Here is a 56,787-nt window from a genome sequence, read left to right on the forward strand (position 1 = left end):
GGCCAAGGTTTTCTCGCTGGTGTCGAAGGTCATGTCGGCACGACCGTATAGTTCGCCACGTCCCGCCAGGATGCGCTTGAGGTCGTCCATCGCTTCCTTGTTGCCGGACATCGGCCGCAGGTCGCCTTGCGCGACGACGCGGCGCATATGCTCTTCGGGCGTGGCTTGCAGCCATACGGTGAAACAGTGCGACAGGAGCGCATTGAAGGTGCCCGACTCCGACACCAGACCGCCGGGCGACGCGATCACGGCGCGCTCATGCTCCTGAATCACCGCCTCGAGAGCGCGGTGCTCATAACGCCGGTAAGCGCTCGCGCCATAGAGGGAATGAATCTCGGACGGCGGACAGCCGGCGAGCTGCTCGATCACACGCGTGAGCTCGACGAACGGCACTTTGCGCTCCTGCGCCAGCATCCGTCCAAAGGTCGATTTGCCGGCCCCGCGCAAGCCGATCAAGGCGATCCGGTCCTTGCGATGCGGGTCGCGCGGCGCTTGCGCGAACATGTCGGCAAGCGCCACGCGGGCGCGCTGCAGCGCCGCCTGGTCGCGCCCCTGCAGCAGTTCGCGGATCAGCAGCCATTCGGCGGAAACGGTGGTTTCGTCGCCGATTACTTCGGCCAGCGGGCAGTTGAGCGTCGCCGCGATCTGCCGCAGCACCAGCACCGAGGCGTTACCCACGCCCGATTCCAGATTCGCCAGATGACGCTCCGACAAGCCGGTTTCGGTCGCCAGCGTCTTACGCGTCATGCCGCGGCGCGCACGCAGCAGACGCACGCGATCGCCCATAGCCGTCAGAAAAGGATCGCGCTCCTCACGCTCGCCACCCCGCTCGGCCCGGCCCGCGCGGCTTGCGTCCTCATCGGCAGGATCGTCCAGCGGCGCGGAAGAGTAATTTTGGTTCATGTTTAACTACCTATTGAATGCGTTACATGTACTATAGTGCTTGACAGGGTCATGGTGAACGGTTAATTTTCGCCAAATATTGATCCAATAACAAACGCTGTCGAGATTTTTCGGCGGCGTCACGGAGATAGCGCAACAACACGCATGAATTAAGGTGCGTGCGCGCGCTGACCTGGAGGCTCGCATGTCCCCACATGACTTCCAACGCCTGATTGCGGGCGTGACAGGGCAACTCGCCGGCCGGCCGCTCGACGGCACGCTGGCCACGTGGCTCAACGACACTTATCCCGCGGACGGTCCGGCCTTCCGCGATCTGGCGGCGGCCTGCCGCACCGGCGTGGCGGAAGGCTGGCTGTGCAACCGCGAAGGCGGCGGCATTCGCTATGGCCGGATCTTCAAGGCATTGCCCGAGACCCATGGCTTTTCCGTCGACGTGGTCGATATGAAGGATATTGCCGGTCCGCATCACGTTCACCCGAACGGCGAAATCGATCTGATCATGCCGCTCAGCGAAGGCGCCACGTTCGACGGTCATCCGGCCGGCTGGTGCGTGTACGGCCCCGGCAGCGCGCATCGTCCGACCGTGGCGAACGGGCAGGCACTGGTGCTGTATCTGCTGCCGCAAGGCGCGATCGAATTCACCGCCATCCCACCTTCCGCCTGAGACTTGCCATGACCGAACTATTGAAAAACCATGTTGCCGGCCAATGGGTCGCGGGCGACGGTGACGGCGTGACGCTGACCGACCCGGTTACCGGTGAAGCGCTCGTCCGCGTGTCGAGCCAGGGCCTGGATCTCGACCACGCATTTGGCTTCGCCCGGGAAGAAGGCGGCGCCGCCTTGCGTGCGCTGACCTATGCACAGCGCGCCGCCCGTCTTGCCGAGATCGTCAAACTGCTGCAGGCGAAGCGCGACGACTACTACGCGATCGCGACCGCGAACTCGGGCACCACGCGCAATGATTCCGCGGTCGACATCGACGGCGGAATTTTCACGCTGTCGTACTACGCGAAACTCGGCGCGTCGCTCGGCGACGTGCATGCGCTACGCGACGGCAACGCCGTATCGCTGAGCAAGGATCAATCGTTCAACGTACAGCACGTGCTCACGCCGACGCACGGCGTCGCGCTCTTCATCAATGCGTTCAATTTCCCGTCCTGGGGCCTGTGGGAAAAGGCGGCGCCCGCCCTGTTATCGGGCGTGCCGGTCATCGTCAAACCGGCCACGGCGACGGCATGGCTCACGCAGCGAATGGTCGCCGACGTGGTCGACGCGGGCCTTCTGCCGCCCGGCGCGTTGTCCGTCATCTGCGGCAGCTCTGCAGGTCTGCTCGATCAGATTCAGGCAGTCGACGTGGTGTCGTTCACCGGCTCCGCGGAAACCGCCGCGACATTGCGCGCGCATCCGGCTTTCATTGAGTATGGCGCGCGGCTGAATGTCGAAGCCGACAGCCTCAATAGCGCGATTCTCTGTGCCGACGCAACGCCCGATACGCCGGCCTTTGAACTGTTCATCAAGGAGGTGGTGCGCGAAATGACCGTAAAGTCCGGTCAGAAATGCACCGCGATCCGGCGCGCGTTCGTGCCTGAAGCATCGCTTGAAGCGGTGCTCGACGCACTCAACGTCAAGCTCGCGAAAATCACCGTCGGCAATCCGCGCAACGACACCGTGCGAATGGGTTCGCTCGTGAGCCGCGAGCAATACGAGAACGTGCTGGCCGGCATCGCCGCGTTGCGCGAGGAAGCCGTGCTCGCCTACGACGGCTCCGCAGCGCCGCTTATCGATGCCGACGCAACGATTGCGGCCTGCGTCGCGCCGCATCTGTTCGTGGTCAACGATCCCGATAGCGCGACTTTGCTGCACGACGTGGAAGTGTTCGGGCCGGTGGCGACCGTCGCGCCCTATCGTGTCGCCAACGCAGCGAACAGCGCCCTTCCCGAAGCGCATGCCGTCGCACTCGCGCGACGCGGTCAGGGCTCCCTCGTCGCATCGATCTATTCGAACGACGACGCGCACCTCGGCAAGCTTGCACTGGCACTCGCCGATTCGCATGGGCGCGTCCATGCCATCTCGCCGTCCGTCCAGCAGAGTCAAACCGGCCACGGCAACGTGATGCCGATGTCGCTGCACGGAGGACCGGGCCGCGCGGGAGGCGGCGAAGAACTCGGCGGCCTGCGTGCGCTGGGTTTCTATCACAGGCGCTCGGCCATTCAGGCATCGAGCGCGGCAATCGACGCTTTGACGCACACCACGCATTTGCCTGCAGCGTAGCGGCACGAGACCGGTTTCAAGCAGTCAGGAAGCAAACATCGCGCGGATCATGAGCACAAAACAGCCGGACCCGCCCCACCCGATGGAGGAGACATATGGAAACCCTGCTGGACGCCGCTGCGAGTCAGCCCGTCTCGAAGGTCGAGCCGCCGCCCGCGCTATTCAATTTCGCGGCCTACCTGTTTCGGCTGAATGAATCGCGCGCCGCCAAGACCGCCTACATCGACGACACCGGCGCCACGACTTACGGCGAGCTAGAAGAACGGGCCCGCCGCTTCGCGAGCGCACTGCGCACACTCGGCGTGCATCCGGAAGAACGCGTGCTGCTGGTGATGCTCGATACCGTCGATCTGCCGATTGCTTTTCTGGGCGCGCTCTATGCGGGCATCGTGCCGGTCGTTGCGAACACGCTGCTCACCGCGGCCGACTATGTGTACATGCTGACGCATAGCCACGCGCGCGCCGTTATCGCATCCGGCGCATTGCTGCCGAATGTCATACAGGCGATGGATACCGCGGAACACGACGGTTGCCAGTTGATCGTCTCACAGCCATCCGGAAACGAGCCTTTAACAGCGCCGAGACTCGCCGATCTGATCGACGCGGCTACGCCGGCCATCAAAGCGTCCGCGACAGGCTGCGACGATATCGCATTCTGGCTGTATTCGTCCGGTTCGACCGGCAAACCGAAAGGCACGGTTCACACGCACGCGAATCTGTACTGGACTGCCGAGTTGTACGCCAAGCCGATTCTTGGCATTGTCGAGAGCGACGTGGTGTTCTCGGCGGCCAAACTGTTCTTTGCGTATGGTCTGGGCAACGGCCTGACGTTCCCGCTTTCGGTCGGCGCCACGGCCGTGCTGATGGCCGAACGTCCTACGGCCGACGCGATTTTCACGCGCCTCGTGCGGCATCGCCCGACCGTTTTCTATGGCGTGCCGACGCTCTACGCCAGCATGCTCGTCTCGCCCAACCTGCCTGCGCGCGCCGACGTCGCGATGCGCATATGCACATCCGCGGGCGAAGCGCTGCCGCGCGAAATTGGCGAGCGCTTCACCGCGCACTTCGGCTGCGACATTCTCGACGGCATCGGCTCCACCGAGATGCTGCATATCTTCCTGTCGAATCGCGCGGGTGCGGTCGAATACGGCACCACGGGCCGCCCCGTGCCCGGCTACGAAGTCGAACTGCGCGACGAAGCCGGTCATGCGGTGCCTGACGGCGAAATCGGGGATCTGTACATCAAAGGGCCGAGCGCGGCGCTCATGTACTGGAGCAATCGCGAGAAGACGCGCGCGACGTTCCTCGGCGAATGGATACGCAGTGGCGATAAGTACCGCCGTCTCGCGAACGGCAGCTACGTATACGCGGGCCGCAGCGACGACATGTTGAAAGTAAGCGGTCAGTATGTGTCGCCTGTCGAAGTGGAGATGGTGCTGGTGCAGCACGACGCGGTGCTGGAAGCAGCCGTGGTCGGCGTGGATCATGGCGGCCTCGTCAAAACCCGCGCGTTCGTGGTGTTGAAGCGTGAATTCGCGCCGTCTGAGATACTCGCGGATGAGTTAAAGGCGTTCGTCAAGGAACGGCTCGCGCCGCATAAGTATCCGCGCGATATCCTGTTCATCGACGATCTGCCGAAAACCGCTACCGGCAAGATTCAACGCTTCAAACTGCGCGAACAGTCATAAGGTGATCCATGCAGAACCCAGCGATTCCACCCCTTGCCAGCGAATTCTCCGACCTGCCCGCCACGGCATCGCACGGGCCGTTGCGCATCGAATATCGTTGGGTGAATGAAACGGCCGCCACTGCGCCGATCGCCGTCTTCCTGCACGAAGGACTCGGATCGATTGCAATGTGGCGCGATTGGCCGCAAACCTTGTGCGAGCGGCTTGGCATGCGTGGCCTTGTTTACTCTCGCCCCGGTTATGGACTGTCCACACCGCGCGAGCATGACGTCAAATGGCCGGTCGATTTCATGACCGCGCAAGCGCGAGATATCCTGCCCGCTTTGCTCGACGCGCTCGATATCGGCATGCAGGAGCGCACGCGCATGTGGGTGATCGGCCATAGCGACGGCGGTTCGATCGCGCTGCTCTATGCGGCGCAGCATCCGGATGAATTGGCCGGCGCGGTGGCCATCGCGCCGCATGTGTTCGTCGAAGACATCTCGGTGGAAAGCATCGCGCAGACCAAACAGCTCTACGAAACCACCGATCTGCGCAATAAGCTAGGCCGCTATCATGCGGACGTCGATTCCGCGTTTTATGGCTGGAACGATATCTGGTTGAATCCGGCGTTCAGGACGTGGAGCATAGTCGGCGAACTGGACACCATCCAACAACCGCTGCTCGCGGTGCAAGGCCACGACGACAACTACGGCACGATGGCGCAGATCGACACAATCGGCGAGCGCGTGCCGCATGCGCAACTCGTGAAACTCGATGCATGTGGGCACTCGCCGCATCGCGATGCGCCGGATGCGTTGAACGAAGCGATTGCGACGTTTATCAAATCACCGTCGAAAGCCCCAACGTCAACACCAGCGCGGTCACCGAAATAATCGTTTCGCAAACGGTCCACGTCTTGAAGGTTTGCGGCACGGTCATACCGAAGTACTCCTTCACCAGCCAGAACCCGCCGTCGTTCACGTGCGACAGAATCAGCGAGCCCGCACCGGTGGCCAGCACCAGCAACTCGGGCCGCACGCCGCCCGCCGTGCCCACCGCCGCTGCGGCGATCGGGGCAAGACACGCGTTGGTGAACTTGAGGATCTGCTCGCGATTGAAGCCACGCGACTTGCCGAACGTGTAGAAGCTCAACAGAAGTCTCAACAAGTCTCAACTTGCGCGCAACGCTGACTCCTGTCAGCGCGGACGAAGCGTACCGGCACGCGCAGATGGTCGGGCTGACTCTGCTCGCCGTGCTGCATAACGAACTCGGCGATTTGCGGCGCGTGAAGCAGGTCGTCAAGCTGACGGGCATGGTCAACGCGGCGCCGGATTTCACCGAGCATCCGTACGTGATCAACGGCTGCTCGGATCTGTTCGTCGATGTATTCGGCGATGCCGGTCGGCATTCGCGCTCGGCGGTCGGCGTGGACTCACTGCCGGGGCAACATCACGGTCGAGATCGAGGCGATCGTCGCGATTCAGGATTGACGGCCGCGCATTTCTCAACAAATACCCAAATTTCCACATCTTCACAAAAGTTACACAGGTAAGCGACTATTCTGGCGCATCGCTGACCTGGGCACGTGGATGCCCTGGCGCATCCTCCCCGTGCCGGAGACATTGCCATGTCCGTTGTGTCGAAGCCGTCCATTGCCTTCCATCGCAAACGTTTGGCGGGCGCACTGAGCGCCGTGTCGCTCTGCATGCTGCTCGGCGCCTGCGGCAACGACGACCGGGCACCGGACACGAGCACCACGAGTTCTACCAATGGCGCCGGCGATAACGGCGGCGCTTCACAGGTCCTGTCAGCGAATCCGTCGTCCGCATCACCCGCCTCATCAGCCTCACCTGGCTTACCCGCACTCACGATTCAAACCCCAGCACTGCCCGCATCAAGCGCCGACGCGGCGCTGTCCGCTGCCGCGTCGACGCCGCTCGCCACACCCGTCATCCACACCGTGGATTGAGTTCCGCGCCCCATGCGTCGCGCGGCTCATGCTTGCGCGCCGCATGGTTCGTTCCTCTTATGAAGATCGAAAGCCAAGACCATGACTTCAAAAAATCGCCGTGATTTTCTGCGCTCCGCCGCGCATGCCGCTGGTTCCGCCACCGCGTTGAGCATGCTGCCGCTGGGCATTCGCAACGCCCTCGCGATTCCGGCCAACAACAAGACCGGCACCATTCGCGACGTCGAACATATCGTCGTGCTGATGCAGGAAAACCGCTCGTTCGACCACTACTTCGGCACGCTCAAGGGCGTACGCGGTTTCGGCGACACGCGCGCGATCAACCTGCCCAACGGCAAGCCGGTGTGGTACCAGCCGCTCGCCGCGGATGCCGGCTATGTGCTGCCGTTCCGCCCCACCGCGCCGAACCTCGGCTTGCAATTCCTGCAAGACCTCGCGCACGACTGGACCAGCACGCACGCAGCGTGGAACGGCGGCCGCTACGATCAATGGGTGCCGTCCAAAGGCACCACGACGATGGCCTACCTCACGCGCGAGGACATTCCGTTTCACTATCAACTCGCCGACGCCTTCACGATCTGCGACGCGTATCACTGCTCGCTGATGGGCCCGACCGATCCGAACCGCTATTACATGTGGAGCGGCTGGGTCGGCAACGACGGCAACGGCGGCGGCCCGGTGATCGACAACTCGGAACTCGGCTACGGCTGGTCCACGTATCCGGAAGTGCTGCAGAACGCCGGCATCACCTGGAAGATCTATCAGGACATCGGCACGGGACTCAATGCAAGCGGCTCGTGGGGCTGGACGCAGAATGCGTACATCGGCAACTACGGCGACAACTCGCTGCTTTATTTCAACCAGTACCGCAACGCGCAGCCTGGCAACCCGCTGTACGACAACGCCCGTACGGGCACGAACGCGGCCAACGGCGACGGCTACTTCGACATCCTCAAACGCGATGTGCAAAACAACGCCCTGCCGCAAGTCTCGTGGATCGTCGCCCCGGAAGCGTATTCCGAGCACCCGAACTGGCCGTCCAACTACGGTGCGTGGTACATCGATCAGGTCCTGCAGATTCTCACGTCCAATCCCGAGGTGTGGAGCAAGACCGTGCTGCTGATCAACTACGACGAAAACGACGGCTTCTTCGATCACATGGCGCCGCCGTTCGCACCGGCATCGAGCGCAAACGGTTTGTCGACCGTCGACACCAGCAATGAAAACTATGCGGGCAGCGGCAATACGCCGGCAGGCCCGTACGGGCTCGGACCGCGCGTGCCGATGCTGGTGGTCTCGCCGTGGTCGAAAGGCGGCTACGTGTGCTCCGAACTGTTCGACCATACGTCGGTGATCCGCTTCATCGAAAAACGCTTCGGCCAGCAGCACAATCTCGGCGAATCGAACATCACGCCGTGGCGTCGCGCGGTGTGCGGCGACCTGATGTCGGCGTTCAACTTCAGCACGCCGAACGATGCGTTTCCGACGCTGCCGAGCACGAGCGGCTATGTGCCGCCCGATCAGAACCGTCATCCCGACTATGTCCCGCTGCCGCCGCTCCTGCAGGCCGTGCCGAAGCAGGAACCCGGCGTGCGTCCGGCTCGTGCGCTGCCGTATGAATTATTCGTGCGCGTGCACGGCGAGGGGTCGGCCAACAAGCTGACGATGCGTTTCGTCAATTCGGGCCGCACGGGTGCCGTGTTTCTCGTCTATGCAGCGAATAGTCTCGCCGCACCGCTGACGTATACCGTCGAAGCCGGCAAGCGGCTGCAGGATCAGTTGCCGTTGAATGCCGACGGCACGTACGATTACACGGTGTACGGTCCGAACGGATTTTTGCGCCGCTTCGCGGGCAAGCCGGTCGCGAGAAGCTGGTGGAACGGCTCCGATATCGCGCGGCCGGAAGTCGCCGAAGGCTACGACGTCGCGAACGGCAACCTGCAATTGCGGCTGGAGAATGTGGGCAGCGCGCGTTGCCAGTTCACCATCGTCAACGCATATGACGCGGGCAACGTGGTCAAGCATTCGGTGCGCGGCGGCGATACCGAACAGCTGTACCTCGATCTGCGCAACGCCTACGGCTGGTACGACCTGGCGATTACCGTCGACACCGACCCGTCGTTCGCGCGGCGCTTTGCCGGACACGTGGAAACCGGCCGCAGCAGCATGAGCGATCCGGCGCTGGGGAGTTAAGCTTCAGCCAGGTGTCAATTCGGTGCTTCGGTGCGTATGAAAGAAACGGTCGCTGCGATAAAAAGCAGCGGCCGTTTTTTCATGCGTTCACGTCGCGGCGCATAGACCGTCATCTCAAGCCGCCACAGCCGCCCTCACCGACTCACGCTCGCGCGCTTTCTCGCGAATCGCCTGCACGACAAACTCGGCATCGCGCGCGATGCCTGAGAAGCGCCCCGATCCCCATGTATGCAGCCACGGCAAGCCGACGAAATACAAACCTTCGATCGGTGTGATGCCACGGGTATGCGCCGGATAACCGCGACCGTTGAATACCGGCGCGTCGAGCCAGCTAAAGTCCGGCGTAAAACCGATGCACCAGATAGTGGCCGAGATGCCGCTGGTGTGGAGATCGAGCGTCGTACGTTCCTCGGCTGGCCGCCAGACCGGTTCGTAGACCTCACCCGCCGGCGCGTCGATTCCATGCTTTTCAATGAAGCCGTCGATACTCGCGTTGATGCGGTTATACGTATCGTCCGCGGCGTCGAGATTGGCGGCGAGTGTCGGTGCGAAGTGGAATTTCCCGTCGCGCAGATCGTCGAGCCTGCCGTAGAGTTCCATGCCTTCGGCGGCGAACTTGCGCAGGTCGATGTCGCGGCCGCCGTCGCGGCCGGTCACATAGTGATTGGTGTTGTCGCGCACGCCCTCGCGCAACGGATGCTTTTCGACCGGCATGTCGTAGTACTGCATGTCGGCGAGCCAATCGACCACATCACGTCCCCGATAGAAACGCGCGCAGCGCGGCGCCTCGCCGACTGCGAGAACTACCTTGCGCCCCGCCAGATGCAGGTCCTCGGCGATCTGCGCGCCGGATTGCCCTGTGCCGACCACCATGACCGCGCCCTCGGGCAACGCCTGTGGATTCCGATACGCGGACGATTGCAACTGCACAATGCCCGCAGGCAAGCGCTCGGCAAGACGTGGCACGATCGGCGTGTGATAGCCGCCCGAGGCGACCACGACCTGTTCCGCGGTGAAATCGCCCTGCGTGGTCACGATCGTATAGACACCGTCGTCGCGCTGCTTCAGGCGTTTGACTTCCGCCTGCTCGATCACCGGCGCGTCGACGTGCGCAATGAAACCGTCGAGATAGTCGATGATCTCGTCCTTCTTCATGAACCCGTGCGGATCGTCGCCCAGGTACGGGTAGCCAGGCAATGCACACTGCCAGTTCGGCGTCACGAGACAAAACGCGTCCCAGCGCTGCTGGCGCCACGTATGCGTCACCGTGTTCTTTTCTACGACCAGATGGTCGATGCCGGCCTGCTTGAGGTAATAGCTCACCGACAGGCCCGCCTGCCCGCCACCGACGACGAGCACGCTGTAGTGCCCGTCAGCGCGCCCATGATGTGTTGAATTCGACATGATGCTTCCTCTGCAAAATTAGCGCCTAGGTGAATTCGATAACCCTGACAGTCGCCTCCGGCCGATCGCGAAAACGCTCGGCATCGCGCTCGATCTGCGCAAGCTGATCCATCGCCGCCGAGCAGGCAAAGCCGTACTTCTCGCGCACGCGCTCCGAAGCGATACCCAACGCCTGCCGCGAACGTTCGACGAAATCGTCCAGCGCATAGGCCTCGCCAGGTTTGAAGAAATCGCCAATGACGAGCGACGGCGAATAACAGTTCGATTCGTCGCCATCGGGCCACTGAATCCGAAAGTGCATGACAGGCATTGCAAATCCTCAATCGATCATTGAATCGTCAACGCGCGCGTTGCAAGCAATTGGCGGTAGACGTCGACGTGACGCCGTGCGCTTGCCGCCCAGCTAAAGCGCGCGAGTAATGCGGGCACCGCCCGGTCGAAATCGGTACGACTACCGCGACCGCCGAGAGCGCACAGCAACGCCGCCGCTATCGACACGACATCGGTCGGGCTTGCCCAGTAGCAGGTGGTGTCGTCGAGGTATTCGGTGAACGGCGCGATTGCCGAGGCAACGACCGGCGTGCCGCTAGCCAGTGCCTCCAGCACCACCAGGCCGAAGCCCTCGCGCAACGACACCATCGACAACACGTCCGCGCTGCGAAAGAGCGCTGGCATTGCGGCGTCCTCAAGCGCTCCGGTCACCACCACGCTTTCGTGTGGGCCAATCGACAGTCCCAGCTCCGCCGCTCGCTTAAGCACGCTGCGGGCGTAGGCGTCGTGGTCGAGCAGGCTCGCGCCCCCGGCGATCACGAGTTGCGCGCCCGGCAAAGTGCGACGCACAGACGCGAACGCTTCGAGCAGTGCGAGCGTGTTCTTGCGCGCTTCGATACCGCCCACCGAAAGTACGATCGGGCCGCCATCAAGGCCCAGGTGCCGCCTGATCTGCGCATCACGCGCATTCTCGTCAGGTGTGAAGCGCGCAACGTCGACGCCGTTCGGAACCGTCAGCGCCGCAATACCGAAAGTCGAGCGCATCTCGCGAGTCCAGGTCTCGCTAACACACAACACCTGCTCCGCATCCTCATACGCCCGCCGCTGCCATGCGGCAAGACGTGGATCGTCGAAATGATCCAGGTGATGAACCGTGCGCACGAAACCGCGAATAAGTCCTTGTGCTCCCAGCTCGGCGAGTGCGTTGCCGCTGATACTGTCCTGCGCGTGCAGCACATCGAACGACCACGCGTCGTATTCCATCAGGGTCTGCCCGAATGCGTGAATCCGCGCTCCCACCATGGCTACCGTGCCGGCCTGGGACTGCGTGATCGGCGCATAGACCACGCGGCATCGCGGCAGGCGAAACAGCGCCTCGCCCGGCACGGCCGGCGCAAAGACGGTCACGTCATGACCCAGTGCGCTCAACGCGGTCGCCAGTTCAAGCGTGTGCACGACCCCGCCGCGCGGGTTGACCGAATGCGTCAGCAACGCAATGCGCAACGCGTTCATCGCTGACCGTCCTTCGCCAACATGAAGGGCTCGCGATTGAAATCCCACAACACCGCGGTCTCCTCGTGCTGGTGCAACACCACTGCAGAAGTCGCATCGACCGAACCGATCACGGCGCAAGCAAGCGAACGCGAATCGAACCGCGCCTGCACTGCGTGCACCCGTTCCTCCCGAACCGACAGCAGATAGCCGAAGCTCGGAAATGCGGCGACCCAGCGTTCCAAGGGAACGTCCGCAGGTTTCGGAAGACGATCAAGATCGATCCGTGCGCCCACCCGCGAGCATTCGAGCAGCATCAGCGCCGTGCCGAGTGTGCCGGCCATGCTGATGTCCTTCGCGGCATCGCATAAGCCACTTTCCGCCAGCTGCGCAAGCAGTTCGAGATCCGCTCTCAAACGTTCAGGCGGCGCACCCACCGACGCATTCCAGAACGGATACGGTTCCTCGAAGCGGCCGCGCAAATCGACAGCCATCATCAGGCGGTCACCGGGCTTTGCATTGAAACTCGACAACAGTGTTTTCGCGCGCCCCACAATCGACACCGCCAATTGCGCCGCATCGCTGCGCGTGTTCGTATGGCCGCCGACTATCGGTACGCCATAAGCAACGGAGGCCGCCGCCATGCCGGCAAGCACGTCCTCCGCGGCGTCGATGCCCCGACTCCATAACGCATCGACCACCGCCAGCGGCCGGCCGCCCATCGCATAGATGTCGCTAATGTTGACCATCACGCTGCTATAGCCGGCGAACCACGGCATTGCGCTGACGAAATCGCTGACCATGCCTTCGATGGCAAACAACAGGTAGCCATCGCCATCGGCAATGGCCGCGCAATCGTCCCCAAGCGCGACTGCCTGCGCGAGACCCCGCGTGCCGCCCGGAAGATGCTGGGCAAGCGTGCCGACCACGTCGACGATATCCGTCTTGTGGCGAAACCCGCGACTCTCGCGCAGGCCGGCGACGAAATCGGCCACACGGCTCATGCCGCGCTCCGTGCGGAAGTCGCGCCGTGCGGTTGCGCATGGGTCACGAAGCCGCTATACGGCGTCACACACGGCGGATACCAGTCCAGTTGCGCCTGCATCAGATGATGCGGCCGGCCCAACAACGTTTCCTCTGCAAGCACGTCCCAATGCATCGCGCGAAAGAGCGGCACGTTCTGGCTCTGCACATGCGCGAGAAAAGTTTCGCAGCCGAGCGCATGGGCACTGCTGACGGCAAGACGAATCAACGTCGCGCCAATTTTTCCATGGCGGCGAAACGCGGCATGCACGGCCAGACGCGAACCGAACCACACGCTACCCTCGTCGCGATGAATCCGCACCGTACCGACCACCTGCTCCGGCATGCCGGCCACACAACTCACGGCCACCAATTGCCGTGCGTGTACGTCGATATCATCCCGGTCGTCGCCCACAAAAATGCCCTGCTCGATGCAGAACACGGCGCGCCGCAGCTTGAAGGCTTCGTCGGCCTCCCAATCGAGCGTCGTCCACTTGATGCGGAATTCGCTCGGCGCGTAGGGTGCGAAACCCACGTCGCCATTCAGTGCCTCGCCGGCAATCGCTTCACCGAACATGATCACTCCTCGTACGACGACAACGACGAACACGCGCCGCATTTCCCGCAACCCGCCTTGATATCGCTCGAGCGCATCGCCGCAGCGTTGAGCATGCCGCCAAGCGGCTGCAGAACCGACTTCATGAATTCGGGCGTGGGCGCCGGATGATCCTCGAGCGGCGTGCCGCTGATCGGCACGAACGGCACAACGAACGGATAGACACCGAGTTCGATCAACTCGCGCGATATGGCCAGAATCGCTTCCGCGCTATCGCCAAGACCGGCGAGTATGTACGTGCTGACCTGACCGCGTCCGAATACGGCCACCGCGGCCTTGAACGCTGTCATGTAGCGCGCCAGCGGCACGCTCGCCTTGCCCGGCATGATGCGTTCGCGCAATGCGGGCGTCACCACTTCGAGGTGCATGCCGAGCGTATCGATGCCGCTCGCTTTCATGCGCGCGAACCAGCGGTCGTCGTCGGGTGGCTCGCATTGCGCCTGGATCGGCAGATCGACCGCCGCCTTGATGGCGAACGCGCTTTCGCACAATATCTGCGCGCCGCGATCGGACGTGGGCGGCGTGCCGGTGGTCAGCACCATATGCTTGACGCCGTCGAGCAATACGGCTGCCCGCGCCACTTCGGCGAGTTGCTCCGGCGTCTTGCGCGCAATCGTTCGACCTGCCGCGAGCGACTGCCCAATCGCGCAAAACTTGCAACTCCTGCGACGGCTCTCGTAGCGGATGCAGGTTTGCAGCACCGTCGTGGCCAGCACGTCCGCACTATGCAGTGCGGCAATATGCGAATAAGGCACGCCATCGAGCGTCTGCATGCCGTAAAAACGCGGCGCTTTGGGAAAGCTGATGCTGGCAATCGGAATCGTGCCGCGCAGCAAGGCGCTCGCGCCGTTTGCATCCGGCGTCTCTGCGACGAACGGCGAGTGCCAGGCGGTGCTCGTATGCACCGGCACCATGATCGTCACGCCGTCCACCGTCACCGCCTTGTGATCCGAGGGCCCCGCGCCGCCACGCCGGCTCGCGGCGCCCGCATCCGGAGACACGAGCCGCAAGCCGGCCGACTGCAATTCAGTCATCAATTGCCGGCTCGCCGCCGACAGCGTCTCGCTGGAGTCCATCGCGCCATCCCTCGTTTGAATTGAAGCCGGTGTTCGAAGCACTGGACCACGCCGGCATTGGCGCGACGGTTTCCGCCGGCCGCCGGTTGATCGCAAGACTCAGCAATTCGGGCCGCGCATAATGGCCGACTGAATCCATCATGCGTTTGCGCTTGGTGATCAAGCCCATGTCGAGATCGGCGATCACCATGCCTTCACCCTCACGCAGCGGTTGCGCCAGATGCTGTCCTTCAGGCGACACGATCGCCGTATGGCAGCCGCCGCGCAGCGCCTTCTGCAAATTCGTATCGGAGGCGACCGACGCAATCTGCGCTTCGGTCAGCCAGCCCGTCGCATTGACCACGAAGCATCCCGACTCCAAGGCGTGATGCCGGATCGTCACCTCGATCTGTTCGGCGAAGATCGGCCCCACCAGCGAGCCGGGAAACTGGCTGCAATGAATCTCTTCGTGCTGCGTCATCAACGCATAGCGCGCGAGCGGGTTGTAGTGCTCCCAGCAGGCGAGCGCGCCGACGCGCGCCACCGCCGTTTGCGCGACTTTCAAGCCGGCCGCGTCGCCCTGGCCCCAGATCATCCGTTCATGAAAGGTCGGCGTGATCTTGCGGCGCTTGAGCACCAGTTGGCCGTCCACGTCGAAGATCAATTGCGTGTTGTAGAGGCTGCCGTGATCGCGCTCGTTGACGCCGAGCACCACCACCATCCGATGCAGACGCGCCCGCTCGGCCACCGCCTGCGTCACCGGACCCGGCACGATCACGGCTTCCTCGTAGAGCTTCATGTGATCGGCGCCGGAAGCAACCGGCGGACGCACAAAAGAAAAGTACGGGTAGTACGGCACGAAGGTTTCCGGAAACACGATCAGCTGCGCGCCTTCACGCGCCGCTTTCTCGATAGCCTCGCATACCTTCTCGAGGGTGCCGCCGCTGCGCTCGAAGTCCGGTGCGATCTGGACCGCCGCGGCACGCACGATGCGTTTGTCGGACATAGTGGTCACCCGTCTCTCGTCAGACTGTCCACGTGTGGATGATCAGCGCGTTGTCCTTGCGATGCAGCAGCTGGATATCGAGCACGTCGAGTGGACTGATCGGGCGAATGCCTTCGATCAACGACGCCTCGCCATGCCCGTACAAGGCCTGCAGCGCGAAGCGGCAGGCATACACCTTGCCGCCTTCTTCCATGAACTTCATCAGTTGCTTGTTGAAATTCAGGTGACCTGGGAACGCCTCGTCGCCAAGCGTCGGAAAGCCGCGCTGCAGACCTAGCGTGACACCCGGCCCGTAAAGCAGCACCGACGTTTCGAAACCCTTGCGCTGCAAACGCGTGGCCTGCAACAAATTGACGAAGCCAATCGAACCCTCGAACGCGACCGTATGAAACGTGACGAGTGCCTTCTCGCCAGGTTCGGCCTTTACGTCTTCGAAGACTTTCTCTTCGTAGTCGACAAGGTAATCGCCTTTCTGATGCAGCGGTTTGTTGACGGCTGGCATGACACTCTCCGATCAGGTTTGCTAAGTAAAAGATGGCACGTTCAATTCGTGTGCACTTCTCTTAATGCAACGGCCATGCCATTGATCGGCCACGCCAATGCGATCAATCAACAATCAATTCCGCCTCGATTCGACATGCGACTCGAAAATTTTTTTGGCGCGAAGGTTGCATGTAGCCGGGGTGTCGAGGGCAATCGCCCTCAACCCCGCGATACCGCACCAGCCAGGTGCGGCTTGCCTGTCGTGACGAGTCGGCGTGGTGCACTCATTCACCACAGACGATCAATCCGATCATTGATCGCATCCTGATGCGATCAATGATCATCACCCCCAGCCGAAGGCTATCGATGAGCAGCCCGACACATCACTGGATCAAACGCCTCGCCGATCTCCGCAAGCCGGCCTACCTCGCGATTCCCGATCTGATCGAAGAAGATCTCGCCACCGGCCGCCTGCGTCCGCGCGATCGCTTGCCGGGACTGCGCGATCTGGCTGAAGAACTCGCGCTGAACTACACGACGGTGGCGCGCGCGTATGCGGAAGCACGCAAGCGCGGCCTGCTCGATTCGCGCGCGGGCAGCGGCACCTTCGTGCGTGGCCGTACCGCGACGTTGCCGCTTGCCGGCGGCAGCAGCATCGAGATGTCGATGAATACGCCACCCGAGCCGCCCGACTACGCAGCCCGTTTGCGCGACTCGGCAGCACGCTTGATAAGCGGCAGCGATCCTTATCAGTTGCTGCGTTATCAGGACTTCGGCGGTTCGGCGGCCGACAAGGATGCCGGCGCCGAATGGCTGAAACGTCGCGTGCCGCATTGCGACGCGCAGAACGTGCTGGTGTGCCCCGGCATTCACAGCGCGCTGGTGGCGCTCGTCTCGCAGTTGGCGCGGCCCGGCGGCACGATCTGTCTCGACACGCTTGCCTACCCGGGCATCAAGGCGATCGCCGCTCAGCTCGGCGTACGTTTGCAAGCCCTGCCGCGCGACGACGAAGGCCCACTCGCGCACGCCTTCGAAGCACTCTGCAAGACCGACAAACCGAGCGCGTTCTATTGCAACCCGACACTGCAGAACCCGAGCACGCTAACGCTCACGCACAAACGTCGCGAGGCGCTTGCCGACGTCGCGTTGCGCTATAGCGTCCCGATCATCGAAGACGATGCGTATGCGATGCTGCCGCAGAGTGCGCCCGATGCGCTCGCGAGCTTCGCGCCCGAACTGACCTACTACGTGACGGGTTTGTCGAAAAGTCTGGGAGCCGGCTTGCGGGTCGCGCATCTGCACGCGCCAACCGCCAGGCAGACACAGCGCCTCGCCGGCGCGTTGCGCGCGACAACGGTGATGGCGAGCCCGTTCACGGTCACCCTCGCGACGCAATGGATCGTCGACGGCACCGCGCTCGATATGCTCAGCGCGATCCGCAACGAATCGCGCGCACGCCAGGCGATTGCCTCGCGCATGCTCGAGGCGTGGCCTTACGAAGCGCATCCTGACGGCTTTCATCTTTGGCTGCCGGTACCGACCGAAAGCGGCTGGAGTGCTTCCGAACTCGCATTGCAATTGCGCAACCAGGGTATCGCCGCCGTTGCAGGGGCGGCGTTTTCCACCGACGGCAATCCGCCGAACGCCATGCGCGTTTGCCTCGGTGGCTCAAAGACCCGCGACGAATGCGAAGAGGCGCTGCGCATCGTAGGCGAGACACTCGACCATCCTCATCATCTCCATTCTCCTGTGATGTGAAACCGTCTGCCTGCATCGGCACATAGCGTCGCATTGCGTCATACCCGGCGTTATCGTCATACGAATACAACGCCCGACAGCGCGTTATCGAGGCGCTGTTTCGGCATCCATTGAAAACCCCGCAGTGCGCGAAAAAGTGTGTAGCATCGCGGCGCGCCGCCACAAGCGGCGCGCCCGGCCATCGTCAGAAACCGAAAGCATTACCCGCTCAAGTCCACACTGCCCGCGCCGTATACCGCCTATGAGGCCCCCGCCTCACCGACTACGGTTCACTGCTCACTCCGAAAGACTCCCTACATGTTCGCCTCCATTCGCGCGCGCATCGTCGCTCTGTGCGCCGCCATCGTTGTGGCTGCGCTCGCTGCCAAGGCGGTTTTCAACCATGTTGTCGCCAACTCGTACAACGCCGACGCAATTCAAACTGGCCTAAGGTCTTCTCAAGGAAATCACCGTGACGTTCTATAGAAATCTGAAGATCGCCGTCAAATTGGCGCTGCTCGGCGCGGTTCTGCTCGCCGCGACAATGGTAGTGGGCCTGGAAGGATGGCATGCGTTGTCGAATACGCACGCATTGCAAATCCAGTCCGCGCAAACGCTCAGCCAGTACGCGCAAGCCGCCGATACGGCGCGCGTCGCGCAGGTCGAATTCAAGAAGCAGGTTCAGGAATGGAAAGACCTGTTGCTGCGCGGCGCGGATCCGGCTGCGTTCGCCAAGTATCGTGAGGCCTTCAGCAAGGAAAGCGGTACGACGCACGCCGCGCTGCTGCGGCTGAAGGACCAGTTGAGCGTCCTGGGCGCCAACGTCGACGGCGTCGACAAGGCGCTCGCCACACACGCCTCGTTGCAGGACAGCTACCTCGACGCGCTCAAACGCTACGACGCGGCCGATCCGAATACGGCGCACGTCGTCGACGGTCTGGTCAAAGGCATCGACCGCGCGCCGACCTCCGCTATCGACGACATCGTCGCCCAGGTGATGCAGCAGGCGCAAGACTCCAATGTGCGCACGGCCGAGGCCGCGGAACGCGCGTACACGCTCGCCTGCGTGCTGCTGCTGTCGGTCGTGATCGGCTCGCTCGGCATAGGCACCTTCGCGATCTGGTTCCTGAGCCGCAGCATCACGTTGCCGGTCAGGCAGGCGGTGGGTGTCGCGCAGGCGGTTGCGGCAGGCGATCTGCGCGCCGATGTCGCCGTCGTGAGCCGCGACGAAACCGGTCAGTTGCTGGTCGCGCTCAACGAAATGAATCAGCGCTTGCGGCACATTGTCAGCGAGATTCGTGAAGGTGCGAACACGATCTCTTCAGCAACGCAGGAGATCGCCGCCGGCAACCTCGACCTGTCGGCGCGCACGGAACAACAGGCCGCCTCGCTCGAAGAAACCGCCGCGTCGATGCAGCATTTCACCGACTCGGTTCAGCGCAACGCCAGCAACGCACGCGAAGCCACCACGCTCGCACAAACCGCCGCGCAAGCAGCGCGCGACGGTGGCGTCGTGATGAGCGACGCCGTGCGCACCATGAGCCAGATCGACGCGGCGTCCAAGCGCATCGTCGATATCATCGCCGTAGTCGAAGCAATTGCCGCGCAAACCAATATTCTGGCGCTCAACGCAGCAGTGGAAGCGGCGCGCGCCGGCACGCAGGGGCGCGGCTTCGCGGTGGTCGCGAGCGAAGTGCGCAGTCTCGCCCAGCGCTCGGCCGATGCCGCGCACGAGATCAAGGCGCTGATTCGCGAATCGGTTGCCACGATCGACGCCGGCACGCAGTTGATCAACCACGCGAGCAATACGATGGACGGCGTGGTGCAAAGCGCGGGCAGCGTGACGCGCATCGTCGAGGCGATCGCGACGGCCAGCGTCGATCAGGCAGCGGGCATAGCGGAGGTGAACGATGCAGTCACGCAGATGGATCAGGTGACGCAGAGCAATGCGGCTTTGGTCGAGCAGGCGGCCGCGGCGGCCGATGCGGTGCAGAGCAAGGCATCGGGTCTGGTGCAAAGCGTGAGCTTCTTCCGGATCGGCGCGGCTGTGTCCTGATCAGGACCCGAAGTCGAGCCCGCCGAGCAACACCGCCGGCTCGGCCTGGGTGTGCGAGACAAAATCCAGCTCGCGCACGTGGCGCCAGGCTTCCAGCTTGCGCGGCAGCGCGGCCAGATAGCCGGCGAAGCGCGCCGGCCCTTCCGCGCCCATCAGCCGTTCGATCTCGTCGCTATCCCAGGTGAGAAACAGATTCAACGGATGCGGGTAATGGCGCAGGTCCTCGATCGGCGTGGCGTGGATCCGCACGCGTGTGGGATGCCCGTGCCCGCCGTAAGGGAGCACTTCGGTATGCACAGTGGTCGCGAAACAGGCGGCGATCGCCTCGGCAATGCGAGGCGCAAACTGTTCATCGAAACGGGCGGCACTCTCTGGACGCATCTATGTCTCCGATGTTCTTTGCAACGAGCAAGGCATCGTAGCATGCGGAATCGGTCGCGCCCTCCTCTGCGGCAGCCCTGCCGGACGCGGCAACGGGCCTCGCCAACGCCGCCCTGAGTCTGTCGCGGTCCAGCTCCTTCTCCCACGCCGCGATCACAATCGACGCCACACCGTTGCCCATCGTATTGGTCAGCGCGCGGCACTCGGACATGAAGCGATCGATGCCGAGAATCAGCACCATCGCCGTCACCGGCACGGTCGGCACGACCGAAAGGCTCGCGGCCAACGTGATAAAACCTGCCCCGGTGACACCGGTCGATCCCTTCGACGTCAGCATCGTCACCGCCAGCAACGTGACCTCCTGGGCAATCGTCAGATGGGTGTTCGTCGCCTGGGCGAGAAACAGCACCGCGAGCGTCATGTAGATATTGGTGCCGTCGAGATTGAACGAATAGCCCGTCGGCACCACCAGCCCGACAATCCCGCGAGCGCACCCGAGCCGCTCGAGCTTTTCCATCAGTTGCGGCAAGGCTGCTTCAGACGTCGACGTGCCGAGTACGATCAACAGCTCGTCCTTGATGTACACGACGAAGCGCCACAAGCTGAAGCCGCATGCTCGCGCGATCAAGCCGAGCCCGCACGAGACGAACAGGAAGGCGGTGAGATAGAACGTGCCGATCAGTTTCATCATCGGCAGCAGGGAGACGATGCCATATTTGCCGATCGTGAAGGCGATGGCGCCGAACGCGCCGATTGGCGCGAGACTCGTAATCATGCGCACCATGCGGAAAAAGGTTTTCGACAGCAGCTCGATCAAACCGACAACGGGTTTCGCGGGTTCGCCCATCACCGCAAGCGCCGTGCCGAACAACATGGCGATCAGCAGCACCGGCAGAATATCGCCCTGCGTGAACGCGCCGACGAACGTCTCCGGGATGATGTGCATGAAGAAACCCGAAAGCCCCGCGCCGTGCGCGGCCTGTGCGGCGTAGCTGGATACTGCGCCCGCGTCGAGTGTGGCGGGATCGACGTTAAAACCCGTGCCGGGTTTCAGCACGTGCGCGGCCAGCAAACCGACGGCAAGCGCAAGCGTCGACACCACTTCGAAATACAGCAGCGCTTTGCCACCCACGCGGCCGACCTTGCGCATATCGTGCATGCCGGCGATGCCGGTCACGACAGTACAGAAGATCACGGGGCTGATGATCATGCGTACCAGTTTGATGAAGGCATCCCCGAGCGGCTTCAGCGCCACCGCATCCGCAGGCAGGAAATGGCCCACGATCACACCGGCAACGATCGCCACGATCACCTGCATGTACAGCACCTTGTAGAGCGGTTTACGCTTCATGTCTCCTCCGTTTTTAAAAGGCAAAGCGCGTCCCTTCCCTCCTGCCGGGGAATCCGTCACACGCGTTCCGGTTGAATGGCGGCGCAATTGCCGCCAGGGGATTTACAGCACAGCGGCCCAGCTATGCCGTTCGAAATGGGTCCGCTCGAACGCCTCGATCGTGTCCAGTGAGGCGAGCGTGAGGTCGATGGTGTCCATGCCTTCGCTCACCATCTTCTTGTGACGCGCGCCGAGCGGGAATGTGAACGTGCGGCCACTGACAGAAGTCACGGTTTGACCTTCGATGTCGATATGCAGGCGCGCGGCAGGATAGGTCGCAGCGTCCTGCAACAGGAGGTCGATTGCTTCGCGATCCAGTTGCACCAGCAGCAAGCGGTTATTCATCGCGTTCGAATAGAAAATCTCCGCGAAGCTCGGCGCGATCACCGCTTCGAAACCGAATTGCTGAAGCCCCCACACTGCATGCTCACGACTCGAGCCGCAGCCGAAATTCGAGCCGCCGATCAGGATGCGCGCACCGCGATACGCCGTTTGATTCAGCACGCAATCCGAGCGCGGCTGGCCCTCCGCGTCGAAACGCAAGTCGTACAGCAAGCCCTCGCTCAGCCCGGCCTTGTCGATGATGCGAAGAAACTGCTTCGGCATGATCTGATCGGTGTCGAGGTTTTCGATCGGCAATGGCGCGGCAATCCCGTCGATTTCGGTAAGTCTGGTTAGCATGATTGTGTCTCCAGCGTGCGGACGTCGGTGATGCACCCGGTGAGCGCGGCCGCGGCGGCCATCGCCGGGCTCATCAGATGGGTGCGGCCGCCGCGTCCCTGACGTCCTTCGAAGTTACGATTGGTCGTGGATGCGCAACGCTCGCCCACCGCGAGAAAATCGTCGTTCATCGCGAGACACATCGAACAGCCCGGCTCGCGCCATTCGAAACCGGCATCGCGCAGCAGCGCCGCGATGCCCTCGGCCTCGGCCTGGCGGCGCACACTGCCCGAGCCCGGCACGACCATCGCGCGCACGCCTTGCGCGACATGGCGCCCTCGCACGATCGCAGCGACCACGCGCAGATCCTCGATACGTCCATTGGTGCACGAGCCGATGAACACGCGATCGATCGGCGTACCCGCAATCGGCCTGCCCGCTTCGAGCCCGATATAGTCGAGCGCGCGACGCAGCGCGGCGGCGGCCTCCGGCGTCTTTTGCGCGGCTGCACCGGGAATGCGCTGATCGACCGCGATCGCCTGATCGGGACTCGTGCCCCACGTGACGAACGGCGCGATATCGCGCGCATCGAAATGATGCTCCGCATCGAAACTCGCGCCCGCGTCCGATTTCAGTTCACGCCAGTCGTTCATCGCAGCAGCCCACGCGGCATCGTCAAGCGATGTTGCGTGCGCGCGGACATAGTCGAACGTGGTCGCATCAGGTGTGATCAACGCCGCTCGCGCGCCGGCTTCGACCGTCATGTTGCATAGGGTCATGCGCGCCTCCGCGGACAGCGAGGCGATCGTCGAGCCTGCGAACTCCACCGCATAGCCACGCGCCCCCTGTGCACCGATGCGGCTGATGATCCACAGAATCACATCCTTTGACGATGTGCCGTAGGGCAACGCGCCGTCGATCGTGATGCGCATGGTTTGCGCGACGCGATAGACCAGCGTTTGCGTGGCGAGCACGTGCTCCACCTCCGAGGTGCCGATGCCGAAACCCAACGCGCCGAGCGCACCGTACGTAGTCGTGTGGCTATCGCCGCACAGCACCACCATCCCCGGGCGAATCAACCCGCGTTCAGGCGCGACGATATGTTCGATGCCTTGCAGCGGATCGTTCGCCGCGTGCAACGCGATCCCCGCCTGCTCGCAGTTGCGCGCGAGATTGTTCGCCTGCAACAGCGAAGCCGCATCGCGAATCACGCGCGGCGATTCCGCATGGGTGGGAATGATGTGGCTGACCACCGCCAACTGCTGCCGCGGACGACGCACGGGCCGCGCTTTCGCCGCGAGCGCGCTAAACGCCTGAGGGCTGGTGTATTCGTTCATCAGATGCAGATCGACATACAGCAGCACGTTTTGCGCGTCGATGCGCGTGACGACGTGTGAATCGACGAGCTTCTGGTAAAGGGTTCGTTTTGACATGATGGGCCGACCGGCGACTAGGACTTCAAGAATGGCAGGACGCGTTCGAGCAACAACTCGGGGGCTTCCTCGGGAATGTAATGACCGCATGGCAGGGCTTCGCCACTCACGCGCACCGACCACTTCCGCCATTCGGCGAGCGGCTCGAAACATTGTTCGATGACGCCCTGCGCGCCCCACAACGCGAGGAAATCGCACTCGATGGTTTGCCCTTCGGCGAGCGAGGCACGATCGTGATCGAGGTCGATCGTGATGCTCGCGCGGTAATCCTCGCAGATGCCGTGTGCAGTGGCAGGGTCTGACAGACAGCGCAAATACTCGGCGTACGCGGCATCGGTGAACGGCGCCAGCCCGGCGCTGCGCGCGCCTATGGTCTGCTTCAGATAGAGATCGGGATCCGTACGGATCAGCGTTTCGGGAAACGGCGCGGGGCGCACGAGAAAAAACCAGTGCCAGTAAGCGCGCGCAAACGCGAACGAAGTTTGCTCATACATGGCGAGCGTCGGCGCGACGTCCAGCGTGACCAGCTTCGTCACGGCTTGCGGATGATCGAGCGCCATGCGCGCCGCGACGCGTCCGCCCCGGTCGTGGCCGAGCACGGCAAATTGCGTGAAGCCCTGCGCACGCATCAACGACACCTGATCCGCGGCCATGCGGCGTTTCGAATAGTTGCCGTGGTCGGGCGCGCCTTGCGGTTTGCCGCTGTCGCCGTAACCGCGCAGATCCGCGGCGATGACCGTGAAGTGCTGTGCCAGCGTGGGAGCGACCTTATGCCAGATCGCATGGGTCTGCGGATGGCCATGCAGCAGCAGTAAGGCCGGACCGTTGCCGCCGCGGATCGCGTGAATCCGGATGCCGTCGACGTGAGCCGACGCGTCGGTGAAACCTGTGAACATCGTTGCCTCCCGTATCTGAATGCAGTCTAATTGATGCCTGCAGCGATAGGATTTCTATTGAGGCAATCCGGAATTAACTTTTAGGAATGAATCGATGGACGGTTTCTCCGACCTGAATCTGTTCGCGCTGGTGGCGCGCCACCGCAATCTGGCGGCCGCGGCGCGAGAGCTCGGCGTGACGCCGCCGTCGATCAGCAAGCGTCTCGCGCAACTCGAAAAGCGCCTGGGCGTGCGTCTCGTCAACCGGACCACACGCCGCCTGAGCCTCACTGCCGAGGGCGAAATCTATCTGGCGAACGGCTCGCGCATCCTCGACGACCTGGCTGAGCTGGAGCAACTGGTCACCAGCAGCCGCGCCGAGCCGACCGGGCTATTGCGCGTGAACGCATCATTCGGTTTCGGCCGCGCGCACGTCGCGCCGGCCATCTCGAGGTTCAGCGAGCGTTTTCCGTCCATGAAAATTCAGTTGCATCTCACGGACCGGCCGGTCAGCTTGCAGGAAGAGGGTTTCGATCTGGGCATTCGCTTTGGCGAGGTGCCGGATGCGCGCATCAATGCGCGTTTGCTGCTGAAGAACCAGCGACTGGTGTGTGCCGCGCCGGGCTATGTGAAGCTGCACGGCGCACCGGCCATGCCGCACGATTTGACGCGCCATGCGTGCCTCGTCCTACGCGAAAACGAATCGGCGTACGGCAGCTGGCATTTTGCGCGCGGCAAGAAGTCGGAGACGGTGAAGGTGGAGGGTCCGTTGAGCAGCAACGACGGCAGCGCCGTGCTGAAGTGGGCGCTCGATGGGCGCGGTATTGCGGTGCGCTCCGCATGGGAGATTTCCCGCCATCTGCAACGTGGCGAACTGGTGCCGTTGCTCACGGACTGGGCGCTGCCGAACGCGGACATTCACGCGATCTATCTGGAGCGGCACCGGCTGTCGGCGAAACTCAGGACGTTTATCGACTTTCTCGGCGACGAGCTACGCGCGAGCGTTCGATCGGCTTAGCGCGCGTGCTGCGAGCCTGGCCCTGCATGGCCCGCACGCAGGTCGGACGAATACCTTGTAATGCGTGTTCAACCGGCGCGCTTGTTTCGTTGGGCGCGATTCGCGCGCCAGCGAATCACTAAACTAACCAGTGCGGCGAAGGCCGCAGTAACCGCGTAGCCGGCGAGGCGGATGGCCTCCTCACTCGGGAGGCGCGAAACAAGCACAATGACAATAGCGAGTGCAAGCAGCGCCAGGCAAGCGATTGTCCATTTCATTCCGGTCTCCCCTAAAGTTCGATGCGCTGCGAGGCGCACGGCTATCTCGCCGTTTTGTTAAGCATACCCGCGAGCGGGGTACCGGTGCGGGCGCGGCTTTCTTTGGCGCGCCCATGCAACTCAAGCGACCACCCCTCGGCCACTTCCGTGTGCCTGCTCCAGGATGAACTCGATAAAACTCGCCGCCGCCCGCGTGTGATGCCGATTCGGCATGTAGAGCATGTACATGTTCGTACCGAAGATGCTCAGACGCCATTCGTCGAGCGCTGTCACCACATCCCCGCGACGCAGATCCTCCTGCACCACGTAGTCGGGCACGAGGCCGACACCCAGACCGGCCAGCACCGCCTGACGCAAGAACAGAAAGTTCTCGGAAATGATCGTCGGCTCCAGCAGCACTTCGTGGCGTTCATCGCGCAGATAGGCCGCCACCCGCAACTGCTTGCCGACTACCGCCGCCGTAATCAGCGGCGCGGTGCGCAGATCGTCGAGTTGCAACGGCATGCCGCGGCTTCCGGCAAATTCCGGCGACGCACAGGCAACGTACCGCACCGGTCCCATGTCACGCGCGACCAGATTCTGCGGCGGCTCGGACATCACCCGCACCGCGATGTCGACCTCGTCGCGCATCAGGTCCTCGACGCGATTCTCGAACATCACATCCAGCACGATGCCCGGGTAAAGACGCTTGAACGCGATCAGCCAATTCGACATCACCAGTTGCCCGTAGCCGCTCGGCACACTCAGCCTCACCCGCCCCTGCAAGCTCTGCCCGAGCGTGGTGACCGATTCCCGCGCGGCCAGCAGCGCATTCTGGATCGTGCGGCCATGCTCGTATAACTGCAGACCGATTTCGGTCGGCTCGACCCGGCGCGTGGTGCGCCTGACCAGTTGCAGGCCGATGGAACGCTCCAGCTGGTTCAGGTGATAACTCACGTTCGCGCGGCTCATTTTCAGCCGGCGCGCCGCCTCGCTGAGGTTGCCCGCATCGAGGATGTCCACCAGCAAGGTCAATGAATTGACGTCCATGAGTCGACCTTTGTCAAAATAATTTTGACAGTCTGTCAACGGACTATGCCATTGTCAATAAACCTTGACCAACCCACAATTGGGGAATTCGCGAGACCCGGCATGTCCGGTCTGCCCGGGTTTGCCCCGATTTCAATCAGGAGACGACACGATGACCCTCAACCCTTCCGCCGAGGTGGTGACGCGTGAATTGCGCGGCAAAGTCCTGCTGGTGACCATCGACCACGCGCCGGTGAACGCCTTGTCCGCCGACGTGCGGCGCGGCCTGCTCGCCGCCATCGAAGCGGCGGATGCCGACAAGGCCGTCGAAGCGGTGCTGATCGTCGGCGCCGGGCGCAACTTCATCGCGGGTGCGGACATCCGTGAGTTCGGCAAACCGCCTGTGCCGCCGTCGCTGCCGGACGTTTGCAACCGTATCGAAGCCTGCACGAAGCCGGTGGTGGCCGCCATTCACGGCGCTGCGCTCGGCGGCGGCCTGGAAGTAGCGCTCGCCGCGCACTACCGGCTTGCCGTGGACGGTGCGAAGCTCGGTTTGCCCGAAGTGCAGCTCGGCCTGCTGCCGGGCGCGGGCGGCACACAGCGCACGCCGCGCCTGATCGGCGCAGAGGCCGCCCTCGACCTGATCCTGAGCGGCCGCCATGCCGGCGCGAAAGAAGCGCTCGCGCTCGGCCTGATCGACCGGCTCGGCAGCAGCGACGACATCCTCGCCGAAGGACTCGCCTACACGCAGGAACTGCTGGCCGGCCACGCACCGGTACGCCGTACGCGCGACGCCGCGGCGCTCAGCGACCGCACGGCGAGCCTCGCCGCCGTCGCCACGGCACGCGCGGAAACGACGAAGAAATCGCGCGGCCTGTTCTCTCCGCTAAAAATCGTCGATGCCGTAGAAGCCGCCATTGAACAGGCTTTCGAAGACGGCCTGCGGCTCGAACGCAAACTGTTCCTGGCATGCATCGACAGCCCGCAGCGCGCCGGCCTGATTCACGCGTTCTTTGCCGAGCGCGAAGTACTCAAGGCACCGGAAACGCGCGATGCCAAACCACGCGCGCTGAACCGGATCGGCGTGGTGGGCGGCGGCACAATGGGCGCGGGCATCGCCGTCGCGGTGCTCGATGCGGGCCTGCCGGTGACGATGATCGAACGCGACGACGCGTCGCTCGCACGCGGCCGCGCGCACATCGAAAAGGTGTACGACGGCCTGATCGCCAAAGGCCGCATGAGCGCGGAAAAGAAAACCGACGTGATGACGCGCTGGCATGGCAGCACCTCGTACGATGCGCTCGCCGACGCCGATCTGGTGATCGAAGCCGTCTTCGAAGACCTGTCGGTGAAACAAGCCGTGTTCGCCGAACTCGATCGCGTTTGCAAAGGCGGCGCGGTGCTCGCCACCAACACCTCGTATCTCGACATCGACGCGATCGCTGCCAGCATCTCCCGCCCTGCGGACGTCATCGGCCTGCACTTCTTCTCCCCTGCCAACATCATGAAGCTGCTGGAAGTCGTGGTTCCAAAGCAGGTTAGCACCGACGTGGTCGCCACCGCCTTCGAACTCGCGAAGAAGCTGCGCAAGACGCCGGTGCGGGCGGGCGTGTGCGACGGCTTCATCGGCAACCGCGTGCTGGCGGTGTATCGCAGCGCCGCTGACGCGATGATGGAAGACGGCGCGTCGCCATATCAGATCGATGCCGCGGTGCGTGCGTTCGGTTTTCCGATGGGTCCGTTCCAGGTGGTCGATCTGGCGGGCGGCGATATCGGTTGGGCCACGCGCAAGCGCCGCGCAGCCACGCGAAATCCCGCAGCGCGCTACGTGCAGATCGCCGATCGACTTTGCGAACGCGGTTGGTTCGGCCAGAAAACCGGTCGTGGTTTTTATCTGTATCCCGAAGGTTCACGCAGCGGCAGCCCGGACCCTGAGGTCGAGGCCATCATCGACGCCGAGCGTGAACGCGCCGGCATCACGCCGCGCACTTTCACCGATGAAGAAATCGTGCGCCGCTACATGGCCGCGATGATCAACGAAGGCGCCAATGTCGTGTACGAAGGCATCGCGCTGCGGCCGCTCGACGTCGACGTGACCTTCCTCTATGGCTACGGCTTTCCGCGCTATCGCGGCGGCCCGATGAAATACGCCGATACGGTGGGCCTCGCCACGGTTCTCGCCGACATTCGCGAGTTCGCCAAAGAAGACCCGCTGTTCTGGCGAGCGTCGCCGCTGCTGGTCGATCTGGTCGAACGCGGCGCCGATTTCGCGAGCCTCAATCAGGCAGCCTGAAACGGTACATCACTTGAAGGATTCCCGACCGGCAGCGGTCTGCCCGCCCGCCGGTCGGTCAAACATCCAGGGAAGAACACACTATGGATCTGAACTTCACGCCTGAAGAAGAGGCTTTTCGCGCTGACGTGCTGCGTTTTCTGCGTGACAAGCTCCCGCAACGTCTCGCCGACAAGGTACACGGTGGCCGCCGCCTCACGCGCGGCGACATGACTGAGTGGCACGCGATTCTCAACGCGCAAGGCTGGCTCGCCAATCATTGGCCGAAGGAGTACGGCGGCCCCGGCTGGAGCGCCGTGCAGAAATTCATCTTCGAGAATGAATGCGCGTTGGCGGGGGCGCCGCGCGTCGTGCCGTTCGGCGTCAACATGCTGGGCCCGGTGTTGATCAAATACGGCAACGAAGCGCAAAAGCGCCGCTGGCTGCCACGCATTCTCGACGGCTCGGACTGGTGGTGCCAAGGCTACTCGGAACCGGGCGCGGGTTCGGACCTCGCCTCCGTCAAGACCACCGCCGTACGCGGCCGCGATGCGCAAGGCGAGCACTACATCGTCAACGGTCAGAAGACGTGGACCACGCTCGGCCACTACGCGAACATGATCTTCTGCCTCGTGCGCAGCGCCACCGACGTGCGCAAGCAGGAAGGCATCAGCTTCCTCCTGATCGACATGAATACGCCGGGCGTCGACGTGCGGCCGATCATCACGCTCGATGGCGAGCATGAAGTCAACGAAGTGTTTTTCACTGACGTCCGCGTGCCGGTCGAGAACCTCGTGGGCGAAGAGAACAAAGGCTGGACCTACGCCAAGTATCTGCTCACGTATGAGCGCACCAATATCGCGGGCGTCGGGTTCTCGGTGGCCGCCTTCAACCGGCTGCGCAAAATCGCCGCAAAACAGCAGCGCAACGGCCGGCCGCTCGCGGAAGATCCCTCGTTTGCGGCACGCATGGCGCGCGTCGAGATCGATCTCGAGAACATGAAAACGACCAATCTGCGCGTGATCGCGGCGGTGGCCGGCGGCGGCGTGCCTGGCGCCGAAAGTTCGATGCTGAAGATTCGCGGCACCGAGATCCGTCAGGAAATCTCCTCGCTCACGCGCCGCGCGATGGGACCGTATGCGCAGCCATTCGTCGAGGAAGCGCTGCACGATGGTTTCGAGGGCACGCCGGTCGGCCCCGGCGAAGCCGCGAGCGCTGCCTCGCTCTACTTCAATAACCGCAAGCTGTCGATCTTCGGCGGCTCCAACGAAATCCAGAAGAACATCATTTCCAAAATGATCCTGGGACTGTAAGGGGCGCATCTCATGAATTTCCAGCACACCGAAGACCGCCGCATGCTAGCGGATACGCTCAACCGTTTTATCGCCGAGCAATACGCCTTCGAGACGCGCGACCGGATCGCACGCTCGCCCGAAGGCTTCAGCGCCGATCTGTGGAATCGCTTTGCGGAACTCGGCATTGTCAGCGCGTTGTTCGATGAGGCGCACGGAGGCTTCGGCGGCGGCGGCTTCGATATCGCCGTCGTATTCGAGAGCCTGGGTCGCGGCCTCGTGGTCGAGCCGTTTCTCGATACGCTGATCGTCGGCCAGGCGATCGCGCGTGGCGGCAATGAAACGCAAAAGGCCGCGCTCGGCGAACTGATCGACGGATCCAGGATCGCCGCGCTCGCGCATGGCGAGCCGGACGGCCACTACGAACTGGCGCGCGTCATGACACGTGCCCGGCGTGTTGGCGACGCGTGGCAGTTGGACGGCGCGAAGGCCGTGGTTCAGCAAGGCGAAAACGCGTCCCTTTTCCTGGTCTCCGCGCGCACCGCAGGTTCCGATGACGCCGAAGCCGGCATCGCGCTCTTTCTCGTCCCGCGCGACGCGCCGGGCGTCAGCGTGCGCGGCTATCGCAAGATCGACGGCGGCCGCGCAGCCGAGGTCACGTTCGACAGCGTCACGCTACACGACGCCGCATTGCTCGGCACGGCCGGCGAAGGCTTTGCAACGCTCGAATACGCGATCGGCTGCGGCGTGCTTGCGTTGTGTTCCGAAGCGGTCGGCGCAATGGATGTCGCGAAGGACTACACGCTCGACTACTTGCGCACGCGCAAGCAGTTCGGCGTGCCAATCGGCAGCTTCCAGGCACTGCAGCATCGGATGGCGGATCTGCTGCTCGAGATCGAGCAGGCGCGATCGGCGGTGATCAATGCCGCGGCGGCGCTTGGCGCTGAACGCACGCTACGGGAGCGGGCGGTTTCAGCCGCAAAATACAGCATTGGCAGAATAGGAACGAGGGTCGCCGAGGAATGCATTCAGTTGCATGGCGGTATCGGCATGACGTGGGAGTTGCCGCTGGCTCACTATGCGAAGCGACTAGTCATGATCGACCATCAGTTGGGTGATGAGGATCATCATCTCGAGCGGTTTATTGCGCTCGGCAGGGGGTGAAACTGGTTTCCGGGTTTTCTCCGAATCAGCGCCGCTACGGCGGTTTGCAAACGGCGCTGCCTCGTCCGACGGCCCGCACGTGTTTTTCAGAATCCTAACGAAAAACTGGCAATCGTCTCAGGTAGGATCTACGATCATTGTTATGACTTATGCCGCAGTGCAAGTATGCGACGTCTTTCCGAACTGACGTAAGCCCACAACCTGCCCATGGTGCCGACCGTGCTCAAGCGAATCGTTGGTGCTTCCGTTCTCTTGTTGACGTTGGGATTGCCATTCACCGCGCATAGCACTGAAGGCGCATTAGGCCGCCCCATCTCCGGTACGGGCGTGACGCCCGATGCGGGTGTTGTGCCGCCTGAACCGGGGTGGTTCGTCAACCTGGCCGAGATCTACTACGACGGCTCGATCAGTGCAGCCCACTCAATACCCATAGGAGGCAAGACGACGCTTGGGCTCGACGCTCAGGTGTCGTTCACGCTGGCTACCTTGCTGAAGGTATGGGACACCGGCCCCGGGCCATGGAACTTCGCGTCGAGCGTCACGCTGCCGTATGCGTGGACGAGCGCCAGTGCGGTGCTCGGGATCGGCAACCGGACGGGAACCGTCAAGCAGGATGCGTCCGGCCTGTTCGATCTGACCTTCACACCGCTGATCGCCGGCTATCATTTCTCGAAGACCGAGCATATCGCCTTTAGCGTCAACATCTGGGCGCCGACTGGCAAGTACGATCCGGGCAACATCGCCAATGTCAGCCTGAACAACTGGACGTTCATTCCCACGGTGTCCTATACGAAGCTGGTGCCGTCGATCGGGATGGAATTCGACGTCAGCGCGGGTGTTCAGTTCTACACACGCAATTCCGCGACCGACTATCAGAATGCGCCGCTGTTCACGCTGGACATGATGGCACTGAAGCGCTTCAGCAACGGTCTGGGTGCCGGTCTGATCGTCGGCACGGTCCAGCAGATCGGCAATGATAGCGGCCCGACCGCGAACAAGCTGAATGGCTTCCGCGGCTACGACTGGTCGGTCGGTCCGATCCTGACCTACGATACCAAGATCGGCGGCAAGACACCGCTCAGCATGACGTTGCGCTGGGTTCCGACCGTGGGCAGCAAGAACCGGCTATCCAGCACGTCGACCGTGCTGGCGACAGCAACCGTGGCCTTCTGATTCTGACGTTTTCAGATTCGCTATCGCTAGTGGCGGTCTTGAAGTCGCACAGCATCGGCGAGAAAAGAAACGCCAACTGATCCGATGCGCCCGAAAGCGCGATTGCCGTTCGCGAGGGGCCATGAGCAGATAGCCGCCACGTTGCGCGGACGACTTGCCAGGCGTTGCCGTTCAATCGTCGGCCAAAGCGTGCGTGATCAATGCTTCAATCGTGCCGTCGCGCTGGAAACCCGCCTCGACTGCGCGCCGGTCGGCCAGCGGCGGCTGACGGCCGAACAGCCGCTCGATCGATTCGTCGGGCGCATAGTCGATCTGCGCGGAGCCGAACCGATCGGCCAAGGCATCCACAATGGCTTGCACTTCGAGGCGCAGCACCGGGGGCGTCCACACACGTTGGGCGTGCAGACCATCGGCAGGCAGGCGCGCGGCATGCAGCAGGTTATCGACGCAGCATGCACGCGACATCCACCATGCGGTTGCCGACGGCGCAACCGGGCACGTGTAGCGCTGGCCGAGTTGCGCGGCGCGGAAGACCGCGCTCATGAAGGCCGAACCATGCCCCGTCGACCAACCCGGCCGCGCGACGATTCCCGGCAGGCGCAGCGAACGGCCGTCGAGCTTGCCGCGGCGCGTCCAGTCCGCCAGAACCTGTTCGCCGACCAGCTTGTGAACGCCGTAACTGGTCGTCGGCTTCGGGACGGTGTGCTCGTCCATCTGCGGCGGGAGCGGCGCACCATACACGGCCACGCTGCTGGCAAAGACCACGCGCGCCACGCGCGAGTGCGCCTCGGCCTGTCGCGCGAGCCGCTCGAACAGAGCGAGCGTGCCGTGGAGATTGATGCGGTCGCCGAGGGCCTGGTCGGCTTCGGCCTGCGCACCGGGCACGCTCGCCAGATGAAAGGCGACATCGACGGGTTCCGGTAACAATGAATCGAGCGTGTGCGGCGCGCCGAAATCACCGGCGATGAACGTGACGCGATCATCCGTGGGAATCGCGTCGGCTTTTTGATCGACCAGCAGAAGTTTCGTCACATCGCCGGCGCAAGCAACGCCTTCATTCAACAATCGCCGGACCAGCGCGCTACCGACAAAACCATGGGCGCCCGTGACCAGTACTCTCATCGTTGCGCCTCGCCGTTGCCCGCAATCGCCGCCGGAACGACGCGCTGATCGATTGCACCGAAGGGCGCCCCGCCCTCCTCGTCACGCGCTGTCATCCTGACCCGATCGCCAAAGCGCATGAACGCGGTCCTGGCCTGCCCTTCGTCGACGATCTCGATCACGCGGCGCTCAGCGATGCATGCGGAACCTGCCGCGCGGTCGACATTCGATACCGTGCCCGAACCGACGATCGTCCCGGCAGACAACCGGCGCGTGCGTGCCGCGTGTGCGATAAGCTCGCCAAAGCCAAAGTTCATCTCGCCGCCGCGTGGGTGTCCGAACCATTGACCGTTCCACTCGACATGCAAGCTCAGATGCACGCGGCCGTCGCGCCATCCGTTACCCAACTCGTCAGGCGTGACCGCGACTGGAGCGAAGCTGGTGGAGGGCTTGGCTTGCAGAAAACCGAATCCGCTCTTCATCTCCCGTGGTCCAAAACCGCGCAGGCTCCAGTCGTTGATCTGCACGAGGCAACGAATATGCTTCACTGCGTCGCTGGCCGATACGCCCATCGGCACGGCGTCGACTATCACGCCGAACTCGCCTTCGAAGTCGATGCCGTCGCGCTCGTCCGGCAGCGGCACGTCGTCGGTTGGACCGAGGAAGTCGTCGCTCGCGCCCTGATACATGACCGGCACGGTGTCGAACTCGGGAATAGGCGGCATGTTGAAGGCACGCTCCATCAAGCGGCCGTGATTCAGGAACGCAGAGCCATCGCACCATTGAGGACTGCGCGGCAACGGCGCGGCGCACAGACTGGCGTCGAACGCGAATGCGTCAGCCGCACGCCCGGCGTTCAGCGCTTCATAGCGTGCCTGCAATTGCGGCCCGACTTGCGGCCACTGTTCGATCGCTTCGAGCAAGGTTGCAGCAATGCCCGTTGCTTTTGCGGCATGACGAAGGTCACGCGAGACGACGAGCAAAGTGCCGTCGCGCTGACCGCGCAAAGTGGCGAGTTTCATCGTGTTTGCATCTCCACCGGCAGATTGAGCGCCGCGGCAATCGCGCTGTCATAGGTACCGTCGACCAGCACGAACAACATCCGGCACACGCGGTTCGAGCGGTTGGCCCATGCATGATTGGTCCCGCGCTGGATCACGACGCTCCCTGGCGCGAGCGCCACTTCGCCCTCGTCGAGAATCAAGGTCAATTCGCCGTCGATCACGACGCCATAGTCGATCGACTCCGTGCGATGCATCAACGGATGCGGAGAATCGCCCTGCACTGTCGATACATTCGCATCGCCAGTCTCGCTGAACGCAGCGTGCATCTTCGACGCGCCATGCGCGAGAAACTCCGGCGTATCCGGCGGAATATCGACAAAGCGCAAACGCGTGCCCTGTTTCGGCGGCGGCAGCATCAAGGGCCCGTCGGCCGGGTCCGGCCCATTGTCGACGCAAGCCGGACTGCCGGCCGTCGACCAGACCTCATGAAAGACCGTACCCGGAATCGCCTTGATTTCGACGACGCTCTGCAATGTGCCATCGGAAGCGACAAGCGCGCGCCCGCGCGAGTCGTGGCCCGTGACGATCCGGCGAATCGGCGGCAAGCTCATATCGTGACCTCATCGAATATCGCCACGGCGCGCGTCCAGCCAGCCGAGGCGCCGCGAATCTTGTGGGGAAAACAGCTAATGGTGAAGCCATGCGGCGGCAGCGCTTCGAGGTTGTGCAGCTTCTCGAGATGGCAATAGCCGATGTCGCGGCCCGCCTTATGGCCCTCCCAGATCAGAGAAACGTCGCCGGTTTCGGCAATCTTCTTCGCCGTGTACGAAAAAGGCGCATCCCAGCTCCATGCATCGGTGCCGGTCAATCGCACGCCGCGCTCGAGCAGGTACATGGTGGCCTCGTAGCCCATTCCGCAACCGGCATTGACGTAGTCGCCATGTCCGTAGCGCGAACCGGCTCGCGTGTTCACGACGACGATGTCGAGCGGCTCGAGTTGATGGCCGATGCGCGCGAGCTCTTGTTCGACGTCGGCTGCGGTCGCGACATAGCCATCCGGGAAGTGACGAAAGTCGAGCTTCACGCCCGGCTGAAAGCACCATTCGAGCGGGACCTCGTCGATGGTGGCCGAAGCCTTCGGGCCGCCGAGGCTCGCGTCCATCGTCGAATGGAAATGCCAGGGCGCGTCGAGGTGCGTGCCGCTGTGCGTTGTCAGCGTGACCCATTCGGCTGCGGCCGCTTCGCCATCGGGGAAGTCTTCGCGCTTCGTTCCCGGCAGCATCGCCATGAATTCGCCTACCGTATCGGCATGCTTCTGGTAGGTGATTTTCGGCGCGAGCGGCGGCGGGTCCGAGAGCACGTCGTTTTCGAGGTAAATCGAGAGATCGATAAAGCGTCGATTCGGTTTCATCCCGCGACTCCCGTAGTAGGCGCACGAGGAGCAAGCCGTGCAAAGCAGGCGATCGCGACCGCGGCAATCGCCACCGCCGCCGCACCGAGACTGCCGTAACCGGAAAGCTTGACGAGCGTGCCGCCGAGAATCGGGCCGATCGCGGCGCCCGTCATCAGCATCGCGGGCGTCGCCGCAACCGCGCGGCCGGTCCTGTCGAGGCGTGCGAGCATGCCGAACGCAAAGGTATGCGTGAAGATCATCACCGCCGCGAAGACCGACGTGGAAGCCGCATACGGAGCGAAGGCGCTGCTCTCTGTGACGATCAACGCGATGACGGCCTGCATCAGCGCCCCGCACTGCACGACGCGCACGCCGGGCAGGCGCGCTTCGAGCAAGCCCGCGAGCGGCGCGGGTAGCAGGTTGACGAGACCCAGCGCGATGAGCACGCCCGTCACGGCGGAAAAGCCGAAGCCGCGATCGAGTCCGATGCGCTGCACGAAAGCGAACACCATGGCTTGCGTGAGTCCCATGCAGGCGACGCCGAGCATGCCGAACCAGACCGCGCGATCGAGCGGCGACTCTGTTCGCGCCGCGCCGGTATCGCGTGTGCGGGTCGCCGGGAACGCTGCCGCGGACATCAGCGCGGCGACGACCATTACGCCGGCGAACACGTCGAAAAGCGCCTTGCCGCCTCTCGCCGCGATCAACACCGGCGTCGCGCCGAGAAATGCGATGGCAAAACATCCCAGCGACAACCCGGCAATCGCGAAGAGCCGGTGCGGGTTGCGGCTGCGGCCGATGGCTCCGTGAGTCACGCTCAGGCTGCTTCCAACCGCAAGCCCGGCCACGAGATGCAGAGCGGCCATCAACTCATAACGGTCGATCGCCGCCGCAATCGCGAATGCCGCGGCCGCGACACCGAAGCCGGCCGGTGCGATGAAGCGCGCCTGCAAGCGGTTCAGTCGGGGCGACAGGAAAACGCTGCTCGCGACCGCGCCAGCCAGAAACAGCGTGGCCAGCGAACCCGCCTGCTGCGGATCGAGATGATAGTCGCCGATCAGTGTGCCGACCCAGACAGGCAACGCGACGAGGTCCACCATGCCGGCGCAATGCGCGACGAGCAGCGCCAGCACGCCCAGTCCGCCGTATCGCGTACCCGCGTGAGCGCTGGCTTGCGCGGCCGGTTCTTGCGCGGCATCCGCTGTGATGTTCTGTGCCATGTGTTCGTTCTCCTTCTCAGATCGGCTGTGTCAGATCGGTTGGGCCAGGCTCATCAGCGTCTCGCGCATGATCTGGGCGTGTTCCGCCTTGTCGCCGCCGCAAATCTCGATTTCACCGAGCCGGCCGGAGTTCTCCACGACGATGCGGCAGCGTTCCCAACGGCGCGCCTGGAACGCGAGCAAGGCCGCTTCGAGCGTCGCACCACGGCCGAGTTCTTCTGCGAGCACGATGCCGTCCTCGACGCCGATGCCCGCGCCGGCAGCCATATGGGGCGTCGTCGCATGCACCGCATCGCCGACCAGCACCACGCGGCCCGCAAACCACGGCTGCGGCACCAGCAGCCGTTCCAGCGGCCGGTAGATGACGGTCGAATGCGACCCGATCTGAGCGCGGATGGACTGCACCAGCGGCGCGCTGAAAGGCGCCAGCAGATCGCGCAGCATCTGTGGCCAGTGCTGGGGATCGAGGCGCTCGTTGGCCGGACGATCCTCGGTGACGAAGACGTACATCTCGTCGTGCGAAACGGGGTTCACGCCGGCCTTGACCTTGTGACCCATCCACATCGTCGCGCAGGTGATCTCGGCCGGCCGCGGCACGACTGCGCGCCAGATGCCCTGGCCGGTATAGCGCGGCTGGGGCGCGTCGGGAAACACGGCCTGGCGCACTTTGGAGTAGAGACCATCGGCGCCGATCACGAGGTCGTACGTGGCCCGCGTGCCGTCGGTCAGCGTCACGTCGACGCCGTCGTCCCGCTGCACGATTTCGGAGAACGTGCAGCCGAGGCGCACATGCACGCCTGCTGCCCGCGTGGCCTCGGCAAGAATGTCGGCCAGCACCGGCCGCATGATCGCGCCGCCGCCCGGAATCTCGGGGCCGGCCACGCGAGGCGTCGGCAGTTGTCCCAACGGCGCACCGGCCGATGTGAAAAGATTCACGCCGTCGCCGCAGAAGCCTCGTTCCATCACCGCATCGACGACGCCGATCGTCTTCAACGCGCGCAGCGTCGGGCCGCCGATGCTGATGCCGGCGCCATAAGCGCGCCACTCGCGATCGATCTCCACGAGATCGACCTTCAGCCCCTGCTTGACGCATTGAATCGCGGTGGCCATGCCGGAAAAGCCGCCCCCCACTATGAGGACATGCCGAACGGAAGTCATGCTGGTGTCTCCTGATTTCAACTCCGCCCCCGCGATCGTCGTACGCGGGCGCGCTTTCTGTTTCTGAATGTCGAGTGCGGGGTGTGCCGATGGGCATGTGCCGCCGCACTTCCTTGCTTGCGCTCCACGCACTATGTTTCGTCTTCGTCTTCGCCTTCGCCCTCACTCCCGCCACGTCGTGAAGCAAAAGCCAGTGGTACGAAAACGCTGACGTCGCCGTCTTCCGACACCGTCGTATCGAGCCGCATCAACCGTTGGCCCATGCACGGTCCCACGAGACACTCGCCGGTCGCGATATCGAACTGCGCCCCGTGCGCGTGACAGACAATGCGGGTGCCGTCGCCGTTCAGGTAGGCATCCTTACGCCAGGCCATCGGCGTGTTGCCGTAATGCGGACACGCGTCCAGATACGCAAATACCTCGCCGTTACGCCGAACGAGCAGCAACGTATCGCGTCCCTGCCCTGCATGATCGAAGCCGCGCGAGCCTGGGTCGTCTAGTTCATCGAACCGGGCGAGCCGGATCGACAAGGCGGCAACTGACATAGCGGAGCCTCCCGTTAACCGGCCGGTGCAGCCGGAGGTCCGCCAGGCGCCCATTTCTCGCGAGGCTGGAACAGGAACAACTGCGAAGCGTCCGCACCCATCGGCGCCGCGCGCGCGGTCCAGTCGTCGTCGTGAAGGTCCATGTCCGCGTCGTACTCGACGTGGCAACCCAGCGGGCTGTTGAAGTACCAGAACCAGTTCGAGCCGAACCGGTGGCGCCCCGGCCCCCAGAATGACTGATAGCCCTTCTCCACGAAGCGCGTGCCGGCTTGCATGACCTCGGTCGGTCCGCCCATATGGAAAGTGAAGTGCTCGCAGCCTTTCATGAACGGCGGCGTCTGGATCATGAACAGCGTGTGATGATCGAGCGTGCCTGCCGGCCGCAGAAACGGCCCGACACCGGTGAAGCGGTCCGAGCAGCGAAAGCCCAGACGTTCGACGTAAAACGCTTCCGCCTTGTCGGCGTCAGGCACGAAATAAACGACATGCGAAAGCGAGCGAGGCGTGAGATCGACTCCGTCGTCCACGCCCACCACGTTCGGCGCTCGTTGCGCCGGCGCGCCGGGTGCGTTGACGGTTTCCGCGGGCAGCGCGAGCGAACGCCTCACCGTGATCTGGAAGCCGAGTGCAAAACCCATGTCGTCGACGGATTCGATCGACCCGTCCGCGAGCCGCCGCACTTCACGATCCCGTTGCAGTTCGGCCGCGATGGCGTGCAGCGTTGCGGCGTCGGCCACGCCATAGGTGGTCTTGCGCAACATGCTTCCCGTGGCGAGCGCGGGCGGCAAAGCCGGATCGTCGGCGCGGCGGATTTCGATTGCGGTGCCGTCGAGCGCTTCGAAGCGGCCGCCGGTTTCACCAGCATGGACGGGCACGAGGCCGTAGTCGAGAAGGTACTGGTTGCAGCTTGCCACGTCGTCCACGCCGAAGACGAGCGTATCGGGTCCGATGATGTTCATGAGCGCGAGTTCAAGTTAAAGGAATGGGTCAAAGAGCGGTATGCCCGCCTAGGGTTTCGGCCACCCAGTCGGCGATGTAGTGGCCTGCGTTGATCGAATTGTCGAAGCTGGAGTGCTGGACTCCGCCTTCGCGATCGGTAAAGATCTTCAGCTCGCGCTTCGGACTGTTCACGAGCTGTTCGTAGGTGCGATGCGCCCACGCCACGGGAATCTGCGAATCCTTCTCGCCATGCGTCACGAGAAACGGCACCTGGATGCGATCGAGCACGCCGTCGAGATGAACGTTTTCCGCGATCTGCATGAACTCGTCAGTGTCCTTCGCGCCCCACACCCAGCAGACGTGTTTCCAGTAATGCGGCACCGGGAAGTTGCCTTCGCGCAGCTGGCGCTTTTTCTGCACGTCGCGCCAGTCGTGATTCGCGCCCCACACGACACCGCACGCGAAGCGCGGCTCGAAAGCCACTGCGCGCGGACAGTAATAGCCGCCGAGCGAGACGCCTTCCATGCCGATGCGCTTGTGATCGATGTCGTCGCGCGTCTCGAGCCAGTCCACGATCCTGCTTGCCCACGACTCGGCGTTGTACACGGCATGCAGGCCTTCGAGACGGAGCGCCTCGCCGGTGCCGGGCTGATCCACGATCAGCGACGACACCCCGCGCGCCGCCAGCCACGCCGGCAAGCCGACGAGGTATTTCATTTCCTTCGTCGAATCGAGTCCGTTCACCTGCACGAGCAACGGGCTGCGAGCGCCTGCGCCCTTCGCCTTGACGAGCAAGCCGGAAAGACGGCTATCGCCGTACGGAATCGTCACGCGCTCGCAGTCCTCGCCGAGCAGCGCGACGCCCTTTGCGAACGTATCGAGCGAGCGCCGGTACAGATCGATGCGTCCCGGCGCGTCATGCGCCTGCAGCCGTTCGCAGGTGATCAGATAGATGGCCGCGCGCTTGAGCTTTTCACCGGCCGACAACAGCCTGCCCTTCGCTTCGTCCTCGCTCGCGAGATCGCAAAGACGATCGGCCATGCTCGACCATACTTGCCTGAAGGCGCGGGTTCCTTCCGCATCGGGCTGCTTCGCGGCCTCCTGCAAAGGCGCGCACATGACCTCGATTTCGCCGATGCGCGCGCCCATCTCGATCGCGAGATCGACGGAGAGGTTCCAGACGTAGTTCGTGGGAAAGTAACGAAACATGCAAGTCCTTCGGAGATTGATTAGTTGCCCGCAGCAGGTCCGGGCGGTTTCGCCCACAACGGGATCGCGATGTTCAGCCAGATCGCGTTGCTCTTCGACGTGTTGGCCGCATAGAGGCCCTGCTGATAGTTGAGGTTGATATTGAACGCCCCGCCGTCGTATACGATTGACGGCCCGAGTGCGAGCGTCTTCGCCCGGTTGCCGGCGATCACCGAACCGTTCTGGCGATCGTCGGTGAACTGGTTCAGGTACGCGCCGACGAGGCCGAGCTTCCACTTGCCGATATTCCATCCGGCCTCGAATTCGCTCACGCTTGCCGTGCCGGAACGGTAATTCGTGTCGCCGTTTTCGCGATTGATCAGCAGGCGGTTGGCGAGGCCCACGTCGATACCGTTCGGCGCGTTGTAGCGCAGCGAGACCACCGGTTGCAGGGACGTATAGCCCACCGCCACGCTCGCCTTCGTCGGGCTATAGGAACCGGTCTCGAACGCAATATCGAAACCGCTGGTGAACGTCAGATTCTGCGCGAGCTTCCAGGTCAGAATGACAGGCGACAGCGTGATGCTCGAAAGACCGTTCTGCGTATCCTTCTGCCCAAGCACATTCGTATGCAGCGAGACGAACGGCAGCACCAGCTGCGAGTACACATTGGCGCCCAGCACGGTAAACGGGTATGAGGCGAGCAGACGCGTCGTCGCCGAGAATGCGGAGGTATGGAACGGAATCGGCAGCTTCTCGCCGTTGTTGCCATACAGCCCATTGGAGAAGCTGTAATTGAACTGCTCGAGGGCGAACAGTCCGGGTATCGGCGGCATTTCCGCGATGTTCGTACCCACTGCGTCCGCCGGATAGGGAGAAACCCCGCCCTCCAGGGCACAGGCGTTTTGCGATCCCAGCGCGGCCAGCATCATGCAGCCTACGGAAGCGGCGGCAGCCGCGGCAAATCCTCTACGCAATTTCGTCTCCTCATCGCCGACGCCTCGTTGGGCCTGTCGGGCATGTCTCTTATCGTTCAATGGATGCAGCGAAGCACGGATACGGCGGCGTCAGCGCTGCAAGCGGCATCCCGATGCACGTGGTTGAATTCAATCGTCTCGGGATGGGCTTTAGATTAAGATGCGCTCGCGTAGCACTCAAATGGATTGCATCCATTCGGTGTATGGGCGGCCTGAATACTTTTGGTAAAAACCCTAATGCCGGCCGGCACCGACATGCAACCGCACCGACATGCGCAACGGACAATGAACGGAGACCGCGCCCATGCGCTTCAACAAGCTTGATCTGAATCTGCTCGTGGCACTCGACGCTTTGTTGACCGAAGAAAGCATCAGCCGCGCGGCCGAGAAAATTCACCTGAGCCAGTCCGCGATGAGCAACGCGCTCGCGCGGCTGCGCGAATATTTCGACGACGAGTTGCTGGTCCAGGTCGGCCGCAAGATGGAACTCACGTCACGCGCCGAAGGGTTGAAGGATGCCGTGCGCGATATTCTGGTTCGCGTCGACGCGACCGTCGCCGCGCAGCCGCAGTTCGTGCCGGCGCAGTCGAACCGGCTGTTCCGGCTGCTGGTATCCGACTACACGATGATGACGCTGATGCCGCACGTGCTCGAACTCGCCTATCGGCACGCGCCCGGCGTGCGCTTCGATTTGCGGCCTCAGGTCTCGAACCCGCAACGCGTGCTCGAGCGCGGCGAAGCGGATCTGCTGATCATCCCCAAGGACTTTTGCTCGACGGAACATCCATCGGAAATGTTGTTTGAAGAATCGTTCTGCTGCGTGCTGTGGAATCAAAGCAGCCTGGTCGGCGACGACATGACCGCCGAGCGCTATATGGCGGCCGGCCACGTGGTCGTGCATCCCGGCGACGGCATTGCGCTCGAAGACTCGTTCATGCAACGACTCGGCATGGCACGGCGCGTCGAGGCGAGCACCTTCAGCTTCCTGTCGCCGGCCCATCTTGTAGTCGGCACGCACCGTATCGCGACGATGCATTTCCGGCTCGCGAAACTGGCCGCACGCTCCTTGCCGGTCACGATACGCACGATGCCCGTGACGATGCCAAAGATGGAACAATGCATGCAATGGCACAAACATCGCACGTCGGACCAGGGCATCGCGTGGGTGCGCACGCTGCTGAAAGAGGCGGTGCTCACGATGGACAGCGCGCCGGACGCAGCGGCATGAACGCCCCCACAAGCAGAAAGCGCACAACGAGCGCGAAGGTCGACGTGCAGCCTGGCGCCGCTGCGCCATCCATTCTCGACCCGCGATGGCTGGTGTTCGCGCGCGTGGCGGACCTGGGCAGTCTCAGCAAGGCTGCCATCGCCCTCGACATGCCGCAGTCGCTCGTCAGCCGAAACATCGCTCTGCTGGAACAGCAATGCGGCGAGCGGCTCTTTCGACGCACGGGGCGCGGCGTCGTTCTCACCGAGTTCGGCGACTATGTGCTGCCGCGCGTCGCGCATCTCGCGCAATACGCAGACGCCCTCTCCGACGACATCCGCAGCGCGCGTGGTCAGCCGAACGGCGAGGTGCTGGTGGGATTGCTGCCTTCGGCGGTCGATCAGCTTGCCGGTCCGTTGTTCGCGTCGGTAAAAAACGAACTGCCCGGCGTCAGGCTTCATCTTGTCGAAGGCGCCAGCGCGCAACTCGAAGAGCAGCTCCACGAAGGCCGTCTCGACATGGCCGTGGTGCTGCGCGACGACGAGGCCAGCGTCAAGGACGCTCACGTGCTCGCCAAAGTGCCGCTCAATCTCGTGGGCCGCCGCGAAGACGCGCGGGTCGGCAAGAAGGATGTTCCGCTCGCCGCACTTTCCGGCATACCGCTCGTTGTGCCGGGCCGTCCGCATCCGTTGCGCGGGCGTCTCGATCGACTCGCCGTCGACCACTCGCTGACGCTGCAAGTAGCCGTCGAAGTCGATTCGGTGCGCTTGCAGTACGAAATTGTCGCAGCGGGAGGAGGCTATGCGATTGCTTCCGTGCTGCCCGGCCGGCTCGATCCGCGCCTCGCCTCGTCGCGGATCGTCAGCCCCATGCTCGAACGCTTTGTGGTGCTGGCGGACACGCCGCGCCGTCCGCATACGCGCGCCACTCGCGCGGTGCGGCGTTTGATAGAAGGTCTCGGTGCATTTGCACAGACGGCCTGATTCCGTTATCGACGAAATGCATATCTGCTTTCCACCCTGAGCAGTACACGCAAGCGGACGTGGTCCCTATAGTGCGTGGGTCATTCACACCCAAGCCCACACCATGTCCGACACACGGCCGAGCGAGGCCCTTCTTCCCACACTCTTTCTGAGCGATGCCGACGTCGCGTCGCTCGCCGACTGGCCGTCGGCTGTCTCCGCGTTGGCGAAAGCCTATGGCGAGCCGGCATCCGACGCGCGGGTCCCGCCGCGTTCGATGGCTCGCGGCGATGGAATCTGGCTACGCAGCCTGACGGCGATATCGCCGGCGGGCGGCCATATGGGCTCGAAGCTGATCGCCGCCTCCCCGCGTACACGCAGGGCCAGCTATCTGATTTCGCTGTTCGATCAAGAGACCATGGGCCTCGTCGCGTTGATCGACGGCAATCGCGTGACGGGGCTGCGCACGGCGGCCACGGCCACGCTCGCCGTCGATCGGCTGGCTCCGCGCCGGCCGCTGTGCGTCGGCGTGATCGGTTCGGGCTTCGAGGCGCGCGGCGCGCTCGACTGCCTGGGCGCGCTGCGCCCGTTCGAAAGCGTGCATGTGTTCAGTCCGAATCCGGCGAGCCGTGAGCGCTTCGCGCAGAGTTTCGCCGGCAGCATCGACGTCGTTCCGGCCGGCACAGCCGAACGCGCCGTAAGCGGGGCCGACGTCGTTATCTGCGCGGCACGCAGCCGCGACGAGTCGCCGGTTCTGCGCGGCGCATGGCTCGCCGCGGGCGCAACCGTGGTCTCGCTCGGCTCGACCTTGCCCGAGCAGCGCGAAGTCGACGAAGAGACGATGGCGCGCGCCGCACGCGTGATCGCCGACGTCCCCGACGAAGTCGCTCACGACACCGGCGACGGCATCGCCGCCACGCGCGCCGGCCTCGCGCTCGACGCCAAGCTCACCTCGCTCGCCGCGCTCGTTTCGGGAGACGCAATGCCGCGACGATCGGACGCCGACATCGTGCTCTACAAGTCGGTCGGCTCCGCGCTGCAGGACGTCGTCATCGCGGAGATGCTGTTCGCACTCGCCAAAACGAAAGGTTATGGCACGCCGTTGCCCGCCAGCATCGTGCCGGTCGCCAAATAGCTTTCACATCAATCGACAATCCAGATTCGAAGGACCCATCTCATGGCTGCATACAGAAAGACCGATGCCCGCGCCTGGGCAAGAGAACAGTTGACAGGTTGCTCGGCTGTCACGATTCCGAGCTACAGCGCCGATCTGAAGCGGCTCAATGAACGCGGCATTCGCCACGACATCGAACTGGCGATCAAACTCGGCTTCCGTTACACGCTGCTGTGCAGCGAAGTCGCCATCACGCCCGAGGAAAACGCGCAGTTCACCGCGTGGGCGCGAGAGAGCGCGGGCAACCGGCTCGGCCTCTTCTTTCACGCGGCGTTCGGCACGCTTGCCGAGAATATCGAAGCCGTGAAGCTCGCGGAAAAAGCCGGCGCGGACATCGTTCTGCTGTCCTATCCGCCGCAGTTCTGGCCGACGACGCAGCAGGAAATCTACGACTACACGAAGGCCTTCTGCGACGCGACCGATCTGGCCGTGATGCTGTTTCCGATCCCGCTTTGGGGTTTCGAGCGCGTGCATCCGGCGGGCATGCCGGTGGAACTCGTGCGCCGCCTTCTCGACGACTGCCCGAACATCGCGGCGATCAAATCGGAGCAAGGTTTCCCACTGCCCGCAGGCATCTGCGAGATGTACCACCACTTCCGCGACGAGGTGGTAATCAGTTGTCCGATCGAGGGCGACGCGATCCCGCTGATGAGCGTGATGAAACTCCAGTTCTCCGGCACCAGCAACACCGCGTGGATGGGCGACTACTACCCGAAGGCTTTCGAACTGGCGCGCAGCGGCCGATGGGAAGAAGCCATGGCGCTGTACTGGAGCGTCAACCCGGCGCGCAACGCCAACGGCGCGGCCGCGCAGAGTTATGCGGGCGGGACAGGCGTGCTCAACCGGACCATGTGGAAGTACCAGGACTGGCTGGCCGGCTTCAACGGCGGTCCGTTGCGCGCACCGGCGATGCGCGTACCCGACCGCCTGATGAAGAGCTTGCGTCAGGGCCTCGCGGCCTCGGGCCTGCCCGTCACGTCGGACCCGGATGCCGCGTTCATCACCGGCCGCTTCCCCTGCTGAGGACGACATCGATGAAGCATCAATTGAAGGACGCAGCGTTGTGGCGCGAAGCCGCTTTCATTGCCGGCGAATGGCTGCCTGAGACGCCGCACGGCCGGTACGCGGTGCGCAATCCGGCGGACCGCTCGACGCTTGTCGAACTGCCGCGTTGCCGCGAGGCCGAGGTGCGCCGCGCAATCGACGCGGCACAGGAAACCTTCGGCACCTGGCGCCGCGCCACGGCAAAGCATCGTGGGGAAGTTCTGCGCCGCTGGTATGAGCTGATGGTGGAACATCGCGAAGACCTCGCCCTGCTAATCACACTGGAGGAAGGTAAGCCTTTGACGGAAGCGCGCGGCGAGGTGGACTACGCCGCATCGTTCCTGCGCTGGTTCGCGGAAGAGGCGACGCGCGTGCGTGGCGACGTGATCCAGGGTGTGAAGGAAACGCAACGCATTGTCGCGCTGCGCGAACCGATTGGCGTATGCGCCGCCATCACGCCCTGGAACTTCCCGGCCGCGATGATCACGCGCAAGGCCGGCCCGGCGCTTGCCGCCGGCTGCACACTCGTGGTCAAGCCTGCGAGTCAGACGCCGATGACCGCACTTGCGCTTGCCGAACTGGCGCAACGCGCGGGCGTGCCGCCTGGTGCGTTCAGCGTGATCACCGGCAACGATACGCGTGCGATCGGCGCCGAACTGACCGCGAATCCTGTCGTGCGCAAGCTGACGTTCACGGGCTCGACGGAAGTCGGCCGCTTGCTGCTCACGCAGGCGGCGCAGACCGTGAAGAAGTGTTCGATGGAGCTGGGTGGCAACGCGCCGTTCATTATCTTCGACGACGCCGACCTCGATGCCGCCGCCGACGGCGTGGTCGCGGCGAAATTCCGCAACACGGGTCAGGCGTGCATCAGCGCGAACCGGGTGCTGGTGCAGTCGGGCATTTACGATGCACTGGCCGAGCGCGTCGTCGAACGCGTTGCGCGCCTGCGCACGGGTAACGGTCTCGAAGCCGGTGTCCAGCTTGGTCCGTTGATCGACGAGGCGGCTGTGCTGAAAGTCGAAGAGCACATCGCCAATGCGCTGAGCCAAGGCGCCCGTGTTCTGCACGGAGGCAAGCGGCACGCGCTCGGCGGCTTCTTCTTCCAGCCTACCGTGCTGGCGGACGTCACGCCCGCGATGCTGATTGCGCGCGAGGAAACGTTCGGCCCAGTCGCACCGCTGTTCCGCTTCGATACCGACGATGAAGCGATTGCGATGGCGAACGACACCGAGTACGGCCTCGCCGCCTACCTGTATAGCCGCGACGCGGCGCGCATCTGGCGCAACGCCGCACGCATCGAATCGGGCATGGTGGGCATCAATTGCGGCCTGATCTCGAACGAGGTTGCGCCGTTCGGCGGCGTGAAGCAAAGCGGTCTGGGCCGCGAGGGCTCGCATCTCGGCATCGATGAGTTCCTCGAGGTCAAGTATCTCTGCTGGGACGGACTCGACGTTTCGTGACCCGGACGCTGAGTCAAACTTCTGCAGGGGACCTGTGGTGATCGAGACGACGACCGCAGCCTGCGGTCGCCGAGCGCTGGGCGGTGGCGCATCGACGCGCACTCGACGCCGAACCCGTTGCCGCGGCTGCGCTGCGATTCCGTTCTGTTCCCGCGAGAGCTTTCCATCCTGTGTGGGGCAAACGTGAGGGCGAAATCGGCCCTAAACGAAAAAGGCCCTACAAGCATTGCTTGTAAGGCCTTGATTTCTTTGGTCGGGGCGAGAGGATTTGAACCTCCGACCACCTGCACCCCATGCAGGTACGCTACCAGGCTGCGCTACGCCCCGAACAGCTGAAAATTATAACAGACACTTCAATCGATTAGAACCGCCCTGCGCTAACAAAGCAAACTAGTGACCCAACAAGTCGATCACATGCAGCAATTCCTTGCGCAACTGCTCCACATCTACCGTAGCCGTTGTTGCTGCCGGCGCCGCCGCGCCCTCTCCTTCCTCGACCAGATCAGCCGGCCCGGTGTGCGCGCCACCGCCATGCGAATCGAGCCGGTTGCGTGCTCCGTTGATCGTGAAGCCCTGCTCATAGAGCAACTCGCGAATCCGCCGGATCAACAGCACCTCATGGTGCTGGTAGTACCGGCGATTGCCGCGCCGCTTGACCGGCCTCAACTGCGTGAACTCCTGTTCCCAATAGCGCAGCACATGCGGTTTCACGCCGCATAGTTCGCTGACCTCACCAATCGTGAAGTAGCGCTTCGCCGGAATCGGAGGCAAGACGACTTTTTCGATCGTCGCTGTCATCGTCAGTTAGCTGTCGTGGTGGGTTGCGCAGGCACGCGCCAGTCGATCAGCGCGCGAAGCTCGCTTCAGCGCCGTTCTCGACCAACGCCTTCAGCTTTTGACTCGCATGGAACGTCACAACGCGACGCGCGGCGATCGGAATCGCCTCGCCGGTCTTCGGGTTTCTGCCGGGACGCTGGGGTTTGTCGCGCAACTGAAAGTTGCCGAACCCCGACAGCTTCACGCTATCGCCACTCTCCAGCGCGTCGCGGATCACTTCGAAGAACGCTTCGACCATGTCTTTCGCTTCCCGCTTGTTGAGCCCGACATTGTCGAACAGCAACTCGGCAAGTTCAGCCTTGGTAAGCGTCGGCGTTTCGGTGGAAACGGCCGCGGGTGATGTCGGAATTTCGCGAATCATGGCGCTGCGTTGCGCCGTAAGAAGGGCTTCGAAATCACTCGAGTTCATTTCATTCATATCTATCAAATGGCGCGCCAAGCAGAAACGGAGGTTGCGAAAAAATGCCGTGCAAATGTTAAATGCGGGTTATCCACGCAACCGTGCGCCATATACTCGAGCCAGACGTTCCACCAGAGTTTGAATGGCCAGATCGACCGTTTCATCCTGAAGGGTCCCGCCAGTATCTTGCAAGGTCACACGGAACGCAAGGCTTTTCTCATGAGCGGCCAGACCACCGGAAGTGTTTGATTTTGGACGGAATTCGTCAAAAAGCACAACCTTCTGGACGGTCTTGCAGGCCGCTTCGGACTGGGCCTTCTGGAGCTCGTCCAGCAGCGCCTGCACCTCGATTTTCTGATCGACGACCACCGCAATATCGCGCCGCACCGGCGGGAATTTAGACACGTCCGCCGGGGCCGGCAATACGCGCTGCATTAATGCTTCCGCTTCGATTTCAAAGAGAATCGGTGCATGCGGCAAATCATATTTTTGCATCCAGCGCGGATGCAATTCGCCAATCCAGCCCACTGCGCGGCCATTCAGTTCAATACGCGCGCTGCGGCCCGGGTGCAATGCCGGATGCTCCGCTTTCACGAAGCGCGCGACTGCCGGCGCGAGCACGGCCTCCAGGTCGCCCTTCACGTCGAAGTAGTCGACCGTGCGCGTTGGCGCACCCCACTGCTCTTCGAGCACGGGACCGTAGGCGAGGCCGCCGATCATCTTCGGCTGCGCGAAACCTTCGACGGTCAATTCACCTGCCTTGATCGACGGATCGTGCAGGAACACGCGGCCAGCTTCGAACACGCGCACGCGATCAGCCGCGCGACGGTTCAGGTTCGTGCGCAGGACGTCGATCAGGCTGCCGAACAGCGTGGTGCGCATGACCGACAACTGGCTCGCAATCGGATTCAGCAGACGAACAGGCTGGTCGTTGCCGGCGAAGTCCGCCTCCCACTCGGCATCCACAAAGCTGAAGTTAACCGTCTCGGCGTAGTCCCTCGCGGCGAGCGCATGGCGGATCACGTGAATCGAGCGCTGCGTTTCGTTGGTCGGCCGCATTTCGCTGGTCGCGACCGGCGGACGTGCGGGGATCTTTTCGAAGCCGTAGATACGCGCGACTTCTTCGATCAGGTCTTCTTCGATTTCGATATCGAATCGGTACGACGGTGGCATCACCGAAAACGTATCGCCGTCGCGTTCGAACGTCAGGCCGAGGCGCGTGAAAATCTGCGCGATTTCTTCGGCGTCGATCTTGATGCCGATGATGCGGTTCGCACGCGAGACGCGCATCTTCACCGGCTCACGTTTCGGCACGTTGACGATCTGATCGTCGACCGGGCCGGCTTGGCCACCGCAGATATCGAGGATCAGTTGCGTGATGCGTTCGATGTGTTCGACGGTGGTCGCGTAATCGACGCCACGTTCGAAACGATGACCTGCATCGGTCGAGAAGTTGTACTTGCGCGAGCGGCCACGAATGCTATCCGGCCACCAGAACGCGGCCTCGAGATAGATGTTGGTGGTATCGAGCGTGACGGCCGTGCTGTCGCCGCCCATGATGCCGGCAAGGCTTTCGATGTGTTGCTCATCGGCGATCACGCCGACGGTTTCGTCGAGTTCGACGGTGTTGCCGTTCAGCAGCTTGAGCGTCTCGCCCTTGCGGCCCCAACGTACGTCCATGCCGCCGTGGATCTTGTCCAGATCGAACACGTGCGACGGACGGCCCAGTTCGAGCATCACATAGTTCGAGATGTCGACGAGCGCGGAGATGCTGCGCTGACCCGAGCGTTCGAGACGCTGCACCATCCATTGCGGCGACTTCGCGCGCGCATTCACTCCGCGGATCACGCGGCCCGAGAAGCGGCCGCACAGATCGGGCGCCGAGATCTTGACGGGCAATGTTTCGTTGAGCTTCACTTCGGCCGGCTTGATTTCAAGCGGACGCAGGGCGGCGCCGGTGATGGCCGAAGTTTCGCGTGCCACGCCGAACACCGACAGGCAGTCGGCCTTGTTCGGCGTCAGCTTGATTTCGAAAACCGTGTCGTCGAGATTGAGCGTTTCGCGGATGTCCTGGCCGATCGGCGTATCTTCCGGCAGGATCATCAGGCCGCTATGATCTTCCGAGAGCTTCAGTTCGCGCGCCGAGCACAGCATGCCCTGGCTTTCCACGCCGCGCAGCTTCGAGAGCTTGATCGCGAATGGCGCGCCGCCCTCTTCGGCCGACGGCAGTTGCGCGCCAACCAGCGCGACTGGCACCTTGATGCCCGGTGCGACATTCGGCGCACCGCACACGATGTTCAGCGTCGCGCCCGTGCCGGCGTCGACCTGACACACGTTGAGTTTATCGGCGTCCGGGTGCTTGACAACTTCCAGCACCTGGCCGACAACGATCTTCGAAGTCTGCGGCGCGGCCGGCCGCAGGTCTTCGACTTCGAGACCCGCCATCGTCAACGCGTGCGACAGTTCATCGGTCGTCAGTTGCGGATCGACAAAGGTTCTCAGCCAGGATTCCGGGAATTGCATGGTTCTGTGTACGTTCTGATCAGGTTAGGTCCATGTCCGGCAGATGCTTCGATACTCGTCATTCACGAACACTGCCGGGGACGCTGCTGCGGCACTGCATGCAGTGCCGCGCTCTATGCTTGTCGCGTTCGTACGCGTCCGTTCACGCGAATTGACGCAGGAAACGCAGGTCGTTTTCGAAGAACAGACGCAGGTCTTGCACGCCGTAACGCAACATTGTGAGCCGCTCGAGGCCGCTGCCGAAAGCAAAGCCGATGTAGCGCTCGGGGTCGAGGCCCATGTTGCGGATCACCGTGGGGTGAACCTGGCCGGAGCCCGAAATTTCGAGCCACTTGCCGGCGTTCTTGCCCGTCTCGAACAGCATGTCGATTTCAGCCGACGGTTCGGTAAACGGAAAGTACGACGGACGGAAGCGCACCTGAATATCGTCGCGCTCGAAGAATTTCTTGAGGAAGTCGGAGTAGACGCCCTTCAGGTCCGCGAAGCTGATGTTCTCGTCGATCCACAGGCCTTCGACCTGGTTGAACATCGGCGAATGCGTTGCATCGCTGTCCACACGATACGTGCGACCCGGCACGATCACCTTGATCGGCGGCGTGTTGGTGCGGGCGTAGCGCACCTGCATCGGGCTGGTGTGCGTGCGCAACAGCAGCTGGCGGCCGTCGGCATCTTTGCCGTCGACGTAGAAGGTGTCCTGCATCGAACGCGCCGGATGGTTTTCCGGGCTGTTCAGCGAGGTGAAGTTGTACCAGTCGGTTTCGATCTCGGGGCCGTCGGCCACGTCGAATCCGATCGTACGGAAAATCTGTTCGACGCGCTCCCATGTGCGCATCACCGGATGCAGGCTGCCGGCACCGGTGCCGCGGCCGGGCAACGTGACGTCGATGGCTTCAGCGGCGAGGCGCTGGTTCAGCAACGCGTCGGCCAGCGCCTGACGGCGTGCCGTGAGCGCGGCTTCCACCTGTTGCTTGACGAGGTTGATCCGTGCGCCTTCGGTCTTGCGCGTTTCGGGATCGAGCTTGCCAAGGCCCTTCAATAGCTCGGTCAGCGCACCCGATTTGCCGAGAAAGCGCGCTTTCTCGTTCTCGAGGGTGGTGACGTCGGAGGCTTCTGCGAAGGCTTTTTGCGCGTCGGCGACAATCTGGTCCAGATCCATTGATCCCATCATTTCAACGTCAGTGTTCTATCGAAACAAATCCGGTTCTACCAACAAAAACGGGGCTCGGTGAGGAGCCCCGTTTTTGCTGCAGCGTCACCGAGACTACCGGATGTTCGCTGCAACGAACCACGCAGTTTAATTGCCCAAAGCGCAATCAGGCTGCAACGGCGGCTTTCACCTGCTGAACGATCGCAGCAAAAGCAGCCTTGTCGAACACAGCCATGTCGGCCAGCACCTTGCGGTCGAGTTCGATCGAAGCCTTCTTCAGGCCGTTGATGAACACGCTGTACGTCATGTCGTGCTGACGCACCGCCGCGTTGATACGCGTGATCCACAATGCACGGAACACGCGCTTCTTGTTGCGGCGATCGCGGTAGGCGTATTGGCCTGCGCGCATGACCGCCTGCTTGGCGATGCGATAGACGTTATTGCGACGGCCGCGGTAACCCTTGGCCAGCTTGATGATCTTCTTGTGACGGGCCCGTGCGGTAACCCCACGTTTTACTCGAGGCATGTCTTGCTCCTATGAGTGTCGGTTAAGGGTTAAGCGAACGGCAGCATTGCGCGCACGGAGTTCAGATCGGAATCATGAACTGCCGTCGAACCGCGCAAATGGCGTTTGTTCTTGGTGGTCTTCTTGGTAAGAATGTGGCGCTTGAAGGCTTGACCGCGCTTGACGGTACCGCCCGGACGCACCACGAAGCGCTTCGCAGCACTCTTCTTGGTCTTCATCTTCGGCATGACAACTCCATTATTAGATGGATATGGGTGTGCGGTCGGCCAGATGACCATTACCCGCCCTTCGAAACCCATTCCACTTGGTATGCAGACCGCCGATACCGCCGGCAGCCGCTTTTCAGGAAGCGGCGCACATTTGCACATGCGCCGTTCCGAAACCTGCCGATCCCGCACCGGACACCCGGCACAGCATCGTTTCAATCTCTCACAACCGGAGCGCGCGCCACATGACGCGCCGCTGCTCCAGCCGCTTACTTCTTTTTCTTCGGCGCGAGCACCATGATCATCTGGCGCCCTTCCATTTTCGGCATCTGCTCGACCTGACCGACTTCGTCGAGGTCCGTGCGCAGGCGCTCGAGCATGCGCATACCGATTTCCTGGTGAGCCATTTCGCGGCCACGGAAACGCAACGTGATTTTCGTCTTGTCGCCGTCGTCGAGGAAGCGGATGAGGTTGCGCAGCTTGACGTTGTAATCGCCGTCATCGGTGCCCGGGCGGAATTTGACTTCCTTGACCTGGACGATCTTCTGCTTCAGCTTGGCCTCGTGTTGCTTCTTCGCTTCCGAGTACTTGAACTTGCCGTAATCCATCAAACGGCAAACCGGCGGAACCGCTTGCGGAGCGATTTCGACCAGATCCACATCTTGCTGTTCCGACATGCGGAACGCATCAGCGAGTTTCACGATGCCGAGCGGTTCGTTCTCGACGCCGACCAGACGCACCTCGGGTGCTGTAATTTCACCGTTGATGCGGTGCGCAGACTTATCAGTAGCGATGTTACGTTTCCTCTAAAAATTAAAAAAACGAGCCGGGCTGCCAAGTGGTTCAGTTGAACGACTGCACGTCCTGGCGCAGACGCTCAATGAAGGCGTCGAGGGGCATCACGCCCAGATCGACACCACCACGGGCACGCACGGCTACCGTTTGGGCTTCACGCTCTTTATCGCCGACCACGAGCAGGTACGGCACCTTTTCTAGCGTGTGCTCCCGTATTTTATAGCTAATCTTCTCGTTGCGCAAATCGGCCTCGACTCTAACCCCTTGTTTTTGCAACGATTGGGCTAGCGACTGTGCATATTCGGCCTGACTTTCCGCGATATTCATCACCACAACCTGCATGGGTGCGAGCCACGACGGCATGGCACCAGCATGGTGCTCGATCAGAATGCCGAGAAAACGCTCCATTGATCCGACGATTGCCCGGTGCAGCATGATCGGGCGCCGGCGGCTGTTGTCTTCGGCGACGTATTCGGCGCCAAGACGCTCCGGCAGCACCATATCGAGCTGCAGCGTGCCGCACTGCCACGAACGGCCAAGCGCGTCCTTGATGTGGTACTCGACCTTCGGGCCATAGAACGCGCCCTCGCCCGGCAACTCCTCCCACGTCACGCCGCACGCCGTCAGCGCCTCGCGCAAGCCCTGCTCCGCACGATCCCACGTCTCATCCGTACCGGCGCGGGCATCCGGGCGCAGCGACAGCTTGATCTCGACATTGTCGAAGCCGAAATCCTTGTACACGCTCATCGCCAGCGTGTTGAACGCGATCGATTCGCTGATGAACTGGTCTTCGGTACAGAAAATGTGGGCGTCGTCCTGCACGAAACCGCGCACGCGCATCAGGCCATGCAGCGCACCCGACGATTCATTGCGGTGGCACGAGCCGAATTCCGCGTAACGCAGCGGCAGATCGCGATACGAGCGCAGACCGTGGTTGAACACCTGCACATGACCCGGGCAGTTCATCGGCTTGATCGCGTAGTCGCGCTTTTCCGATTCCGTCGTGAACATGTTTTCACGATAGTTCTGCCAGTGACCCGACGCTTCCCACAGCGAGCGGTCCATGATCATCGGCGTCTTGATCTCGAGGTAGCCGGCGTCGTTCACGCGGCGGCGCATGTACTGCTCGACCTGCTGCCACAGCGTCCAGCCACGCGGATGCCAGAACACCATGCCCGGCGACTCGTCCTGCATGTGGAACAGATCGAGTTGCTTGCCGAGCTTGCGGTGATCGCGCTTCTCCGCTTCTTCGAGCATGTGCAGATACGCTTCCTGGTCTTCCTTCTTCGTCCAGGCCGTGCCGTAGATACGCTGCAGTTGCTCGTTCTTCGAGTCGCCGCGCCAGTAGGCGCCCGCGAGCTTCATCAGCTTGAAGACCTTCAGCTTGCCGGTGGACGGCACGTGCGGGCCACGGCACAGGTCGGTAAAGCCGCCGTGCGAGTACAGCTTGATTTCGTCGGTGGCCGGAATCGATTCGATGATCTCGGCCTTGTACTTTTCGCCGATGCTCTTGAAGTAGTCCACGGCTTCGTCGCGCGACACCACACGGCGCGAGACCGGCTCGTCTTTCTTCGCGAGATCCTGCATGCGCTTTTCGATCTTCTCGAGATCTTCCGGCGTGAAAGGACGGCTATACGCGAAATCGTAGTAGAAGCCGTTGTCGATAACCGGACCGATCGTGACCTGCGCTTCCGGGAACAGATCCTTCACCGCGTACGCGAGCAGGTGCGCCGTGGAGTGGCGAATGATGTCGAGGCCGTCGGCGTCTTTCTCGGTGACGATCGCAAGCGCCACGTCGCGATCGATCAGTGCTGACGTGTCGACCAGCTCACCGTCGATCTTGCCGCCGAGCGCGGCCTTAGCGAGGCCAGGGCCGATCGATGCGGCCACTTCGGCGACGGTCACCGGATGCTCGTACTGTCGAACAGAACCGTCAGGCAGACGTATCGAAACCATTGCGTTCTCCGTGGTGCCGACCGGCGGCGGCACATACAACCAGGTCAAAAAACCAAAAAAAATGCGGCCCCGCTTTCGAGGGGCCGCATTCACATTTCCTGCTAACTACAGTGGCGAAAGTGGTCCTCGACTAGCGTCGCTCCGAAGTAGTTTCGGTCAACGTTCGCGGTGCCATAACCGTATTTGCCTTTTGCGCAGAAGCGCTTACTGCAGTTTGCGAAACCCCGGCAAAG

Annotated in this window: 53 protein-coding genes, 1 tRNA gene and 1 pseudogene (1 of these 55 running past the window's edge); 19 read left to right on the forward strand and 36 right to left on the reverse strand. The window is 62.9% G+C overall.

The window, feature by feature from the left end; genetic code table 11:
- On the reverse strand, positions 1–903 hold the 5' portion of the coding sequence (locus DSC91_RS19535; protein ID WP_115780463.1) for a helix-turn-helix transcriptional regulator. Its footprint begins 78 nt before the window's first position; only the first 903 of its 981 coding nucleotides appear in the window; it begins with the start codon at positions 901–903; its stop codon lies off the left edge, out of view.
- A gap of 184 nt (positions 904–1,087) precedes the next feature.
- Between DSC91_RS19535 and DSC91_RS19540 the strand changes: the two genes are divergently transcribed.
- The 4 genes from DSC91_RS19540 to DSC91_RS19555 all read left to right on the forward strand — a co-directional run bounded on the left by DSC91_RS19540 (position 1,088) and on the right by DSC91_RS19555 (position 5,737).
- Entirely contained in the window at positions 1,088–1,567 is a 480-nt protein-coding gene (locus DSC91_RS19540) for a DUF4863 family protein (protein ID WP_115780464.1), read from the forward strand.
- Positions 1,568–1,575: 8 nt separating this feature from the next.
- A complete protein-coding gene (locus tag DSC91_RS19545) occupies positions 1,576–3,174 on the forward strand; it encodes a 3,4-dehydroadipyl-CoA semialdehyde dehydrogenase (protein ID WP_115780465.1) in 1,599 nt (532 codons plus the stop codon).
- 95 nt (positions 3,175–3,269) lie between these two features.
- The gene (locus tag DSC91_RS19550; RefSeq protein WP_115780466.1) at positions 3,270–4,862 is read left to right on the forward strand and encodes a benzoate-CoA ligase family protein; all 1,593 of its coding nucleotides are present in this window, start codon (positions 3,270–3,272) and stop codon (positions 4,860–4,862) included.
- Between the two features lie 8 nt (positions 4,863–4,870).
- Positions 4,871–5,737, forward strand: a complete 867-nt coding sequence (locus DSC91_RS19555) for an alpha/beta fold hydrolase (RefSeq protein WP_115780467.1) — start codon at positions 4,871–4,873, stop codon at positions 5,735–5,737.
- Here the strand turns inward: DSC91_RS19555 and DSC91_RS38545 are convergent.
- Positions 5,685–6,011: pseudogene (locus DSC91_RS38545) on the reverse strand (GntT/GntP/DsdX family permease); the annotation flags it as partial. The gene DSC91_RS19555 and the pseudogene DSC91_RS38545 overlap by 53 nt on opposite strands.
- An 8-nt stretch (positions 6,012–6,019) precedes the next feature.
- Between DSC91_RS38545 and DSC91_RS19565 the strand changes: the two are divergent.
- From DSC91_RS19565 to DSC91_RS19575, 3 genes are all read left to right on the forward strand, one after another.
- Positions 6,020–6,397, forward strand: a complete 378-nt coding sequence (locus DSC91_RS19565; protein ID WP_229758050.1) for a RidA family protein — start codon at positions 6,020–6,022, stop codon at positions 6,395–6,397.
- A 75-nt stretch (positions 6,398–6,472) separates the two neighbouring features.
- A complete protein-coding gene (locus tag DSC91_RS19570; RefSeq protein WP_115780468.1) occupies positions 6,473–6,814 on the forward strand; it encodes a hypothetical protein in 342 nt (113 codons plus the stop codon).
- Between the two features lie 81 nt (positions 6,815–6,895).
- Positions 6,896–9,007 carry a phosphocholine-specific phospholipase C gene (locus tag DSC91_RS19575; protein ID WP_115780469.1) on the forward strand — a complete coding sequence of 704 codons (2,112 nt, stop codon included), beginning with the start codon at positions 6,896–6,898 and terminating at the stop codon, positions 9,005–9,007.
- A gap of 114 nt (positions 9,008–9,121) precedes the next feature.
- Here DSC91_RS19575 and DSC91_RS19580 read toward each other — a convergent pair whose 3' ends face one another.
- From DSC91_RS19580 to DSC91_RS19615, 8 genes are read right to left on the reverse strand one after another with little or no spacing between them, the layout of a single operon-like run.
- Positions 9,122–10,411: an MSMEG_0569 family flavin-dependent oxidoreductase gene (locus tag DSC91_RS19580; protein WP_115780470.1), complete on the reverse strand. Its 1,290-nt coding sequence runs from the start codon at positions 10,409–10,411 to the stop codon at positions 9,122–9,124.
- A gap of 25 nt (positions 10,412–10,436) precedes the next feature.
- Positions 10,437–10,721, reverse strand: coding sequence for an MSMEG_0570 family nitrogen starvation response protein (locus DSC91_RS19585; protein ID WP_115780471.1), 285 nt, complete (start codon positions 10,719–10,721; stop codon positions 10,437–10,439).
- Positions 10,722–10,738: 17 nt separating this feature from the next.
- On the reverse strand, positions 10,739–11,914 hold the full coding sequence (locus tag DSC91_RS19590; protein WP_115780472.1) for an MSMEG_0565 family glycosyltransferase: 1,176 nt from the start codon (positions 11,912–11,914) through the stop codon (positions 10,739–10,741).
- On the reverse strand, positions 11,911–12,897 hold the full coding sequence (locus tag DSC91_RS19595; protein WP_115780473.1) for a sll0787 family AIR synthase-like protein: 987 nt from the start codon (positions 12,895–12,897) through the stop codon (positions 11,911–11,913). Before DSC91_RS19595 ends, DSC91_RS19590 begins: the two co-directional genes overlap by 4 nt.
- Complete coding sequence (locus tag DSC91_RS19600) at positions 12,894–13,493, reverse strand: MSMEG_0567/Sll0786 family nitrogen starvation N-acetyltransferase (RefSeq protein ID WP_115780474.1); 600 nt, start codon at positions 13,491–13,493, stop codon at positions 12,894–12,896. Before DSC91_RS19600 ends, DSC91_RS19595 begins: the two co-directional genes overlap by 4 nt.
- Before the next feature lie 2 nt (positions 13,494–13,495).
- Positions 13,496–14,566: an MSMEG_0568 family radical SAM protein gene (locus DSC91_RS19605; protein WP_115783359.1), complete on the reverse strand. Its 1,071-nt coding sequence runs from the start codon at positions 14,564–14,566 to the stop codon at positions 13,496–13,498.
- Positions 14,559–15,593: a Nit6803 family nitrilase gene (locus DSC91_RS19610; protein ID WP_115780475.1), complete on the reverse strand. Its 1,035-nt coding sequence runs from the start codon at positions 15,591–15,593 to the stop codon at positions 14,559–14,561. Before DSC91_RS19610 ends, DSC91_RS19605 begins: the two co-directional genes overlap by 8 nt.
- A gap of 19 nt (positions 15,594–15,612) precedes the next feature.
- Positions 15,613–16,095 (reverse strand): MSMEG_0572/Sll0783 family nitrogen starvation response protein, encoded by a 483-nt coding sequence (locus tag DSC91_RS19615; RefSeq protein WP_054040483.1) that lies wholly within the window; start codon positions 16,093–16,095, stop codon positions 15,613–15,615.
- Between the two features lie 347 nt (positions 16,096–16,442).
- On the opposite strand from DSC91_RS19615, the gene DSC91_RS19620 reads away from it, so the two are divergent.
- Together DSC91_RS19620 and DSC91_RS19625 are read left to right on the forward strand one after the other, a co-directional pair.
- Entirely contained in the window at positions 16,443–17,834 is a 1,392-nt protein-coding gene (locus DSC91_RS19620) for an aminotransferase-like domain-containing protein (RefSeq protein WP_115780476.1), read from the forward strand.
- 451 nt (positions 17,835–18,285) lie between these two features.
- Entirely contained in the window at positions 18,286–19,869 is a 1,584-nt protein-coding gene (locus DSC91_RS19625) for a methyl-accepting chemotaxis protein (RefSeq protein WP_115780477.1), read from the forward strand.
- On the opposite strand, the gene DSC91_RS19630 is transcribed toward DSC91_RS19625, so the two are convergent.
- From DSC91_RS19630 to DSC91_RS19650, 5 genes are all read right to left on the reverse strand, one after another.
- Positions 19,870–20,250, reverse strand: coding sequence for a DUF5594 family protein (locus tag DSC91_RS19630; protein WP_115780478.1), 381 nt, complete (start codon positions 20,248–20,250; stop codon positions 19,870–19,872).
- Complete coding sequence (locus tag DSC91_RS19635) at positions 20,219–21,601, reverse strand: dicarboxylate/amino acid:cation symporter (RefSeq protein WP_229758049.1); 1,383 nt, start codon at positions 21,599–21,601, stop codon at positions 20,219–20,221. The genes DSC91_RS19630 and DSC91_RS19635 overlap by 32 nt, the downstream gene beginning before the upstream one ends.
- 102 nt (positions 21,602–21,703) lie before the next feature.
- Positions 21,704–22,321 carry a 3-isopropylmalate dehydratase small subunit gene (gene leuD, locus DSC91_RS19640; protein WP_115780479.1) on the reverse strand — a complete coding sequence of 206 codons (618 nt, stop codon included), beginning with the start codon at positions 22,319–22,321 and terminating at the stop codon, positions 21,704–21,706.
- A complete protein-coding gene (leuC, locus tag DSC91_RS19645; protein WP_115780480.1) occupies positions 22,315–23,733 on the reverse strand; it encodes a 3-isopropylmalate dehydratase large subunit in 1,419 nt (472 codons plus the stop codon). Before leuC ends, leuD begins: the two co-directional genes overlap by 7 nt.
- A 17-nt stretch (positions 23,734–23,750) precedes the next feature.
- Positions 23,751–24,629: an alpha/beta fold hydrolase gene (locus DSC91_RS19650; RefSeq protein WP_115780481.1), complete on the reverse strand. Its 879-nt coding sequence runs from the start codon at positions 24,627–24,629 to the stop codon at positions 23,751–23,753.
- A gap of 94 nt (positions 24,630–24,723) precedes the next feature.
- On the opposite strand from DSC91_RS19650, the gene DSC91_RS19655 reads away from it, so the two are divergent.
- The gene (locus DSC91_RS19655) at positions 24,724–25,626 is read left to right on the forward strand and encodes a LysR family transcriptional regulator (RefSeq protein WP_115780482.1); all 903 of its coding nucleotides are present in this window, start codon (positions 24,724–24,726) and stop codon (positions 25,624–25,626) included.
- A gap of 68 nt (positions 25,627–25,694) precedes the next feature.
- Here the strand turns inward: DSC91_RS19655 and DSC91_RS19660 are convergent, their stop codons facing one another.
- Entirely contained in the window at positions 25,695–25,883 is a 189-nt protein-coding gene (locus DSC91_RS19660) for a hypothetical protein (protein WP_115780483.1), read from the reverse strand.
- A 120-nt stretch (positions 25,884–26,003) separates the two neighbouring features.
- Positions 26,004–26,912 carry a LysR family transcriptional regulator gene (locus DSC91_RS19665; RefSeq protein ID WP_115780484.1) on the reverse strand — a complete coding sequence of 303 codons (909 nt, stop codon included), beginning with the start codon at positions 26,910–26,912 and terminating at the stop codon, positions 26,004–26,006.
- Between the two features lie 151 nt (positions 26,913–27,063).
- On the opposite strand from DSC91_RS19665, the gene DSC91_RS19670 reads away from it, so the two are divergent.
- The 4 genes from DSC91_RS19670 to DSC91_RS19685 all read left to right on the forward strand — a co-directional run bounded on the left by DSC91_RS19670 (position 27,064) and on the right by DSC91_RS19685 (position 32,792).
- Positions 27,064–29,184 (forward strand): 3-hydroxyacyl-CoA dehydrogenase NAD-binding domain-containing protein, encoded by a 2,121-nt coding sequence (locus DSC91_RS19670; protein ID WP_115780485.1) that lies wholly within the window; start codon positions 27,064–27,066, stop codon positions 29,182–29,184.
- A gap of 83 nt (positions 29,185–29,267) precedes the next feature.
- A complete protein-coding gene (locus DSC91_RS19675; protein WP_115780486.1) occupies positions 29,268–30,476 on the forward strand; it encodes an acyl-CoA dehydrogenase family protein in 1,209 nt (402 codons plus the stop codon).
- A gap of 12 nt (positions 30,477–30,488) precedes the next feature.
- Complete coding sequence (locus DSC91_RS19680) at positions 30,489–31,619, forward strand: acyl-CoA dehydrogenase family protein (protein ID WP_115780487.1); 1,131 nt, start codon at positions 30,489–30,491, stop codon at positions 31,617–31,619.
- 207 nt (positions 31,620–31,826) lie between these two features.
- Positions 31,827–32,792 (forward strand): SphA family protein, encoded by a 966-nt coding sequence (locus DSC91_RS19685; protein WP_115780488.1) that lies wholly within the window; start codon positions 31,827–31,829, stop codon positions 32,790–32,792.
- 171 nt (positions 32,793–32,963) lie between these two features.
- On the opposite strand, the gene DSC91_RS19690 is transcribed toward DSC91_RS19685, so the two are convergent.
- From DSC91_RS19690 to DSC91_RS19735, 10 genes are all read right to left on the reverse strand, one after another.
- Positions 32,964–33,914, reverse strand: coding sequence for an NAD-dependent epimerase/dehydratase family protein (locus tag DSC91_RS19690; RefSeq protein WP_115780489.1), 951 nt, complete (start codon positions 33,912–33,914; stop codon positions 32,964–32,966).
- Positions 33,911–34,915: a fumarylacetoacetate hydrolase family protein gene (locus DSC91_RS19695; RefSeq protein ID WP_115780490.1), complete on the reverse strand. Its 1,005-nt coding sequence runs from the start codon at positions 34,913–34,915 to the stop codon at positions 33,911–33,913. The genes DSC91_RS19690 and DSC91_RS19695 overlap by 4 nt, the downstream gene beginning before the upstream one ends.
- Positions 34,912–35,508 carry a cupin domain-containing protein gene (locus DSC91_RS19700; RefSeq protein WP_115780491.1) on the reverse strand — a complete coding sequence of 199 codons (597 nt, stop codon included), beginning with the start codon at positions 35,506–35,508 and terminating at the stop codon, positions 34,912–34,914. The genes DSC91_RS19695 and DSC91_RS19700 overlap by 4 nt, the downstream gene beginning before the upstream one ends.
- Positions 35,505–36,308: a cyclase family protein gene (locus DSC91_RS19705; protein ID WP_115780492.1), complete on the reverse strand. Its 804-nt coding sequence runs from the start codon at positions 36,306–36,308 to the stop codon at positions 35,505–35,507. The genes DSC91_RS19700 and DSC91_RS19705 overlap by 4 nt, the downstream gene beginning before the upstream one ends.
- The gene (locus tag DSC91_RS19710; protein ID WP_115780493.1) at positions 36,305–37,510 is read right to left on the reverse strand and encodes an MFS transporter; all 1,206 of its coding nucleotides are present in this window, start codon (positions 37,508–37,510) and stop codon (positions 36,305–36,307) included. The genes DSC91_RS19705 and DSC91_RS19710 overlap by 4 nt, the downstream gene beginning before the upstream one ends.
- 30 nt (positions 37,511–37,540) lie before the next feature.
- Positions 37,541–38,668: an FAD-dependent oxidoreductase gene (locus DSC91_RS19715; protein WP_115780494.1), complete on the reverse strand. Its 1,128-nt coding sequence runs from the start codon at positions 38,666–38,668 to the stop codon at positions 37,541–37,543.
- Between the two features lie 131 nt (positions 38,669–38,799).
- Entirely contained in the window at positions 38,800–39,213 is a 414-nt protein-coding gene (locus tag DSC91_RS19720; protein ID WP_115780495.1) for a Rieske (2Fe-2S) protein, read from the reverse strand.
- Between the two features lie 14 nt (positions 39,214–39,227).
- Positions 39,228–40,172, reverse strand: coding sequence for a VOC family protein (locus tag DSC91_RS19725; RefSeq protein WP_115780496.1), 945 nt, complete (start codon positions 40,170–40,172; stop codon positions 39,228–39,230).
- Between the two features lie 28 nt (positions 40,173–40,200).
- Positions 40,201–41,361 carry an alpha/beta hydrolase family protein gene (locus DSC91_RS19730; RefSeq protein ID WP_115780497.1) on the reverse strand — a complete coding sequence of 387 codons (1,161 nt, stop codon included), beginning with the start codon at positions 41,359–41,361 and terminating at the stop codon, positions 40,201–40,203.
- Positions 41,362–41,381: 20 nt separating this feature from the next.
- Positions 41,382–42,272: a SphA family protein gene (locus DSC91_RS19735; protein WP_115780498.1), complete on the reverse strand. Its 891-nt coding sequence runs from the start codon at positions 42,270–42,272 to the stop codon at positions 41,382–41,384.
- Between the two features lie 349 nt (positions 42,273–42,621).
- Here DSC91_RS19735 and DSC91_RS19740 point away from each other — a divergent pair, with 349 nt between their 5' ends.
- The 5 genes from DSC91_RS19740 (at position 42,622) to DSC91_RS19760 (ending at position 48,164) form a co-directional block, all read left to right on the forward strand.
- Positions 42,622–43,545, forward strand: a complete 924-nt coding sequence (locus tag DSC91_RS19740) for a LysR family transcriptional regulator (protein ID WP_115780499.1) — start codon at positions 42,622–42,624, stop codon at positions 43,543–43,545.
- Positions 43,542–44,507: a LysR family transcriptional regulator gene (locus tag DSC91_RS19745; RefSeq protein WP_115780500.1), complete on the forward strand. Its 966-nt coding sequence runs from the start codon at positions 43,542–43,544 to the stop codon at positions 44,505–44,507. The genes DSC91_RS19740 and DSC91_RS19745 overlap by 4 nt, the downstream gene beginning before the upstream one ends.
- 103 nt (positions 44,508–44,610) lie before the next feature.
- Positions 44,611–45,621, forward strand: a complete 1,011-nt coding sequence (locus DSC91_RS19750) for an ornithine cyclodeaminase family protein (protein WP_115780501.1) — start codon at positions 44,611–44,613, stop codon at positions 45,619–45,621.
- A gap of 42 nt (positions 45,622–45,663) precedes the next feature.
- A complete protein-coding gene (locus DSC91_RS19755) occupies positions 45,664–46,683 on the forward strand; it encodes a dihydrodipicolinate synthase family protein (RefSeq protein ID WP_115780502.1) in 1,020 nt (339 codons plus the stop codon).
- Positions 46,684–46,694: 11 nt separating this feature from the next.
- A complete protein-coding gene (locus DSC91_RS19760) occupies positions 46,695–48,164 on the forward strand; it encodes an NAD-dependent succinate-semialdehyde dehydrogenase (RefSeq protein WP_115780503.1) in 1,470 nt (489 codons plus the stop codon).
- A gap of 250 nt (positions 48,165–48,414) precedes the next feature.
- Here the strand turns inward: DSC91_RS19760 and DSC91_RS19765 are convergent.
- The 9 genes from DSC91_RS19765 to thrS form a co-directional block, all read right to left on the reverse strand.
- A tRNA-Pro gene (locus tag DSC91_RS19765) sits at positions 48,415–48,491 on the reverse strand.
- A gap of 63 nt (positions 48,492–48,554) precedes the next feature.
- Positions 48,555–48,962: a MerR family transcriptional regulator gene (locus tag DSC91_RS19770; protein ID WP_115780504.1), complete on the reverse strand. Its 408-nt coding sequence runs from the start codon at positions 48,960–48,962 to the stop codon at positions 48,555–48,557.
- Between the two features lie 46 nt (positions 48,963–49,008).
- Positions 49,009–49,419 carry an integration host factor subunit alpha gene (locus DSC91_RS19775; RefSeq protein ID WP_063496729.1) on the reverse strand — a complete coding sequence of 137 codons (411 nt, stop codon included), beginning with the start codon at positions 49,417–49,419 and terminating at the stop codon, positions 49,009–49,011.
- A 69-nt stretch (positions 49,420–49,488) separates the two neighbouring features.
- Complete coding sequence (gene pheT / locus DSC91_RS19780; RefSeq protein ID WP_115780505.1) at positions 49,489–51,924, reverse strand: phenylalanine--tRNA ligase subunit beta; 2,436 nt, start codon at positions 51,922–51,924, stop codon at positions 49,489–49,491.
- A 142-nt stretch (positions 51,925–52,066) separates the two neighbouring features.
- Positions 52,067–53,080, reverse strand: coding sequence for a phenylalanine--tRNA ligase subunit alpha (gene pheS / locus DSC91_RS19785; protein WP_028200200.1), 1,014 nt, complete (start codon positions 53,078–53,080; stop codon positions 52,067–52,069).
- A gap of 157 nt (positions 53,081–53,237) precedes the next feature.
- Positions 53,238–53,597 (reverse strand): 50S ribosomal protein L20, encoded by a 360-nt coding sequence (gene rplT, locus DSC91_RS19790; protein WP_006052502.1) that lies wholly within the window; start codon positions 53,595–53,597, stop codon positions 53,238–53,240.
- Between the two features lie 29 nt (positions 53,598–53,626).
- Entirely contained in the window at positions 53,627–53,824 is a 198-nt protein-coding gene (rpmI, locus tag DSC91_RS19795) for a 50S ribosomal protein L35 (RefSeq protein ID WP_006052501.1), read from the reverse strand.
- A gap of 248 nt (positions 53,825–54,072) precedes the next feature.
- On the reverse strand, positions 54,073–54,597 hold the full coding sequence (gene infC / locus DSC91_RS19800) for a translation initiation factor IF-3 (protein ID WP_074263967.1): 525 nt from the start codon (positions 54,595–54,597) through the stop codon (positions 54,073–54,075).
- A 49-nt stretch (positions 54,598–54,646) separates the two neighbouring features.
- Positions 54,647–56,554, reverse strand: coding sequence for a threonine--tRNA ligase (thrS, locus tag DSC91_RS19805; RefSeq protein WP_115780506.1), 1,908 nt, complete (start codon positions 56,552–56,554; stop codon positions 54,647–54,649).
- Positions 56,555–56,787 lie beyond the last annotated feature (233 nt).

It is taken from the genome of Paraburkholderia caffeinilytica, assembly GCF_003368325.1.
GTDB lineage: Bacteria > Pseudomonadota > Gammaproteobacteria > Burkholderiales > Burkholderiaceae > Paraburkholderia > Paraburkholderia caffeinilytica.

Excerpts from the sequence above, each read along its gene's own strand:
- DSC91_RS19605 (WP_115783359.1), bottom strand. The coding sequence starts at position 14,566 with ATGACTGAATTGCAGTCGGCCGGCTTGCGGCTCGTGTCTCCGGATGCG.
- DSC91_RS19755 (WP_115780502.1), top strand. The coding sequence starts at position 45,664 with ATGGCTGCATACAGAAAGACCGATGCCCGCGCCTGGGCAAGAGAACAG.
- DSC91_RS19730 (WP_115780497.1), bottom strand. The coding sequence starts at position 41,361 with ATGTTTCGTTACTTTCCCACGAACTACGTCTGGAACCTCTCCGTCGAT.
- DSC91_RS19600 (WP_115780474.1), bottom strand. The coding sequence starts at position 13,493 with ATGTTCGGTGAAGCGATTGCCGGCGAGGCACTGAATGGCGACGTGGGT.
- DSC91_RS19580 (WP_115780470.1), bottom strand. The coding sequence starts at position 10,411 with ATGTCGAATTCAACACATCATGGGCGCGCTGACGGGCACTACAGCGTG.
- DSC91_RS19735 (WP_115780498.1), bottom strand. The coding sequence starts at position 42,272 with ATGATGCTGGCCGCGCTGGGATCGCAAAACGCCTGTGCCCTGGAGGGC.
- DSC91_RS19670 (WP_115780485.1), top strand. The coding sequence starts at position 27,064 with ATGACCCTCAACCCTTCCGCCGAGGTGGTGACGCGTGAATTGCGCGGC.
- DSC91_RS19675 (WP_115780486.1), top strand. The coding sequence starts at position 29,268 with ATGGATCTGAACTTCACGCCTGAAGAAGAGGCTTTTCGCGCTGACGTG.
- DSC91_RS19740 (WP_115780499.1), top strand. The coding sequence starts at position 42,622 with ATGCGCTTCAACAAGCTTGATCTGAATCTGCTCGTGGCACTCGACGCT.
- DSC91_RS19710 (WP_115780493.1), bottom strand. The coding sequence starts at position 37,510 with ATGGCACAGAACATCACAGCGGATGCCGCGCAAGAACCGGCCGCGCAA.
- DSC91_RS19665 (WP_115780484.1), bottom strand. The coding sequence starts at position 26,912 with ATGGACGTCAATTCATTGACCTTGCTGGTGGACATCCTCGATGCGGGC.
- DSC91_RS19720 (WP_115780495.1), bottom strand. The coding sequence starts at position 39,213 with ATGTCAGTTGCCGCCTTGTCGATCCGGCTCGCCCGGTTCGATGAACTA.
- DSC91_RS19695 (WP_115780490.1), bottom strand. The coding sequence starts at position 34,915 with ATGAAACTCGCCACTTTGCGCGGTCAGCGCGACGGCACTTTGCTCGTC.
- DSC91_RS19630 (WP_115780478.1), bottom strand. The coding sequence starts at position 20,250 with ATGCGTCCAGAGAGTGCCGCCCGTTTCGATGAACAGTTTGCGCCTCGC.
- DSC91_RS19690 (WP_115780489.1), bottom strand. The coding sequence starts at position 33,914 with ATGAGAGTACTGGTCACGGGCGCCCATGGTTTTGTCGGTAGCGCGCTG.
- DSC91_RS19715 (WP_115780494.1), bottom strand. The coding sequence starts at position 38,668 with ATGACTTCCGTTCGGCATGTCCTCATAGTGGGGGGCGGCTTTTCCGGC.
- DSC91_RS19610 (WP_115780475.1), bottom strand. The coding sequence starts at position 15,593 with ATGTCCGACAAACGCATCGTGCGTGCCGCGGCGGTCCAGATCGCACCG.
- DSC91_RS19770 (WP_115780504.1), bottom strand. The coding sequence starts at position 48,962 with ATGACAGCGACGATCGAAAAAGTCGTCTTGCCTCCGATTCCGGCGAAG.
- DSC91_RS19775 (WP_063496729.1), bottom strand. The coding sequence starts at position 49,419 with ATGAATGAAATGAACTCGAGTGATTTCGAAGCCCTTCTTACGGCGCAA.
- DSC91_RS19680 (WP_115780487.1), top strand. The coding sequence starts at position 30,489 with ATGAATTTCCAGCACACCGAAGACCGCCGCATGCTAGCGGATACGCTC.
- rpmI (WP_006052501.1), bottom strand. The coding sequence starts at position 53,824 with ATGCCGAAGATGAAGACCAAGAAGAGTGCTGCGAAGCGCTTCGTGGTG.
- DSC91_RS19615 (WP_054040483.1), bottom strand. The coding sequence starts at position 16,095 with ATGCCAGCCGTCAACAAACCGCTGCATCAGAAAGGCGATTACCTTGTC.
- pheT (WP_115780505.1), bottom strand. The coding sequence starts at position 51,924 with ATGCAATTCCCGGAATCCTGGCTGAGAACCTTTGTCGATCCGCAACTG.
- DSC91_RS19685 (WP_115780488.1), top strand. The coding sequence starts at position 31,827 with ATGGTGCCGACCGTGCTCAAGCGAATCGTTGGTGCTTCCGTTCTCTTG.
- pheS (WP_028200200.1), bottom strand. The coding sequence starts at position 53,080 with ATGGATCTGGACCAGATTGTCGCCGACGCGCAAAAAGCCTTCGCAGAA.
- DSC91_RS19555 (WP_115780467.1), top strand. The coding sequence starts at position 4,871 with ATGCAGAACCCAGCGATTCCACCCCTTGCCAGCGAATTCTCCGACCTG.
- DSC91_RS19590 (WP_115780472.1), bottom strand. The coding sequence starts at position 11,914 with ATGAACGCGTTGCGCATTGCGTTGCTGACGCATTCGGTCAACCCGCGC.
- DSC91_RS19760 (WP_115780503.1), top strand. The coding sequence starts at position 46,695 with ATGAAGCATCAATTGAAGGACGCAGCGTTGTGGCGCGAAGCCGCTTTC.
- DSC91_RS19725 (WP_115780496.1), bottom strand. The coding sequence starts at position 40,172 with ATGAACATCATCGGACCCGATACGCTCGTCTTCGGCGTGGACGACGTG.
- DSC91_RS19545 (WP_115780465.1), top strand. The coding sequence starts at position 1,576 with ATGACCGAACTATTGAAAAACCATGTTGCCGGCCAATGGGTCGCGGGC.
- DSC91_RS19540 (WP_115780464.1), top strand. The coding sequence starts at position 1,088 with ATGTCCCCACATGACTTCCAACGCCTGATTGCGGGCGTGACAGGGCAA.
- DSC91_RS19595 (WP_115780473.1), bottom strand. The coding sequence starts at position 12,897 with ATGAGCCGTGTGGCCGATTTCGTCGCCGGCCTGCGCGAGAGTCGCGGG.
- DSC91_RS19750 (WP_115780501.1), top strand. The coding sequence starts at position 44,611 with ATGTCCGACACACGGCCGAGCGAGGCCCTTCTTCCCACACTCTTTCTG.
- DSC91_RS19745 (WP_115780500.1), top strand. The coding sequence starts at position 43,542 with ATGAACGCCCCCACAAGCAGAAAGCGCACAACGAGCGCGAAGGTCGAC.
- DSC91_RS19700 (WP_115780491.1), bottom strand. The coding sequence starts at position 35,508 with ATGAGCTTGCCGCCGATTCGCCGGATCGTCACGGGCCACGACTCGCGC.
- thrS (WP_115780506.1), bottom strand. The coding sequence starts at position 56,554 with ATGGTTTCGATACGTCTGCCTGACGGTTCTGTTCGACAGTACGAGCAT.
- DSC91_RS19550 (WP_115780466.1), top strand. The coding sequence starts at position 3,270 with ATGGAAACCCTGCTGGACGCCGCTGCGAGTCAGCCCGTCTCGAAGGTC.
- DSC91_RS19655 (WP_115780482.1), top strand. The coding sequence starts at position 24,724 with ATGGACGGTTTCTCCGACCTGAATCTGTTCGCGCTGGTGGCGCGCCAC.
- DSC91_RS19585 (WP_115780471.1), bottom strand. The coding sequence starts at position 10,721 with ATGCCTGTCATGCACTTTCGGATTCAGTGGCCCGATGGCGACGAATCG.
- leuD (WP_115780479.1), bottom strand. The coding sequence starts at position 22,321 with ATGCTAACCAGACTTACCGAAATCGACGGGATTGCCGCGCCATTGCCG.
- DSC91_RS19620 (WP_115780476.1), top strand. The coding sequence starts at position 16,443 with ATGAGCAGCCCGACACATCACTGGATCAAACGCCTCGCCGATCTCCGC.
- DSC91_RS19650 (WP_115780481.1), bottom strand. The coding sequence starts at position 24,629 with ATGTTCACAGGTTTCACCGACGCGTCGGCTCACGTCGACGGCATCCGG.
- leuC (WP_115780480.1), bottom strand. The coding sequence starts at position 23,733 with ATGTCAAAACGAACCCTTTACCAGAAGCTCGTCGATTCACACGTCGTC.
- DSC91_RS19570 (WP_115780468.1), top strand. The coding sequence starts at position 6,473 with ATGTCCGTTGTGTCGAAGCCGTCCATTGCCTTCCATCGCAAACGTTTG.
- DSC91_RS19635 (WP_229758049.1), bottom strand. The coding sequence starts at position 21,601 with ATGAAGCGTAAACCGCTCTACAAGGTGCTGTACATGCAGGTGATCGTG.
- rplT (WP_006052502.1), bottom strand. The coding sequence starts at position 53,597 with ATGCCTCGAGTAAAACGTGGGGTTACCGCACGGGCCCGTCACAAGAAG.
- DSC91_RS19705 (WP_115780492.1), bottom strand. The coding sequence starts at position 36,308 with ATGAAACCGAATCGACGCTTTATCGATCTCTCGATTTACCTCGAAAAC.
- DSC91_RS19660 (WP_115780483.1), bottom strand. The coding sequence starts at position 25,883 with ATGAAATGGACAATCGCTTGCCTGGCGCTGCTTGCACTCGCTATTGTC.
- DSC91_RS19575 (WP_115780469.1), top strand. The coding sequence starts at position 6,896 with ATGACTTCAAAAAATCGCCGTGATTTTCTGCGCTCCGCCGCGCATGCC.